Genomic DNA, 57216 nt, shown 5'->3' on the forward strand with positions numbered 1-57216 from the left:
GCGACACCGATCACGCCATCGCGCTGCTGAACAAGGGCAAAGGGTCACTGGTCGCCTCCATCATCACCCGCGATGGCGAGACCGCACGCAATATGGTGATGGGCGCAGGCGCGTTTCACGGGCGGCTCTATTTCAACAACCGCGACTCGATGGCCGAGGCGACGGGCCACGGTGCCCCCCTGCCCCATATGGTCCACGGGGGGCCGGGGCGTGCAGGCGGCGGCGAGGAACTGGGCGGCGTGCGCGGTGTCATGCATTACATGCAGCGCACCGCCATTCAGGGCAGCCCCGATATTCTGACCGCCATCGGCAAGCAATGGGTGCCCGGCGCGACCGAGATTTCGGACCGCGACCACCCGTTCACCCGCCGCTTTGGCGCGCTGGATCTGGGCGAGACGTTCAATTCTGCCAGCCGCACCGTGTCGCTGGAGGATATCGAGACGTTCGCCCATTTCACCGGTGATACGTTTTACGCGCATATGGATGACGCCGCCGCCAAGGCGAACCCGTTCTTTCCGGGCCGTGTTGCCCATGGCTATCTGCTGCTGAGCTTTGCCGCAGGGCTGTTCGTGCAGCCTGACCCCGGCCCTGTGCTGGCGAATACCGGGCTGGACAACCTGCGCTTTATGGCACCGGTGCAGGCGGGCGACAGCATCAAGGTCCGGCTCAGTGTCAAGGCAAAGACGCCTCGCAATGACGAATACGGTGAGGTACGCTGGCACGTGACCCTGACCAATCAGGATGATGCCGCCGTGGCCGAGTATGAATTGCTGACGATGAATGCCTATTGACGACTTTGACCTTGCGATCGCCCCTCTGAAAGACCTTGGCGGCCAGCGCGTCTGGTCTTTGATGATCAGTCTCTTTGGTGATCTGGCCCGACAGGAAGGGCAGATCATCGGCGGGCCGGTGCTGTCGGCGATCATGTCGGCGATGGACGTCCGCCCCGAGGCCGCGCGCGTGGCCCTGCATCGTTTGCGCAAGGACAAATGGATCGCCTCCGAGAAACACGGGCGGATCAGCCATCACAGCCTCACCCCCGAAGGCCGCGCCCAAAGTCAGGCGGCCAGTGGCCGGATCTACGCCACGCCTGACGATCTGCCCGAGCACTGGCTAATGGTCGTGACAGATGACGCCGAGACCGGCCCGCTGGAAAAGGCGGGGTTCACCACGTTGATGCCGCGCCTATATGTCGGGGACGCCGCCCTGCCTGTGCCGAAAGATGCCGCCACGCTGCCCGGTCAGGCTGCCCCCGACTGGATGAAACGCCAGCTAGAGCCTGCCTCCCTTGCCGAAAGCTATGCGCAGCTGTCAGACGCCTTGCACCATGTCGCGCGCGATCTTGCTGGTGCCGACACGCTGACGCCGTTGCAAATTGCGACCCTACGCTGCCTGATCGTGCATAATTGGCGCCGCCTTGCGCTGAAGCACCCCGCGCTGCCGCGTCCGCTGATCCGCGATGATTGGGCCGGTCTGGTCGCGCATCAAAGGGTTGCTGCCCTGCTCGCGGCCTACCCACGCCCCGACCTGCCGGAAATCGCCACCGCCTGAGGCCGCGCAGAAAGCGATGCTTTCCCAACGCGCGCCGTCGGGATATAGGGAGGGCATGACAAATACAGTTTACCAAAATGACCTGCCCGACGGGCTGAACCTTGGACCGATGGTCGCGATAGATTGCGAAACCATGGGGCTGCATCCGCACCGTGACCGGCTGTGTGTGGTGCAGTTGTCCGGCGGTGACGGGAACGCGCATCTGGTCCAGATCGCCAAGGGCCAGACCGAGGCCCCTAATCTTTGTGCCCTGCTTGAAGACCCGCATGTGCTCAAGCTGTTCCACTATGGCCGGTTTGACATCGCCGCTTTGCTGAACACCTTTGGGGCCAAGGCCGCGCCGGTCTATTGCACCAAGATCGCCAGCCGACTTGTGCGCACCTATACCGACCGCCACGGGCTTGCCAAACTCTGCCAAGAACTGCTGAGCGTCGATATCTCCAAACAGCAGCAATCCAGTGATTGGGGTGCCGAGACGCTGACCAAAGCGCAGATCGACTATGCCGCCTCGGACGTGCTGCACCTGCACAAGCTGCGCGACGTGCTGAACCAGATGTTGATCCGCGAAGGACGCATCGAGCTCGCGCAAGCGTGCTTTGAATTTTTGCCAACCCGTGCCCAACTCGATTTGGACGGCTGGCCCGAAACGGATATTTTTGCACACGCATGACCACACCTTTCCTAGATACCGCCCGCCGCGTCATCCGCACCGAAGCCCAAGCGCTTGAACAACTGGCCGACAGTCTGGACGACCGTTTTCGTCAGGCCATCGACCTGCTGGTCGCGACCCGTGGGCGGGTGATTGTCACCGGCATCGGCAAATCCGGCCATATCGCCAAAAAGATCGCCGCAACGCTGGCAAGCACGGGCACGCCCGCGCAGTTCGTCCACCCTGCCGAGGCAAGCCACGGCGATCTGGGGATGATCACTGGCGATGATGTGGTGCTTGCGATCTCGAACTCGGGCGAAGCGCCGGAGCTGGCCAATCTGATCGCCTATTCGCGCCGCTTTTCCATCCCGCTGATCGGCATCACCAGCCGCGCGCAAAGCAGCCTTGGCGCGCAATGCGACGTGGTTCTGGAACTGCCGCAATTGGCAGAGGCCTGCGGGACCGGCGTGGTGCCTTCGACATCGACCACGATGACACTGGCGATGGGGGATGCTGTGGCGATTGCCCTGATGGAAAACCGCGCCTTCACCGCCGAACATTTCCGCGAATTCCACCCCGGTGGCAAACTTGGCGCACGGCTTAGCCGCGTCGCTGATCTGATGCACACGGGCGATGCGCTTCCGCTGGTGCAGGTCGATGCCCCGATGTCCGACGCGCTGATGGCGATGAGCAGCAAATCCTTTGGCGTGGTGATTGTCACCGACAGCAACGGCGCGCTGGCCGGTATCATCACCAGCGGCGATTTGGGGCGTCACCTTGACGGGCTGATGTCCAAAACCGCGCGCGAGGTCATGACGCCGACCCCTGTCACCGTCGCACCCGACGCGCTGGCGGAAAAGGCTGTGGGCATCATGAACGCCCGCAAGATCACCTGTCTGCTGGTGCTGGACCCCGCCCAAGGGGACATCCCCACAGGTCTGCTGCATATCCACGACTGCCTACGCGTCGGTCTGGGCTAGGGCGCGATGCAGGGGGACCGTTACACAAGGCTGATCTCTTGGCTCAAGGTGCTGTTCCCCTTGGCAGCGCTTGGCCTGCTGTCGACCCTGTTCCTGCTGTCGCGCGCGATTGATCCCGGGCAGGCCATCCCCTTTGCCGAGAAAGAGGTGCAAGATCGCCTGCGCGACCAGCAGATCACCGGCCCCTTCTTTACCGGCGCAACGTCAGAGGGGGACGAGCTGTCGTTCTATGCCGATGTGCTCACCCGTCCCGACGGGCGGACCGGCATGAACCACGCCGAAAACCTGCGTGCGACGATCAACACCCCCGAGGGATCGACCTTTCGCCTGCAATCGGATCTCGCCGATTTTGACATCGCCAAGGACGTGGCCGATCTGCTGGGCAAGGTGATCCTGACGACCTCGACCGGATACCGGCTGCAAAGCGAAAAGATCACGTCAGACCTGTCGGGGCTGAATATCCAGTCGCCGGGCGCAGTCCACGGCACTACTCCAGGTGGTACGCTGGAGGCTGGTGCCATGTCGATAACGCAAACAGATGAACAAACCGCCCCCCAATTGGTTTTCACAAACCGGGTGAAGCTGATATACAAACCGAAATCCAAATCAGAGTGACGCACGTGAAACACCTACTGCTGCCCGTTTTCCTGCTCCTTTCCGCGATGCCAATCGCCGCACAAGGGACCAATGTGGCCTTTGGGTCGATCCGTCAGGATACCGGCCTGCCCGTCGAGGTGACCGCCGACAATCTTTCAGTCGATCAAGGGGACGGATCGGCTGTTTTCACTGGGAATGTGCTGATCGGTCAGGGCGAGATGCGCCTGTCCGCCGCACGCGTTCTGGTTGTGTACCGGGCAGAGGCCGAAGGCATCGCGCGGCTTGAAGCGACGGGCGGTGTGACCCTTGTCTCGGGCAAGGACGCCGCCGAATCAGAGCGCGCGGATTACGACATCGACACGGGCACGATCGTGATGTCGGGGAACGTGCTGCTGACCCAAGGGCGCAATGCGCTCAGCTCTGACACGATGAGCGTCAAGCTGTCGGACGGCACGGCGCAGATGTCCGGCCGCGTGAAAACAATCCTGCAAACGGGCAGCAACAACTGATGTCTTCCCCGAATTTGACGGTCACGGATGGCGCAAGCGGTCTGCGTATCGAACACCTGCGTAAATCCTACCGCAAGAAAACTGTGATCCGCGACTTCTCGATGGAGCTGAACCGGGGCGAGGTTGTTGCCCTGCTGGGGCCGAACGGCTCCGGCAAGACGACCACGTTTTACGCCGTGGCCGGGCTGGTCATGCCCGAAGGCGGCACTGTCACGATTGATGGCAAGAACGTCACCACCCTGCCGATGTATCGCCGCGCACAGCTTGGCATCGGCTACCTCCCGCAAGAGATGAGCATCTTTCGCGGGCTGAGCGTGCAAGACAATATCTCGGCGATTCTGGATATCTCTATCTCTGACGCGCGCGGGCGGCGTGAACGGCTTGAAGCCTTGCTGTCGGAATTTTCCATCGAACACCTGCGCCGTGCGCCGGCCTTGGCCCTGTCAGGCGGGGAGCGTCGCCGCGTGGAAATCGCCCGTTGTCTGGCGGCCGATCCCAAATACCTGCTGCTCGACGAGCCCTTTGCGGGCGTGGATCCGATTTCGGTGGATGACATCCGCCATCTGGTTGCCGATCTGAAAAAGCGCGGCATCGGCGTGCTGATCACCGACCATAACGTGCGGGAAACATTGGATATTGTGGACCGTGCCTACATCTTGCACGAAGGCACTGTGCTGATGTCCGGCACCCCGGAAGAGGTCGTGCAGAACGAGAATGTGCGCCGGGTCTACCTAGGCGATAACTTCCGCATTTCCTAATCAACTACAGACATATTGCGCTAGTTTCCGCACATCCATGCGCCGGATTCATTTGACAACGCGGCCCAATCACGCGCTCAATAGGACTATGGCGAGACGGCGTATCATGTTTGTGCTGCATCCCCCCCTTCCCAAAGGGATGGTGTCTCTCAAACTCGTCGCATCGTCATTCACCCGCATCTGACCCCACCTTTACCGCATTTTATGCGGCCTATGGTGTTGTCCGGATCATAAGAACAAGGAGAATTTATGCGGTACCAAATCAGTGGCAAACAAATCGACATCGGCGAAGCCCTGCAAACGCATGTGAAAACGGAATTGGGCGAAGCTGTCCAGAAGTATGCTGAGCGTCCGACGGACGCGAATGTCATCTTTTCCAAATCCGGTCACGAGTTCGTCTGCGAAACGACGGTGCACCTATCGACTGGCCTTACGGCGTCAGCGAAAGCGCATGCTACTGATATCTATGGATCTTTCGATTCATGTGCAGCAAAGATGGAAAAGCAGCTGAGGCGCTACAAGCGACGGTTGAAAGATCACCATCGCGAGCGTGCGCAACCGGTTGAACTTTTCGGTGCATCCTCGTATATCCTCGCCTCAGAAAGCGATTCAGACGCGCAGGAACCCGAAACACTCCAACCCATGATCATCGCGGAAATGCAGACCAAGATCGCGACCTTGTCTGTGGGTGAAGCTGTGATGCAGATGGAAATTTCGGGAACGCCTGTCGTGGTCTTCCGCAAAGACGGTCAAGAAGGCGTAAACGTTGTCTACCGTCGCGATGACGGCAACATCGGCTGGATCGATCCGTCGTAACACAAACCGGACCCATCAGCGGCCGAGAACAGAGCGAGCAGAATGAATTTTGCGAAACTCCTAAAGCCGGGGGCTGTCAAAGTCCTCACATCGGCCTCAAGCAAGAAACGCCTGCTCCACGATATCGGGGAGCTGGCGCATAATGCTTACGGCTTGAAAGCCGCCGCGGTGGTCGAAGCCTTGATGACGCGCGAATCCCTTGGTCCGACAGGCGTGGGCCACGGGGTCGCGCTGCCCCACGCGCGGCTTGAAGGTCTGGACAATGTGCTGGGGGCCTTTGTGCTTCTCGACAAGCCGATCGATTTCAACGCGGTCGACCGCCAGCCGGTCGATATCGCTTTTGCCCTGTTTGCCCCTGAAAGCGCGGGTGTCGAACACCTCAAGGCGCTGGCGCTGGTGTCGCGCACACTGCGCAATGCCTCTGTTTGCTCTAAGCTGCGGGCCAACCCGGACCCTGCCACGCTTTACGCGATCCTGACCGAAGCACAGGCAACGCAGGCCGCCTAAGCGGCGCTACCCCCAGCTTTTGAACCCGAACATCATATAGTCCCGCTGGTACGCGTCGGATGCGCGTTTTTCGATGTCGGCATCATAGATGTCGGCCAGCGCATAGGGGTGGGTTGCGGGTCGTGCGGGCAAGGCTGCGGGCGGTTGCACCCCGACGCTTTGCGCCAAGGCTGACAGCTCTGCGGCCAGCGCATCCTCGCGGATGATCCGGTCGGGCAAGGCGAATTCGCCGAACCCCTGTACCGCCTGCGCCTGCGTGCACCACGCCTGATCCACACGAATTGCTGTCTGCCCGTTCAGATTCCCCTTGAGGAAAGTCAGAAACGCCTTGAACGCCGCGCGATGTGCGTCGGCGTCATAGCTGTTGTCCGGTTCGCCTTTCGGCAACGGCAGCTTGTAGCGGTTGATCAACGTCGTGCGCAGCTGCGGGTAGCTGCCTTTGTCCGTGGTCACGATGTGCCGGCAGAACGCGTCATGCGCACGGTCCACCGGATGCCGCAGCACAGTGAAACTGCGGTGACCGGGATGCCGGCGCTTCCATTGGCGCAACTGCTTCTGGTTCAACTTGGTTTGCAGCTTGTCCCGCCCGACACCATCCAGCGCCGCCATCCAGTCCAGCACCTGCGGCTCTGGCCCGCTGCGCAAGGGCAAATACAGCAACGGAGCTTCGGCCGCCGCGACATAGGACGGCACCACCGGCCCGCGTCGGGGTTCGAAATTCGGGGTGCGGGTCAGGTCGAAGCGATCCATCCGGCCAAGCGCAACCAGCATATCGTCATAATTGCTGACCTTGGCCGAGATCGGGTCGGGGTTCTGCTTTTTCAGACTTTTATCCAACGCCTCTAGCGGATGATCCACGCCCAGATACCGCGCCAGACCGTTCATCACCTCGACGCTTTGCAGATCCTCATAGGCCACGTAAAACGCCGTTTGCCCCAGCTTCTGCAACCGGTTCAGCAGTGTCAGCTGGAACGCCTGAAGCGCCTCTAGGTGGTCCGAGAATTCTTCTTCGTCAAAGACGGCTTGCGCCTTTTTCCGCGCTTTCACATCCGTCAATTTCCACTGACCGGTGCTGCGCGCGATCTTCCAGCTGACGTAGCTTTCGACAGGGTTGCGCGTCAGGATGATCTTGGCGCAGGTGTCGTCTTCTAGCAGCGGATCCAGAACGCGCGGATCGTGGTTGTGGAAATAGCGAAACCCGCCGATGCCCTTGGTCTTGTCGCGTATCGCAACCAGCAGCTTTGTCGGGTCGTCGTCCCGTGTTTGCTGGTCTATGCCCAAAATCTCGGTGCTTTTGGGGTAGCCGATAAAATGCGGGTTGAAGGCCTCGCCGTGGCAGGTGATCCCGTCAAAGGCGTTCAGGTTACTCTCCAGAAAGTTGGAGCCCGTGCGCATTTCAGCAAAGACGACAAAGCTTTTGAAATTAGAACTCATATTTATTGCACCAGATAGGGTTTGCGCGGCGGTTTCTGGGGGGCCGACATGCCACGTTCAACAGGAAAGTCGCCCATCAGATAGGGGTGCATCCCCTGGTTCTTGAGGTTCTGCAGGAATTGGCCAAAGCCGGTGAGATCCGCCATCTTTGGCACCTCGGACAGACGACCGGTTTTGACCTGCCCGATCTCGTCCAGAATGCTTTGCAGCGGCTCCATCGGGGCTTCGATGAATTCGGCCATCGTCCAGATACGCACCCGCGCCTTGGCGTAATGCGACCGCAGCACCTTCATGTGTTCGCTTTCGATCTTTTGCAGCGCGGCGGCGGTGCGGCGAATGTCGGCGAAATCCTGATTGGACCGGAATAGCGGCACGGCCCAAGCCCCGGTGATCACCGACACCTGCGCATTCGGATCCTTGGCGATGTTCCAGACGATATCCTGATTGTCCTGCGGGCCGAACTGGAAGCATTGACGTTCGCCACGGGTGTTCCAGATCAGATTGGTCAGAAACGCCTTGGGGTCGTAGTCGCGTATCTTTGCGCTATTGCTCAGCGCCCCGTTGATCGAGTTCTGCCCATCGGCAAAATGCACGCGATCCGGTGCGAACAGATGGCCATGCACCCGCGCGCCGGTGGATTTGGTGAGCCAGGATTCAAAGTTCTCGAACAGCTCGACAAAGCCCTGAAACACGGAATAGGGCGCGGCAGTGACGCCGTTTTCCCAATCTTCGTTGGGGAAGCGGCTTTGCATATAGAGCCCCGCCCGCCCCCGCGTGCGCCGTTCAACCGCTTTGGCAAAGACACGGTCAATCTTGCCGGGGTTTGGCTCTGTCCGCTTCATGGCACCCGCCTCATCGGTGAGGAACGCCTCGTAGAGCCTATCCGCTTTGGGCCATATCTTGCGCGCGACAAAGCAATCGGACCGCCGCAGAAGCTGGAGGTGATCGTCGTAAAAGATATGCGGCTTGCCCTGAAAATCGAACTTGGACAGGGTCAGCGACCGGCTTTCGATCTGGGTCGAGTACAGCCGCGCGAGCGTCTGGAAGTAGCTTTCATCCGGTATCCAGACGTGGCGGAAATAAGCGTCGTATGCCGCGCGTTTCGGGTCTTGCAGGATTGCCGACAGGGTTTGCCGCGTCAGGCACCACCATTGCGACCCCATATGCGGCACGACCCCCTTGGGGATACGCCGCTTGAGCCCGATAAAGCGCTGCACAGCCACCGCCTTGTCGAACAGATAGCGCCGCCGTTTCCACGAGAAGGGAAAACGCATGGTAAAACGTTCTTCGTCCAGCCCGCCGACGGTCCAGGGCACATCGGCTGTGGTGGCGCTTTCGATAAAATCGGTGCGCGGGCGGGCGGCAAGATAGTCGATCAGCTCTTTCACCGGACGCAGCGGCAGGCATGACCCCGATGCCAGATACACATGGCGCACATCCGGAAAGCGGTTCAGCATCATCTCGGACGCGGTTTGCGAAGCGGCCACCAGCCCCCATGTCCCCCATTCGCAACGGTATCTTTTGCTGAACACCAGCGCGGGCACATCCGCGAGCGCCTGCACAAAAGCATCATGGGTCTGGCGTGGCACCGATTTATCGACGTGGATCACCACCGGACAGCCCGCCGCCGCCCAATGTCGCGCGACCTGTTCGGCGCGGCCAAGGGCGGTGTGCACCAGCATGACTATCCCGACGCTCATGCCCAGTTCCCCTTGGACATGAGCCCGAGAATCTCGAGCTGGCGCCAGTTGATATATTTCTCGGACCACTTGCCCCACAGCTGCGGGTTCTGGTCGGGGTTGTTGGCATAGGTCTTGTATTCGATGGATTTGGCATAGTGCTGGCCGCGCACAAGTTCTTCTGCCGCCTTGGCGCTAAAGGTGTCCAGGAATTTGGCATGAAGCAGCACGCCTGATGCTTTCTCTCCGCCCCATTCGTCATAGACACGGTTCAACCCGCGCGGCAGCAGCATATGGGTGGAACTGACATAGGCATAGCGCCGGTCCCATTTGACCAAGGGCACCTTGTTCAGCGCGGGGGCCTTGGCGGGCTTGTGCTTGAAAAATACCCGCGCACGCGGCCCGCCCTGTATCCACAGGTTTCCATATTTGGCATTGCGCGAGATCGCGTAGTTGCCGCTGTCGAACCAGGATGCGATCTCCATCGGGTTCTGCCCTTCTTGATAGGGTTCATCCCCCAGCCGTCCCTTGGGGTAGACATCCAGCAGCATCGCGCCAAAGCTGCGGATCTCGCAGTTATCCAGCCAGTCGGTCAGCGCCTGCACCGGCCGCGTATCGCAAAACGGATAGACAAAGAATTCATCCGGATCGACCACCAGCACCCAATGCCCGTGCGCGTATTTACGTTTGAGGTAGTTCATCCAGTCGACACCGAACCCCGACCGCCGATAGCTGGCATCGGTATGCCAGACAGAGACATCCTTCATCCCGCGCAGGTAATCGGCACTGCCGTCGTCGGACCCGTTATCGACAAAGAGAAAGTGGTTGATCCCCAGCTCTCGATAATACTCCAGGAAATACGGGAGCCGGATTTTCTCGTTCCGCATGGTGCAGACAAGCAAGACATCGTCGGGACGGATGGCGCTGGTGTTGTCCTGAACATGTGTCAGCTCGGACGACTTGCGCAGCGCCCGGATCAACCGCCGCTTGCGCCGCACGCGCATCTTGTAAGAATCCCAAAGGCTCACGTGTTCTCCATACCCTGCGCGGAATGCCCCGCCGGCCTAGGGCCTTCATTCCATCAGGTTCCAAGCCAATATGTCATGGGCCGTGTTCATAAACAACGTACTTTGAAACAGTTACGCGTTGCAGGAATGACGGTCAGGCCGTGGAATATCAGGCCCAAGGGCTGCGCATCAGGTCGCAGTCTTCCAGATCCGCCGGTCCGGTATAGCGCCGCGCATCTACGTGCCACAGATCGGGGGCGTCAGCGATCTGGTCATAGTAACCGTCAAACTGTGCCGGGTTGTGAAAATGCTGCCCCCGTGCCTTTTCCTGACGGGACTTCGCAATGATCTCTGGCAGGAACTTACTGTGCAGCAACACCCCCGAGGCCGTCTTCCCCCCCGGCCCATCGTAGATGTCATTCAGCGCGGGCGGCAGGAGGGAGTGGGTCGAATTCACATAGACATAGCGCCGATGCCAGCGGATCAGCGGTATCTTGTTCAACGTCGGTGACTGCGTGGGACGATCGGCAAAGAAAACCCGTTCGCGGGCACCACCCTGCACCCAGAGATTGTTCATCGGCCACTGACGTAGCGCCCGATAGGGGGCGGGGTCAAACCAATCCAGCACCTGCGCAGGGTCCTGGCCGGGGGCATAGAACTGCGCACCCAATGGGCCCTTCGGGAACATATCCAGCATCAGCGTGCCGAACCCTTTGCGCGCTTTACGCTCAAGTTGATCGGTCAACGCGGGCAGTTTCCGCGTCTCCATCTGGTCATAGACCAGCAGCTCGTCCGCATCGACGGTCAGACACCAGCGCCCGTGCCCATGCCGCCACAGCAGCCAGTTCAGCCAGTCCAGCCCGAACCGCGACGCGCGATAGCTGGCAGAGGTTTGCCACAGGGTCACATCGGGCTGTGCCGCCAGCATTTCGGTACTGCCATCGTCACTGCCATTGTCGATCATCAGAAAATGCGCAACGCCAAGATCGCGGTAGTGATCCAGAAAATATGGAAGCCGCGCGGCCTCGTTGCGCAGCACGACAAAGGCGAGCACGCCGTCGCGCGGAATGGCGGGCCGCGTGGGTGCCTTCAACTGATGCCGCGACCGCAACGCACGCCACAGCAGCCGCCGCCGTTTCAACCGCATCCGATAGGCACCCCATAGCCGGGCCCCTCGCGACGCGGGAACAGCGGCGCTGTCGGTCATGCGCTAAAGTGGCCGGTCTGGTGCCATCTCCACGCGTCGGTGATCATCTGCTGCAGGGTCGACCGTGTGGGCCGCCAGCCCAGCTCTGTCTCGGCGCGGACCGAGCCCGAGACCAGCTTGGTGCAATCGCCCGGCCGCCGGTCGCCTTCGGTCATGGGCACGGCGCGGTTGGTAACCTCGCGGCTGTGTTCCACAACTTCGCGCACGGAAAACCCGGTGCCGGTGCCCAGATTGAACACGCGACTGCCCTTATCCTCTCGCAGCCAGTTAAGCCCCAGAACATGGGCATCGACCAGATCGCAGACATGCACATAATCACGAATGCAGGTGCCATCGGGCGTATCGTAATCGGTGCCAAAGATCGTCAGCGCATCCCGTTTGCCGTCGATAGCGTCCAGCATCAGCGGGATCAAATGTGTCTCGGGCTGGTGGAATTCGCCGACCTCCCCTTCGGGGTCGGCACCGGCCACGTTGAAATAGCGGAAGATCACGCTTTGCAGACCATAAGCCGCCTCGAAATCGCGCAGGATATCTTCGATCGCGCGTTTGGAGGCCCCGTAAGCGTTGATCGGGTGTTGCGCGCTATTTTCATCCAGCACGACATTATCCTGATCGCCATAGGTCGCACAGGTGGACGAAAAGACGAAGTGTTTGCAGCCTGCGGCGACCGTCGCCTCGATCAGGTTCAGCGACCCTTCGACGTTGTTGCGCCAATAGGTGCCGGGCTGTTTCATGCTATCGCCCACTTGGCTAAGCGCGGCAAAATGCATGACGGCGACCGGCTGGTATTGTTCAAACGCGGCGTCGATCTCGGCACGGTTCAGCAGGTCACCCTGCACGAAAGGGCCGAATTTTACTGCGTCACGCCAGCCGGTGACCAGATTATCGAAGGTGACGGGGGTATGCCCTGCGGCGGCCAGCGCCTTGCACGCGTGCGACCCGATATAGCCCGCACCGCCGGTGACCAAGATATTCGCCATACGCCCGTCCCTATCGTCCAGCGCTTATTGCGCTGCGGTTTCACCCTGCATGATGTCTTGCAGATACGCACGCAGATCATCGCGCAGCTCTTCACGTGCCAGCCCGAAGGACACGGTCGCCTGCAGGAAACCGGATTTGGAACCGCAGTCGAAACGCTGGCCCTTGAAGCGGTAGCCATAGACATCGTTGCCTTGGGTCAGCTCTGCTGCGATGGCATCGGTCAATTGGATTTCACCGCCCGAGCCGGACTTCAGCTGGTTCAGGTTCTTCAGCACGTTCGGCGACAGGATATAGCGGCCGATGACGGCAAGGTTCGACGGCGCGTCTTCGGCTTTGGGCTTTTCGACCATGCCCTTCACCTTGACCAGTTCACCATCGGTTTGGCCCTCGTCGATGTCCAGCATCCCGTAGGAGGAGGATTTTTCAGGGTTCACTTCCATCGCCGCAACCATGTTGCCGCCGGTCTCGTTATAGGCTTCGATCATCTGCTGCAGGCAAGGTTTGTCGGCAGCGATCACGTCATCGGGCAGCATCACCGCAAAGGGTTCGTTGCCGATCAGACGACGGGCGCACCATACCGCGTGGCCCAGACCAAGCGCTTTGTGCTGGCGGATATAGGCGATGGCACCGCTGTCCATATTGGTGCTTTTCAGAATCTCCATCAGCTCTGTCTTGCCCTTGGAGCGTAGTTCCTGTTCCAGCACGGGAGAGTGATCAAAGTAATCTTCCAGCGCGCCCTTGCCGCGGGAGGTAACAAAGATGAATTCCTTGATGCCCGCCGCGCGGGCCTCGTCGATGGCGTATTGCACCAGCGGGCGATCGACCAAGGTCATGATCTCTTTGGGGACAGATTTCGTCGCGGGCAAAAACCGCGTTCCCAAACCTGCCACCGGAAAAATCGCTTTTGTTACTTTTTTAGCCATGTGAAATCGTCGCCTTTATACATTTACGTGCGGATAACCGAGTTAGCGCTCATTGAATTGCAAACCACCATGCTGCCAGCCCTAAATATGGGCAGCGCCTAAATTATGGCGGCTTCTTGCTGATTTTGCGGTCAAAAGCTCCTTTATGCCGCAGCTTGCACATCTTTGCGCCTTATCCGCCGTTTTCGTTAAATAAATCAAAACGTCGGATCGCTGTGGCTTTATTCATTACAGGTTGCACGCCCCACCGCAATATTGGCGATGGCGGTGGGGCGGTGCGGTTACGCCAACCCCATCTCGGCCATCATCGCTTCGATCTTTGGCACATCTTCGGGGTTGTTCAGCTCCCAGAACTGGCGGCCCTTGGCCTCGACCTCGACGCAAAGCACCTTGTGGCTGTTTTCCATGAAGCGCAGCTGCTCCAACCCTTCAAGCTGTTCAAGCGGGCCGACCTTCCATGACGGATAGGCCGCCAGCGCGTCGGGGCGATAGGCATAGACGCCCACGTGGTGAAACACCGGCGTGGCATCGGTGTCCTCATAGGTTTTCGACGTGAACGGCACGACTTCCTTTGAAAAATACATCGCCGCATGATCCGCTGCGAAAACGGCGGTGGTGCCCCCCACCCGACCCGCTTTGCGGTCGGCCAGCAGCCCGTTCAACGCCGCGCCATCGCAGCGCAATACCGGCGTCGCGATCCCCGCATTAGGGTCGCCTTGCAGACCCTGCACAAGGCTTTCGACAAACCAATGTGGTGTCAGCGGCGCGTCGCCTTGCAGGTTCACCACGATGTCATAGCCACCGCCCAGAACCGCATGGGCTTCGGCGCAACGCTCTGTCCCGTTGGCACAGTCGACCGAGGTCATCACCACCTCGGCCCCGAAGGCTTCGGCGGCGTCCTTGATGCGATCATCATCGGTGGCCACAACGACCTTGTCGACGCCCTGAACCTCGCAGGCAGCACGCCAGCTGCGTTCGATCAGGCTGCGTGCCGTACCGCTCGCCCCTGTCAACAGCGCCAGCGGTTTCGCCGGATAGCGGGTGGAGGCATAGCGGGCGGGAATGACAATAAGGACCGACATCAGGAGGCTTTCAGATCAACGCCCGGTGCATGGGCGATAAAGAAGGGGTTGGCAAAATCGGCTTTGCCGTAGGTCAGCGGGGTCAGGTCGTCAAAGCGCACAACGGCCCCACCAGCGCCAGTCAAAACCGCGTGGCCTGCTGCCGTGTCCCATTCCATCGTGCGCCCGACGCGAGGGTACAGATCCGCCTCGCCCGTGGCGATCAGGCAGAACTTCAGCGACGAGCCCGCGCTTTTCATGTCGCGCACATTGTATTTCGCGATGTAGTCATCGGTCGCCTGATCACGGTGCGACTTGGACGCAACTACCATCAGCGCGGCATTATCCGGCGTAGAGACTGATATCGGCTGCACAGGGCCCATGCTGTCTTTTGGGAAATCGCCGGTTTCCTCGACCGCGCTGCCGTCAGCCAGCGTGAAGAACATGCGCGAACGGGCGGGGGCATAGACAACACCGCGCGTCGGCACGCCGCCTTCGACCAGCGCGATGTTCACGGTGAAATCACCCCGACGGTTGATGAACTCTTTCGTGCCGTCCAGCGGGTCCACGATCAGGAATGTATCGCCCGATGCCGAATGGGTGGCCGACTGCTCTTCCGTGACAAGCATCACATCAGGGAACGCCGCGCGCAGCCCGTCCGAGATGATCTTGTCTGCCGCTTCGTCGGCAATGGTCACGGGGCTTTCGTCGGATTTGGTTTTGACCTCGAAATCATCCGCGCCGTAAATCTCCATGATCTTGTCGCCTGCTTCGATCGACAAACGGCGCATCACCGTTACCAGTTGCTCATAATCCATAATGTCGCGGCCTTTTCAGTTTCGTTGATTACTTTGCGCAAACCCCTTATGATTGCGCCTTGACGGAACAGCAAGAATTCCGTGCGAGGGTACGTCACAAAGAGGCTTTACGATGTTTCAACCAAGGCGCACCAACACGGGCAATTTCCGCTCGGCCGTTAACTTCTTTGAACTCGTCTACCACTCCGTCGTGCGCTCCGTGCGCAAGCAGCACAACAATGCCTTTGCCGCCATCGGGATCAACATCCTGCAAGCGGTGATCTTTGTTGGCGTGTTTTATGTCATGTTCTCGGTTCTGGGGATGCGCGGGGCGGCCATTCGGGGCGATTTCGTGATCTACATCATGACCGGCATCTTTCTGTTCATGGTGCACACCAAAACGGTTGCCGCCGTCGCCGCTGCCGAGGGACCGGCGAGCGCGATGATGAAACACGCGCCGATGACCACGATGATCGCACTGGCTGCGGCGGCCTTGGGCGCGCTGTATATTCAGATGCTATCGCTGATCCTGATCATGTCGGTCTATCACCTCGCCTTCAATCCGGTAGTAATTTACGACCCGTCGGGCGTGATGTTCATGCTGATGATCGCGTGGTTTACGGGCGTGGCCGTGGGGATGGTGCTGCTAGCGATCAAACCCTGGGCACCGGCCTTTACACAGATCTTCACGACGATCTACCAGCGGGCGAATATGATCGCTTCGGGCAAGATGTTTCTGGCCAATTCGCTGCCGTCCTTCATGCTGGCCATGTTTGACTGGAACCCCTTGTTCCACGTCATCGACCAGGCGCGCGGATATGCGTTTATCAACTACAACCCGCGCTACAGTAACTGGGAATATGCGGTTTGGGTCGGTGTGGTCCTGATGGTGATCGGACTGATGGGTGAATTCTACACCCGTAAACATGCCTCCGCGAGCTGGAGCGCGCGACGCTAGGCTCAGGTCACGACCCGCAGCGTGATGTTGATCCGCCCGCCCTTGGGCAACAGCGTCGAAGACCCCGCACGAATACGGTCGATCCCGTGATAGTTCAGCCGTGCCTCACCGCCCATGACAACGACATCGCCCGATTGCAGCCAAAGGCTGTCGGTCTTGCCGCCGCGCTTCTGACCGCCGACGCGCAACATTCCTTCGTCGCCAAGCGAGATGGACACGACCGGCCAGCGGAAATCCGTCTCGTTTTTGTCCTGATGCAGGCCCATCTTCGCGTCTGACGCGTAATAGTTGATAAGGCAGGACTCCGGCTGCCGCTCTAGCCCCGTCAGGTCATTCCAGATCGCCAATACCTCAGGCGGGATCGCAGGCCACGGGGTGCCGTTGGGGTGGGTTGGCGCATAGCGATAGCCCTGCGTGTCGGACAGCCAGCCGTAGTCCCCCGCGGAGGTCATACGCACCGACATCTGCTGCCCGCTTGGCATGACGGGGCGGAAGAACGGCACCTGTTTGACCACGCCGCGCACAGCATCCAGCAGCCCGCGCTGCGCCGACAACGTAAGGTAAGATTTGTGAATTTCGAAGCCGCGTAACCGCAATATCGTCATCTAAACGCCCTTCTTTCCTGCTTTCGCGAAAAATCCACGCAGAATCCGCCTCTCCTTTCTCATGCAACGGTTGCAGGGTCCATATCTGCTCCTTATATACGCCGAGAACCGCTAAAGGCATCCGGCCTTTGGTGAAAAAGATCGGGGCAAAGGTGCCACAACGGGCCTGCGCTTCGTGTCATCGCCTTGAGTAAAAGAGGGATCAAACATGGCCAAAGTTATTGGTATCGACCTAGGAACGACAAACAGCTGTATCGCCATCATGGACGGCAGCCAGCCTCGCGTTATCGAAAACGCCGAAGGCGCGCGCACCACGCCCTCCATCGTTGCGTTCACAGACGACGAACGGCTGGTTGGGCAGCCTGCCAAACGGCAAGCGGTTACCAACCCCGACAACACAATTTTCGGCGTGAAACGCCTGATCGGCCGTCGCAATGACGACGCGGATCTGGCCAAGGACAAAAAGAACCTGCCCTTCACCGTCATGGACGGTGGGAACGGTGACGCATGGGTACAAGCCAAGGGCGAGAAATACTCCCCCTCGCAAATCTCTGCGTTCATCCTTGGCAAAATGAAGGAAACAGCGGAATCCTATCTGGGCGAGGAAGTCACCCAGGCCGTGATCACTGTGCCTGCCTACTTTAACGACGCTCAGCGTCAGGCGACCAAAGACGCGGGCAAGATTGCCGGTCTGGAAGTGCTGCGGATCATCAACGAACCGACAGCGGCGGCCCTGGCCTATGGTCTGGACAAGAAAGACACGCAAACCATCGCGGTCTATGACCTTGGCGGCGGTACATTCGACGTGACCATCCTTGAAATCGACGATGGCCTGTTCGAAGTGAAATCCACCAACGGTGACACGTTCCTGGGTGGTGAAGACTTCGACATGCGCATCGTGAACTACCTTGCGGATGAATTCAAAAAGACTAACGGCGTCGACCTGACGCAAGACAAGATGGCGCTTCAGCGTCTGAAAGAAGCGGCAGAGAAGGCCAAGATCGAACTGTCCAGCGCAAGCCAGACAGAGATCAACCAGCCGTTCATCTCGATGGGCAAAGATGGCTCGCCACTGCACATGGTGATGAAGCTGACCCGCTCCAAGCTGGAGCAATTGGTTGGTGACCTGATCAAAGCGTCGATGAAGCCCTGCGCAGCCGCGTTGAAAGATGCCGGTGTATCCGCATCCGAGATCGACGAAGTCGTTCTGGTCGGCGGTATGACCCGTATGCCGCGCGTCATCGAGGAAGTGACCAAGTTCTTCGGCAAAGAGCCCCATAAGGGTGTGAACCCTGACGAGGTTGTTGCCTTGGGTGCGGCCATTCAGGCCGGTGTTCTGCAAGGAGACGTCAAAGACGTTGTTCTGCTGGACGTGACACCGCTGAGCCTTGGTATCGAAACGCTGGGTGGCGTGTTCACCCGTCTGATCGACCGCAACACCACGATCCCGACGAAGAAGTCGCAGGTCTTCTCGACCGCTGAGGATAACCAAAGCGCCGTGACCATCCGCGTCTTCCAAGGGGAGCGTGAAATGGCTGCGGACAACAAGATCCTTGGCGCGTTCAATCTGGAAAGCATCCCACCCGCACCCCGCGGTATGCCCCAGATCGAAGTGACCTTTGACATCGACGCAAACGGTATCGTTGCCGTAGGCGCGCTGGATAAAGGCACAGGCAAAGAGCAGAAGATCACGATCCAAGCGTCCGGCGGTCTGTCCGATGCGGATATCGAAAAGATGGTGAAAGACGCCGAAGAAAATGCCGACGCCGACAAAGAGCGCCGCGCATTGATCGAGGCGAAAAACCAGGCGGAATCGCTGATCCACTCCACCGAGAAGTCGCTGGAAGAGCATTCTGACAAGGTTGACCCGACCACCGTCGAAGCGATCGAACTGGCCATTGCTGCACTGAACGACGAACTGGCGACCGACAATGTTGATAAGATCAACAACGGGATCCAGAACGTTACCGAAGCGGCGATGAAACTGGGCGAAGCCATCTACAAGGCGGCTCAGGACGAAAACGAAGACGTTGCCCCGGCTGCGGATGCACCCGAAGGTGACGACGATATCGTCGATGCCGATTTCGAAGATCTGGACGATAACAAGCGCGCGTAAGCACGCCCACGGAACCACTGAAGGGGCCGGTCCGCTTGCCGGGCCGGCCCGTCACGTTCCAGCGTAGGAGCTAATTCATGGCCAAACGTGATTACTACGAGACGCTCGGCGTCGCTAAAGGTGCCTCTGCCGACGAGATCAAAAAGGGCTACCGCACCAAAGCCAAGGAATTGCACCCCGATCGCAATGCCGACAACCCCAATGCCGAAGCCCAGTTCAAAGAAGCGAACGAAGCTTACGAAGTCCTGAAAGACCCCGAAAAGAAAGCCGCCTATGACCGTTATGGTCATGCGGCCTTTGAAGGGGGGATGGGCGGTGGCGGTGGCCATCGTGGCGGCGGCTTTGGCGGCGGCGGTCAGGGCGACTTCTCTTCGGCGTTCTCTGACGTGTTTGACGACCTGTTCGGCGACTTCATGGGTGGCCAGCGGGGCGGCGGCGGACGCCGTGCCGCACGCGGTGCCGATCTGCGCTATAACCTCGGGATTACGCTCGAAGATGCGTATCGGGGCATGCAGAAGTCGATCAACGTGCCCACCTCTGTGGCCTGCGATTCCTGTAACGGTTCCGGGTCAGAAGGCGGCGCAGAGCCGACCACCTGCCCCACCTGTTCCGGTATGGGCAAGGTCCGTGCTCAACAGGGCTTTTTCACGGTCGAACGCACCTGTCCGACCTGTTCGGGCATGGGCCAGATCGTCAAGAACCCCTGTAAATCCTGCCGCGGAGCCGGGCGTGTTGAAAAAGACCGTGCGCTGTCGGTGAACATCCCTGCGGGCGTTGAAACCGGCACACGTATCCGCCTGGCCGGCGAAGGCGAAGCAGGCATGCGCGGCGGGCCGTCGGGTGATCTGTACATCTTTATCGAGGTGCAGGACCACAAGCTGTTCGAACGCGACGGGCCAAACCTGTTCTGCCGCGTTCCCGTGTCGATGAGCACCGCCGCCCTTGGGGGCAGCATCGAGGTGCCAACGATCGACGGTGGCCGTGGCCGCGTGCAAATCCCGGCGGGCAGCCAGTCCGGTCGCCAGATGCGTCTGCGCGGCAAGGGTATGCCCCCGCTGCGTGGGGGTGGTACGGGCGATATGATCATCGAACTGGCGGTCGAAACGCCGGTGAACCTGACCAGCCGCCAAAAGGAATTGTTGCAGGAGTTCGAAAAGGAATCCTCCAACAACAATCCTGAAAGCAGCAGCTTCTTTTCGTCGGTGAAATCCTTCTGGGATTCGATGAAAGGGTAAGACCTGATCGCACAAAACATCGGGCGGGGCGCAGGCTCCGCCCTTTTTGTTTCCGCCCCTGCCCGCGTTAACGGGATGATAACCTCTTTGGCCGCAAGCTGGGCCAATGGGACGCAACAACGCTCACTTCTCCGACCCGCGCTTGCCCTTTCTGGGGGACGAAGCGGTGCCCGCACCGCCAGCATCGGGCAAACAGCCGTCCTATATCGCGGATCACCGACAACGTTTGCGCGCACGCTTTATGCAGGGCGGTGCCGCCGCAATCCCGGACTATGAACTGCTTGAACTGGTGCTCTTCCGCGCCATCCCGCGCCGTGATGTCAAACCGCTGGCCCGCGCGCTGATGGACAGGTTCGGCGACTTCAACCGCGTGATCACCGCGCCTGAACCACGGCTTAGGGATATCTCGGGCGTGGGCGACGCAGTGATTGTCGAGCTTAAGGTGATTGAAGCCGCAGCCCACCGTATGGCGCGCTCCAGGGTGATGCGGCAGCATGTACTCTCAGGCTGGGACGCTCTGCTTGACTATTGCCACACCACGATGGCGCACCGCGAAACCGAACAGTTCCGCGTCATTTATCTGGACCGCAAGAACGTCGTCATCGGCGATGAGGAACAGGGCAAGGGCACTGTCGATCACGTCCCCGTCTACCCGCGAGAGGTCGCCAAACGCGCGCTTGAACTGAACGCCAGCGCGCTTATTCTGGTGCATAACCACCCCTCGGGCGACCCGACCCCATCCCAAGCCGACATCGACATGACGCAGCAGATTTTCGCAGCCTGCAGCGCCCTTGGACTGACCCTGCACGACCATCTGATCATCGGCAAATCACGCGAGCTTAGCTTTCGCAGCGAAGGGTACTTATAAGCGCAACTGTCGTGTTCGAATTTGCGGAGTTTACCGGATCACCCCCCGGCACTAGCTTTGGCCTATGTCCAATACGCCGCCCCCCGACCCGCTTTCCCTGATGCAGCGCGATGGCTTGCCCGATCCGTTGCGTGCGTTGATCAAAGCCTTCCCGCGCGACGGTTGGGAGGAGAACCCGAATTACTCTCGCCTGATCGCGTTTTGGTTGGATCGTCATATGATGTTCCGCCGTCTGCTGGACCAGATGGAGGGGGACGCGCAACTGGCGATGGACCGCGTCGAGCCGCCCGAGACCTACAAACGCAAACTGTCGCGTTTCGGCGGGATGCTGATCAACGAGCTGCACGGTCACCACCATATCGAGGATGCCCAGTATTTTCCGGTGATGGCGCAGCTTGACCGAGGTGCGGCGCAGGGGTTCGATATTTTGGATCGCGACCACCACAGTCTTGATGGTATTTTGAACGATCTGGCCGAGACGGCAAATACCGTCCTGCGCCATGAGGGGGACGCGGCAGGTTTCCTCGACAGTACCGCGGCCATGAAACAGCGGCTGGATGCGTTCAAACCCATGCTGAACCGCCATCTGATCGACGAAGAAGAACTGGTCGTGCCGGTGCTGCTGAAATACGCCCCGCCCCAGTTTCGTTAGGGTTTAGCGCACCCAGACCTCTACCCGCCGGTTGGCCTGACGCCCCCATGCGGTATCATCACAGGCCATTGGCATCGCCTCGCCAAAGGCGTCCAGATCCAGCGTCACACGTTCCAGATTGGCGGTCACCGCCGCGGTGATCACCGCTTGCCGCACGGCTTCTGCCCGACGCAGCGCGATGTCACGGTTGGCGAAAGACGCGCCCTGCCCGTCACTGAACCCCACGAACAACAAACGGCGCGCGTCGTACTGCCCCACCTCGAGCGCGCGGGCGAGTTGCTGCACGTTTGACCGCGATTGTGCGTCCAGACGCACCGATCCCGCCTCGAACCGGAAAGAGGTCGACAGCCGCGCCATGGGCTTCAACGCTGCATTCATCCGCTGTAGTTCCTCAAGCGTGATTTCGGGCCCCGCGACAGCAATCGCGTTTGTAAATCGGTTGCCCTGATCCTCGACGGGGATCTCCTCGGGCGTCTGATCCACAAACCCCGCGCGCCGGATCACGATCTGCGCAGCAGGGCTGCGGGTAAAGGCCAGAAATTCTCGCGCCACCTGTGGCAGACGGCGGGCCGGAAAGTACAGAAACATCGGCGCGGTCAGCGGGTAATCTTCGGTCTTGATGGTGCGGCGCGAGGCATCGAGCGCAAAGCCGCAGCTACCAGAGAGCGTCAACACATCGGTATCACGTTGTTCGGCATAGCTGGTGATGCCAAGCGCGAAACTGTCGTTTGCCACCGCTTCCGCCAGATCGGCAGGGCGGGCATGGCGGGTGATATTGTCGGTGAACTTCAGCGTCGCGGGCCGCATCACCTGATCACTGATCGCTTGTGCCAGCCCGCTGCTGGTATCGGGCAGATGCAGATCAATGGGTGCGTCCGGCCCGCCAAGCGCCTGCCAGTTGGTCACCTTCCCCGCAAAGGCCCGCGCCAGCATCAACGGAGAGATCTGCTTGACCGGGTTCGAGGCCGACACCACCGGCACGACAGCATCAAGCGACAGCACGCGACTGCGGTTCAGGCCCGTCATATCACCCAACCCCGCCTCGCGCGCGCGGACCCGTTCTTCAGGGCGCATTTCGCGCAGGGACATCACGATATCCGCCTCGTCCGCCAGAAGATCGGCAAAGCCTTCGTCACTATTACTTGCCCGGAACATGAACAGTGCAACGGTTTGTTCGTTTTTTTCGTCGATCAACCGGTAGGTAAAGCGGTGTTCGTCTTCATCCTCGCGCACAGCGGCATAGCCGTTGCGCTGCGCAAACCCGTCGATCAAGGCAGGCATCAACACTTCACCCATCGTGGCCGAACCCGAAAGCTGCAGCTCGGCGACGAAAGGGTCCAGATTGGGGCAGCCCGGCCCTTCGCATTGAACGCCGGTGCTATCGACCGTCAGCTCGCCATACTCGGTTTCGACGCGGTAGAACTCGCCATCAAAGCCGAGCAAGGTGCCGCTTAGTTCAATCTTGCCATCACGGGAGGACAGCGCGACATCCTGCGCCCCTGCGGACAGCGTCGCCGAACATAAGAAAAGTGCGGCGAGAACCGCCGCACGTATAATCGTGATCATAAGACCCCAAGCGTTGCGTTAGTGTCCCGCAACCTTCATGTCTTGGAGCAGATTATTCAACACAAGAAAGCTGCCGACCGCATCACAATCCGGCACTGCGACGCTTAGGTCGCGCGTTCTAAGCGTGGCATCGCCAAGCAGTTCGATCGATTGCGCCTCTATCTCCTGGCCGCAGTTCGCCTGGATCACTTCGGCTTCCACGGTCAGCGCAACGCGGGCATCGGTGTTTTCCATCGCAGCGGGGAATGTGTACACCTCGGCCACCAGTGGCTCTGCCGCGCTGAGGTCGCCGTTCACGGTCATAAATCCGCCTTCACCGGTGATCGCGGAGGCAACGCTGCGCGGCTTGCCAGCCCAGACATGGCCCGAACCATCATAGTCGGACCCGAATTCGCGGGCGTGCATCTGGAAACCCGTGTCGCCCTTCCATTGCAGAACCACGCGGTCAAATTCGGCCAGATCATCAATCTTCGCATCCGCAACCGCGCCTTCGCCGTTTCCGAAAGCAATGACGAAGGTCGCATCCTGCGCAAGCGCCGGAACGGTGATGTCCAGCGCGCCGGTGTCAGATGTGGTTTGGGTAAAGATCATGCCGCTGTGATGCACCGTGATCCGTTCGTTTGGCATGCAGGGTGCCGCCAGTGTCAGGTTCACCATAGCTGCCGCGACGGGGCGCGCGTTTGCGGTGATATCGCAGGTCTGTGTGGCCGCTGGCTCCGTCGCAATTGGGGCGGAAACTGGGCGAGAGATCGGTTCGTCCGCGCTTGCAGCGGCCAACATGACGGGGGCAGAATCGGGCAGCTCCACCGTGGGCTCCAGCGGGGCTGCATTGAACTCGGCCGAGGTGAGGACGATGTCTTCGACCTCGAGCACGGCGTTCTCGTTGCTTAGCCGGCGCAGCTCTTGCTCTTTCACAGCGGCGTCAGAACCATAGCGGGCTGTTGCAGCGTCAGAGCTTTGCATCACGTAGCCGATGCCCAAAGCACAGGCGAGCGTGCCAGCAGCTGTCGCGATCTCTTTCATACGTGCCATCTGAGGGTCCTCACTGGGATAACTTCCCAATGAATATCGCCCAGCAGAGCGGCCCTGTTATGACCCTTGAGGGGAAAGATTTGGGCAGTTTTGAGGCATGCCCAAGCCTTGCTTAACTGTCGTAATAGCCCTTGCCGTAGGCCCCATAGGCACCGTATTCGCCGCCATAGCCATAGCGTTTCATGCCCTTCTCATCGATCTGGCTGAGCACAAGACCGGTGATCCGCTGGTTCGAGTTGTGGAAGAAGCGCATGGATTCCTCGACCAGACCCTTGTTCGTGCTGTCCCATTTTACAGAGAACAGGATCGCATCGGCATTCTGCGAGATGATACGTGCATCCGGCACAACCAACACAGGCGGCGTGTCGATGATGATGAAGTCATACTGATCGCGCATCTCGGAGATGAAGGATTTGAACCGATCGGAGGAGAAGATATCCGCCGCGTTCACATTGGTCTTTTCGCCGCCCAGAACATCCGCGCCAAAACCGTCAGGCGTATGGATGGCATCGGCGAATTTTACATCGCCGTTCAGGACAGACGCGATACCGTTGCGCGGCATATCGGGGAAGTATTCGTTCAGCGTGCGGCGGCGGATATCGCCTTCGACCAGCAGGACGGATTTGCCCAGACCGGACAGGAATTTCGCCAGCGACAGCGAGACGGTGGTTTTACCCTCCCCCGGGATGGACGAGGTCGATACGATGACCTGCGGCTTTTTGTCGAGGTTCGACAGCATCAGCGAGGTGCGCAGGTTGCGGATCGCTTCGGCGGCAGCAGACGTCGGCTTGTCCGACAGATACTTGAGCGTGTCCTTGCGGTGACGCGAAGGGATCAGCGGGATCTGCCCGATCACGGTATAGCCGGTGTGTTGCTCAAGCTCGTTCGCGGTGCGGAACGTGCGGGTTTTGAATTCGCGCAGCAGTACGAGCCCCGAGCCGACCATCGCCCCAAGGATCATCGCCAGCGCAATGATCTGCGATTTCTTCGGCGCGCTTGGTGAATTTGGCACGACCGAGCTGGACAGCATTCGGCTGTCGGCCTTCTGGATGCCTTCTTGGGCAGAGGTCTCTTTGAGGCGGGTCAGGAAATATTCATAGAGCAGACGCGTTGCTTCGGATTCACGGGTCAGCTGTTGCAGCTCAATCAGGTCTTGCCCTTGCGAGGCCAACTGCTCCCCAAGCTCTTTTTCCGAGTTGCGCAGCGCCTCAAGTTGTTGCGTGCTGCGCACAAGATCGGCCCGAACCCGCGTCATCACCGTATCAAATCGCAGGTCAAATGCCGTCTGGTTCGTTTCCGACGACAGCCCGTTGCTAAAGATACGCGTCAGTGCGGCGTCTTGCGCCGCGTCGAGCTTTTCATCGGGCGTTTGCGCGGCCTCTAAGTCAGCAAGGCGTGTTTGAAGCGCCTCGCGGGTCAAGGCGGCACCGTCAATGCGGTCACGGAGTTCTTTAATCTGACGCTCGAGCGCTTGCAGGCCCTCGATCGAAACCAGTTGGGTGCGCGCCGTAAATTCGGATACTTTCTTCTCGGCATTCTCAAGCTCGATCTGAAGCTCGGACACACGGTTGCTTAGCCATTCAGTCGCTTTTTCCGTCGCCTCGAATTTCACTTCGATCTGGTTGAGGATGTACAGTTCAACAATCGTATTCGCGATCTGGGCAGATTTAACCGGAGATTCCGTTTCAGCCGTGACGTTGAACACAAGGCTTTGGCGAATATTGGAGACCGACACCTTGTTCAGCAAAGCCTGCACAACCGCGTCGCGGGTTTTGGTTTTCTGAAGCTCGGGGTCCAGCTCTTCTTCGGGTGGCCCCGAAGACAGCATTCCCTTGAGGCCAGAGATCATGCCACCGATCATGGATGGTTCGCGCAGTTCGCCGTTGAACTCAGGGTCATCAATCAGGTTCAGCCGGTCAACAACTTTGCCCGCCAACCCACGGGACCGCAGCACTTCGACCTCTGTATTGACCTCGGTGCTATCGCCGGAGAATCCGCCAACCACGGCCTGCAGGTCCACGATGCTGTCTTCTTTGGTGTCCAGAACCACAACCGCGGTGGACCGATAGGTCGGCACAGCCACGCCATAGGCATAGTAGCCCGCCAGCAGCATGAAAATCAGCGTGACAGCAGCGATAATCAGTTTGCCGCGCCACAACGTACCAATCAGCGCGCCAAGATCGATGGTGTCGTCATCTTCGTCCCTGGGCCCGGAAAAGTTCGATTGGCTTTGGTTCATCATATGCATGTGGTCCGTTGATCATGGCCAGAACTGACCGGAAACAAGGGCGCAGGCATCAAGGTTTAAACCGCGTTACTGAACAATACCGACCACTTGGAAAAGGTTCGCCGACCGCGCCACAGCCTCAGGCTACGGCAGCAAAATTACCAAATCGTTACCGAAGTATATTCAATCCAGTATGTGGAAGCTCTAGCGAGTTCACGCCACGGCGCTGGAATTACGTCACTTTAGTCCATTCTTGGCGATATAGCTGGCCAAATCAAGGATCAGTTGCCCCCGTGCTGCTGCAATGGCGGCCGGTCCCCCCTTGGGGTCGAAAGCCACGGTCAGGTCAAACAACCCCGATCGTTCGCTTCCACCGGTGGATACGGCGACGAAATACTGGCCCGAGGCGCGGAACTGGCCTGTTTCAGCGGCCAGCAATTCGCTGAACCGCAGCTCAAGCCGGGCATCGGGATAGGCTTCGAATGGCCAAGGCTCGGATGCGATCCGACGGTTGGTGAGGCGCGACAGGTTCTCGCTCAATTCCAAGGCGACGGCCCGTTCGGGCGAATCCGCCCAAAGTTCGTCGGAAGAGCTCACCAACGTGCCGTTCGATTTGCGCACGTGGATTTCGTCGGCGGCCGCATAGCTGGGCAGCGATACATCACGCACTTCGACCGAGTTGAAGCGGATGCTCACCTGCTCTGTGACCGGGGGCATGTCCACGGCATAGCGATCTGCGGATCCACAAGCGGCAAGAAAGGCCACGAGACCAAGGCTTGCGATACTTTTTACAACGTTCATATTTTACCGTCCCAGCAACAATGAATTGGGGTTACGTTCAATGGTGCGCGCCAAGGATGCAAGCGCATCGGCTGCTTTTTGGATATCACGCATGGTTTCTTGTGCGGTACGGCTGATCTGATCACCCTTGTTGTACCCTTCAATTGTACGCTCTGCCTGCGTGAACAGGGTCGACAGACGGTTCACGATCTGTGGCAGGTCTTGTGCCGACACCGCGATATTATCCGCCGCGTTACGCGCGGATGCCAGCGTCTGGTTCACGTTCTCGACCGCGCCGCCTTCGCGCAGTTCCTGCAGCGTATAGTTCAGCTCGTCCAAGGCGTTTTTCAGCGATCCGGGCAGCGCCACGGCGTCCGGCGTACCAATCACCTGATCGGCAGAGCGGGTCAGCGCGGTCAACTCGTCCACCAGCTGTTGCAGTTCCAACTCGCTTGCCTTGGCAGCGACGGCCTGCATCTCTTCGACCAGTTCGGGCACGCCCTCGGTCGAGGTGCTGAAGGATGTGGCGGCTTCCGAGACGGAGTCGACCGCATCCAGCAGACGTTTCGCCATCTGCTCTTCCTCGAGTGTCGCGACCAGCGTCTCGACACGCAGCAGCGTGGCGTTCAGCGATACGGGGATATTCTGCACCGAGTCCGACGATACCAGCCCCGTGACCTCGTTGATCAACGTGCGGACATCGCGCGGGGTCTGTTGCAGCTCGTCACTGCCAACAAAAGCCTGTAGCGAATTCATCAGACCGATGGCGCTGTTCAACAGCTCTTCGATGGGCAGGTTGTTGATGCGGCTAAAGACACCTTCGACGGTGGCAGCGGCATCTGATGTTTCGTTCTTGGTCGTTGGCATAACAGGGAAGTTTTCGCCCGCGGCCACCAGACGCCCGCTTGGCGCGTCTTCGACCACCACCAGTTCAACCTTCAGACCACCGGTCAACAGGCTGGCAGAGGCAAGCCGCGCGCGCAGACCGTTCACAACACGGTCTTGCAAGAACGCCAGCGCGCTTTCGGCAGATACATCCCCCGGCAGGCCAAGCCGCGCGGGCTGGATGGCCAGCGTCACGTTCAACCGCACGCGGCTGTCACCAAACTGGTCGTAATCCACGATACCGGCAAGGGAGTCGACCTCGCCGATGTTCAGACCGCTCAGCTCGACAGGGGCGCCGACGGCCAGTCCGGAGACGTTTTCATCAAAGATCACGTTGATCAGCAGCGGCTCGACTTCCGAGGCGTTGAAAACCGCGCTGCGGGCGTCTTCCTTGCTTGGGAAAATGTCGAATACGGTGCCGTCTTGCACGCGGTCGCCGCCGGAAACGAATGTATCAAACGTCACCCCGCCCCCGATAAGCGTCGCAATGGACTGAAAGTCGATCTCGGCACCACCTGGCCCAAGGGAGAGGCTGAAACCAGAGCTGTCCCAGAAGCGTGTGCTGCTGTTGATCAGGTTGCGGTGCTCTTCGTAAATCAGCGCCTCTACGATGGCAAAGTTCCCGCGTGGGGCGATCTCTGCCTTGCCCAAACGGCCAACCTCGATCCCACGATACAGGATCGGGGCATCATCGGTCAGGGTGCCGTTGCCGACGGTGCGAAAGGCGATTTGCAGACCGGATTGCCCGGCGCGGATCAGCGGTGGCGAATCCGACCCGACGAACCGTTCGGCAAAATCGCCTACTTCGTCATTCCAGCTGCCCTCGATATAGACGCCGCTGAGCACCGTACCCAACCCCGAGATCCCCTGCGCCGAAACCTCGGGCTGGACGATCCAGAAGGACGCGCTGGCGTCGATAAAGGGGGCCACATTCTTGTCCACGCGGATCGACGCGACGACCTTGCCCAGACCGGTGGTAAAGCCGACTTCCTCGACCCGGCCAACGGTCACGTCACGGTAACGCAATTCGGTCTCGCCCGCCTTGATGCCGGCGCCTTTGTCAAATTCGACAAAAATCACCGGACCGCGGGAATTATAGCTGCTGAACGCAACGCCCAAAGCCGCAACCAACGCCAGGATCGGAATGATCCAGACGATCGACGCGCCGCTCAGGAACAGTTTGCGCGCGGATTTAACCTTAACCTCGGGTGGCGTGTCAGACATGTTGATCGGGATCCCCATCGAAAGCATTCGTGTCCCAGATCAGTCTGGAGTCGAAGGCCTGTGCAGAAAGCATGGTAAAAATGACCGACAAGGCGAAGAACATGCTCGCAGGGCCGGGGTTAATGGTCGCAAGGGTTTTGAGTTGCACCAGCGACGAAAGGATCGCAACCACAAAGATATCGATCATAGACCAGCGGCCGATATACTCGACAATTTCATACATCACATGGCGCGACCGATGTGCCGCGGCATTACGCGTCTTAACGCTGACCGCCAGATAAGCGATTGCCCAGAACTTGGCCAGCGGGATCGCGACCGACGCGAGCAGGATGATAAAGGCAATACCGTAAGAGCCGTGATGCGCCAGTTCGACCGCACCGCCGACGATGGTGCTTTCATCCACCTGAAACAGGGTCCGCGTTTTCAGCATCGGGTACATATTGGCGGGGATATAGCACATCAGCCCCACGACCCAGAACGCCCAGACCCGCTGCATACTGCCAAAGTCACGCGACAGCATCTTGTGGCCGCAGCGTTGGCAGACAGGCGTGCCGATAGGCCACGCACGGGTACACCGTGTGCAGGCCACCAACCCCATTTCGCGGGCGCTTAGGATTTTTTGGGATTTTCCAGCGAATTCCATACCGACCATTTACACATGAATTTGTCCTGCGCCACAATCAGAACAACCAAACCACAAAACATCCAGAAAGCTGGCCCAAACCCCACAGTTGCCAGATCGGCAATCTTCACCAGCGCCACGGCACAGCCAAGCGCGAAAATCTCGGCCATCGACCACGGTTGCAACGCTTGCGACAGGCGGAACGCCTGCATTGCGTGGCGTGCGGGCGGCAGGTCCAGCACGATGGGGACCAGTACATAAAGCGTCAGCATCACCCGCGCCAAGGGCACCAGCATAATCAAGGCAGCCGTCGCCAGCGACAGCAGCAAAAGCGGCCCGCTGGAAAACGCCAGCGCCGCGTCCATCACAGAGACAGAGTTCTTGTTGCCCGCCGCATCAATATCCAGAAACGGAAAGAACGTCGCACCAAGGATCAGAACAAAGGTGGCAATGGCGATGGCAATGATCTTCAGCCCCGCCTTTTTGCGCGGTTCGATCAACACGGTATGGCACCGCTCGCACACCGCCTTCTCGCCGACCTTGGGCACCTTGAGGTGATACACGGCGTCGCATTGGGGGCAGACGATGATCTCCTCCAGATTGACGGATGGTGCAGGGTCGACGGTGTCTTTCATCCCCTTGGTATAAAGGAGATCACAAACCGTGTGTATCGAATTCTGGACACGAAAAGTTCATCCTCCACGTCGGCGGAATCCCGTCAATACAGGTTCCAGCGCTGGAACATTCGCGCAGTGTCTTTGTTGTGTCGGTGAAGATAGCGAAGATGAAAGGAGCTTTCTAATGACACAGATCACAGACGCGAAAATTCTGATCCTATCCACCAATGGTTTCGAGCAATCCGAGCTGGAGCGCCCGTTGAATGACCTCAAGGCCAAAGGGGCCACCGTGCATGTTGCCACCCCTGATGGCAAAGACATCAAGGGCTGGGACAAAGACGACTGGGGCAACACAGTTGCTGCCGACAAAGCCCTGTCGGATGTCACTGTTGATGACTATGACGCGATTGTCCTGCCCGGCGGTCAGATCAACCCCGACCTGCTGCGCGCCAACAAGGACGCCGTATCGCTGATCAAAAGCTTTGCTGACGCAGGCAAGACCGTTGCCGCGATCTGCCACGCCCCTTGGCTGCTGATCGAAGCAGGCATTATCAAAGGCCGCGCCGCAACCTCCTACGCCTCAATCGCGACGGATGTGAAAAACGCCGGTGCGCATTACGAGGACAGCGAAGTCGTCGTGGACCAAGGCATTATCACCAGCCGCTCCCCGGAAGATCTGGATGCGTTTATCGCCAAGATCGTCGAGGAAGTCGAAGAAGGTGAACACAACCGCAAAGCCGCTTGAATTAGGCTACAGCGAAACACAAAGGCGGGGTATGTGCCCCGCCTTTTTTCGTGTGCAGGGATAGAGTTACGCCACAACCCCCGGCATCAGGACGTTGCGCGACCCTTCCTCGAACGCGTCCAGCTTCTGATGCCAGACGGTTCCGGGCCAGCGATGCTCCATCTCGCGTTTGCGGGGGCGATAGACAGCGGTATAAAGCGTGCCGAAGCCTGCGTTGAACTGGTGCGAATAGAGCGGCGGTTTCAGGAACGTGTTGATGAATTTCTCTTCCGGATCACGGTGGAACCGCAACCGTTGCAGCAGATATCTCTCGCGTTCAACCGTCGCCGTAAAGCGCGCATGGCTGATCCATTCGACGTTCTCCTGATGGTTGGTCGCCACCGCCGCCTTGGTGATGATCGCAGGCCGATCCGGTGCCATCAGCGCCGTTAGATACTTGCGTTTGCGGTCCAGCACCGTGACGTTATAGCTCATGTGGGTCGGCACACGTGCCAGAATTTCGCCCGCTTGCTCGGCAGTCTCGCAGGTTTGCAGCACATAGCGCAGGATCAGCGGCACGCCAAAGCCCACCCCCACCACACGACGGCCCCCAAAGGTAAGCGATATAGACAGCCCCGCGTCGTTCACCCCGTCCACCAGCCCGAACAACCCGTCAGAGGTGCCCATCACGCGGCGCCCCTTCCAGCCGGTGTGCAGCACCAGACTGTCGAAAGCGTTGGTGTTATAGTCATAGTTGCGCACCATGACAGGTTCCTTGCCGCCCCAAACCGCCTGACTGCATCCCGACAGATAGGGCGGCGGGCAGTAAAAGCTCAGGAACCTTGCCGCCAGATCACCCCCGCCCGCCTGATCACATAGATCTTCGTACAGCGGGATGAGGTCGGGCATATGCGCCTTGAGCGCACGACGACATTCGGCATAGGTCGGGCGCGCGGGCTCGCCCTCCTTCAGCCACCATTTACGGTAGTGAGGCCAGTATTCGGCGAAAAGCCCGGCCCATTTGGGACCGGGCAATTCTTCTGAAATGGCACGCCACAGCATGTGCTGCCCTTTCGGTGCTTAGAGGATTTTGAACGCCGGATCAGACATCGCCGGACCCGCCTCTGCAACGGGCAGAGGACGACCGTTCACCGATTGCTTGATCCCGTGAATCCACTTTTTCGCGCGCTCATTCAACTGGAAAGACTTCGTCATCGACCGACCGCGGGTCACAAGGATGCCAATATCGGCCCCTTCATAGCGGTAATCACCCGGTTGCAGGATGCGCAGGAAGAACGCTTCGTTCTCGGATTCCACGGCGCGACGGTGATAATCGAAACGGTCGAACACAACGCGGCCATCTTCCAGCATCTTGTAAATGCCCGTTTCGGGCGCTTCGGTGCAGATATCGACGCTGTCTTCGGTATGTTTGATCACCATCTGGCTCCAACCGTCGATCATCTCGGGGTCGGCCCAACGGTTATTCAACTCTTCTACATCCAGATTGAACTTCTTCTTGCTGAATTCCAGCAGGTGGAACAGGAACAAGGGCGCATCCGCGTGGGCAAAGGCGGCGTGGTTTGTCATCGACGACGCGCCCGTGATGCGCGGGTTCAGCTCGCCCAGCCAGATGTCACCGGTCTTTTTGTCGATCAGGAAGTCGAGCTCGAAATAGCCGCGATAACCTTCCTTGCGCAGCTGTTCGCCGAACTTATAGGTCAGCTCGCGCGCTTTCTGACGGACCTTGGGCGGGAAAGCGGTCGACAGAATTTCATTGCCACACCAGCCCCCGCGATAGGGCGTCAGATCCTTGAAACCGACCAGTTCCGTCATCAAGGGGCCAACGATCGTGCCTTCTTTGGTGGCACAAGCCTCGATCGCGGAACCGCGGCAGTCGATCCGCTTCATGATCTTGATCTCGCCCTCGCCGACGATCTCGGATTCATGACGGCGGAAGTCTGCTTCGGACTTGATAAAGAACGTCGTGTGGCCACTGTCACCAAAGGCGGATTGCAGCACCAGATCATGGCCGATCCCGGCCTTCTCGCAGGTCTTCTTGAGGTCTTCGTAATCCTTGACCTCGGCCAGCACGTTCGGCACCGACGGCACACCGGCCTTGTTACCGATCCGCACGGTTTCGATCTTGTTGTCCATCTTTTGGCGCAGCTTGGCCTTGGGGAACCAGACATCCGCCCCCAGTTCTTTCGACAGGCGTTCGGTTTCCTCGTCGAACATCAGGAACACGAACTTGGGCTTGCCACCGCGCCGCTTGACGAAATCGATGACTTCTTTGTGCTGCAACAGATAGTTGTTGATGTCTTCGATGCTCTGGAATTCAGCGTGGGGCTGTTCCGAGGGGCAGAACACATTGGGGTGCTTGCCGCCGTAGCAGTCGATGTAGCAGATATACTTAAAGTTTTTCACCCACTCATCGAGACCAAGAAGGTTAAAGTTCGTGGCCGAGATAAAGTAAACAGGGTCTTCGTTACGGTGAAAGAACCGGCGAATTTCCGAGATATTCTTGAGAACAGTCGTTGTCATGATATTTGGTCCTTTGCTTAATCTTAGTCAGGTGAAGACGACAGGTTTTTCTTGCGCACCCGTTTCAGCGCCGCATCCGTAAAGACGCGCAGCCCCAGATCGGGGCGGTAACCGTGGATTTCGCTGACGTCCAAATTCCGCATGAACGACAGGATTTCCTGGCTTACCACCTGTCCGGGGACGAGGATGGGAAAGCCGGGGGGATAGGGGATGATAAAGCTGGCGGACACGACCGTCTGGTTGGCGTCCATCGCCTCTTTCAGCGTGCCGTTCAACTCTAGGTAATCGGTGTTCTTCTCGTCATAAGCGAGGAAGAACGCCGTGCGGATATCCCCTTCGGAGGTGACGTCGTCGTTGCGGAAGGCCTCGTGAAAGCGGCTGAAGTCCGGCAGCGGCGGGTAGTTCTCCATCAGGTTGGCGACGCGGTTGTCGAAAGACCGACGCTCCATCTTGCTGGCGTCATCCAGACGGTCATCCAGCGATTTCGCGATCTCGACCAGCACCTCGATCAGATAGGCGACGCTGGACCGCGTGGTGCCGATATTGGTCATGAACAAGACCGTGTTGCGCGAGGTCTTGTTGATCTGGATGCCGTATTTATCCATCAGGATATCGGTCTTGAACGTGTCACCGTCCCAGCCCGTCCCACCGACCAGCAGCGTCACGCGGCTGGCATCAAGGACGAACTGGTCTTTCTCCCAGCAGTCCCACATATCGGTCCAGCCCTGTTCCTGATGGTAATAGCTGGTCACCCCGCTTTCGCGGTATTCCTCGGGGATCATGTCGCCCGCTGTCAGCACCTTGAAGTATTTGCTCAGCAGCGGGTGGTCTGCAATCGCACGACGCATGGACAAAGCGGCCTCGATCTGGCGCTGCACGAATTCGAAGCCTTCAAGCTCTACCTGTCGTCGCCCCACATCAAGCGAGGCGATGATCTGGTAGTTCGGCGAGGTCGAGGTATGGGTCATATAGGCTTCGTGAAAGCTTTGTTCGACCTCGCCCTTAAAGTCCTGATCATTCACGTGAATCATCGATCCCTGCCGCAGGGAGGTCAGCGTTTTATGGGTCGATTGCGTGGTATAGACCCGCACCCTCGAATCCGGCGCAGGGATCAAACGCGTGTTCAGCAGCGTCTCGTCGTCGGCATCCTTCAGTTCAGCCTGTTGCTTTTCATAGGCGATGCGGTGGTCGTCCGACTTGAACCGCGCGCGCAGGGTATTGGCTGCGTTCATGCCCGTACGTTGGCGATAGGTCGGGTTGAAACGGGCAAAAGCGAACCACGCCTCGTCCCACAGGAAAATGAGGTCGGGCTTGATCGCCAGACATTCCTCCATCACCCGTTCGACGTTATAGACCAGCCCGTCAAAGGTACAGTTTGTCAGCAGCAACATGCGCACCTGATCCAGCTTGCCCGCGGCCTTGAGCGCCAGAAGCTGATGCTTGATTTCGCGCAGGGGCACGGCACCGTACATCGAATATTCATTCAGCGGATAGCTATCAAGATAGCACACCTGCGCCCCCGCCAGCACCATCCCGTAGTGGTGGGATTTGTGGCAATCGCGGTCGACCAGCACGATGTCACCGGGGCGCACCAGAGCCTGCACCACGATCTTGTTGCAGGTCGAAGTGCCATTGGTGGCGAAGAACGTCTGCTTGGACCCGAAGGCGCGACTGGCCAGTTCTTGCGCCTCTTTGATCGGCCCGTGTGGTTCAAGCAAGCTGTCCAGTCCGCCCGAGGTGGCAGAGGTTTCGGCCAAAAAGATGTTCGGCCCGTAGAACGCGCCCATGTCCTGAATCCAATGCGACCGCGTGATCGACTTGCCGCGGCTGATCGGCATCGCGTGGAAAACGCCCGTGGGCTGTTTGGAATATTCGACAAGCGCCGTGAAGAACGGCGATTTGTTCCGCGCCTGCACCCCGCGCAAAATGTTCAGATGCAGCTCCATAAAGTCTTCTTGGTTATAAAAGACCCGACGGCAGATCCCCAGATCCAGACCCGCGATATCCTCGACCGACCGTTCGGTCACCAGATAGGCGTCCAGTTCGGGGCGAACCTTGGCGATCATGCGGCAAAGTTCGGGGCCGTAGTTCTCGGGCTGGAGCTTGTCGATCTCTTCTTGCCCGCCGGCGCGGGCGAGGTAGCGCACCAGTATCGTCTCGTCCATCTTGGACTTGAGCGTCAGGCCCGGGCGCACCACGATGGCCTGGATATTATGGTTGAACAGCACCGCGATCAGCGCGTCTTCGATGGATTTGACCACCACGGCTTCGTAGTGGAACGGGTCTTCGGGGCGGCGCATCCGGCTGACGTTGGATTTCAGCCAGCGCTCTTGCTGGTCGTTCACATCATCAACGATCAGCACCTCGAAATACGGTTTGGTCAGCGCCCGCGCCTCGGGAGAGAGCATCGCCTCGTCGTCATGTTCGTCGTGATCGATGCTGTCGCGTTCCAGCGGGATGGTGCGACGGCGATAGGCCCCTGTTGTCAGCGCCCGCGTGATGCGGTTCACCGCAAAGGCCATGTCGTCAAAGCTGTTGTTATTCAGCATCCGTTGCAGGTGTTCGAACGCCGCCATGCCCGGAAAGGCCCAATAGGGTTCGATCAGCGACAGGGAGTCAAACAGCGCGGCGCATTTGCTGCGCAGGGCTTCGATTTCCTTGGCTGTGGTGGCGCGGGTCAGGCCGCTCGCCGCTTCACGCAGCGCGCTCCATCGGTCGGACCTCAGCTGAATTGCCGACGAATAATCGTTCATAGAATGCATCAATCGTACTCCGCTTTGGGCGGTCGACTGCTGCATCCCGGTGTCCGGCACTTTTGAAAAGCGCCGGACCTGAACGCCGCAGCCTAGCCGCTAGATGTCGGCCCGCTGCCCGGCAGATCACCGGGCTTTACGGGTGGATTTGGTGTCGCTGCAGCCGGAGCCACAGGTGTTTCGGCAGGGGCCGTGATATTGGCAGTCCCCGCCGTTGGATTTGGCAGCGGTTCGGGGGCAAAGCCCGGCTGAACCGCAGGTGTCGTTGTTTCATGCCCTTTGAACACGGGCGCGTCCGGTACCCGCTGCGCGGGCACATCGACGTGCAGACCGGCGCGGGTCCCCTGATGGGGCACCTCAAGCGGGCCAAGCGTGTTCAGATAGGCGTCCGTCCCGCTGGAACGGTCATAGATCGAGAAGTCGGTAGACCGGTCGCGGAAGGATTTAAGCACCTGCCCCAGACCCTTCATGCCGGTTTCGCGCTGACGACGCACCATCGACAGATCGACTTCGATCGGGAACATGTCTTCCTGACCGGCGGACTGGTGCAGGACCATCGATGTCGGATCGACGACCAGCGATTTACCGACGCCACCTGCGCCCAGACCGTTGACAGCAAAGACATAACACTGGAACTGCGCCGCGGTCGCGCGGGCAATCGCCAGCTCTGCGTCACGGTCGGTGGTGCCGGTCAGAACCGGTGTCAGCAGAACCTCGACGCCTTGGCTGGTCAACTGGCGCGTGGTTTCGGGGAACCACATGTCATAGCAGATCGACAAGCCGAAACGCCCGACTTCCGGCACGTCGAAAACACAGAATTCGGTGCCCGCCGCGATGCCGGATTCATAGGGCCGGAACGGGAACATCTTGGCGTAGCGGCGGATGATCTCGCCCTCGGGGTTGATAACAACGGCAGTGTTGTACACGCGCCCGTCCTCGGGGTTCTTGAGGAACATGGAGCCGGGGATCAGCCAGACACGGTGCTTGCGTGCAGCGGCCTGAAACACCTCGAGCGTTTCATTCTCGGGGGGCAATGCAAACCGGTCAAGCGGGCCAAAGGGGGCCAGCTCGGAAAACAGGACCATCTGGGTCCAGGGAAAACGCGCCATCAGGATGTCCAGTCGCTGGATCATGCCATCGACGTTGGACTCCAGCGCGTTGACGTACATCTGCACGCCTGCAATCGCAAAAGGTGTCATAACTTGTCACTCCGTCCAAACGGGCGGAAGGGGCCGGAAATACTCCGCCCATACGCCCAAGGTGACAAGTCCATACTCCCATTGTTGGGAATATTAAACACGTGACGTGATGGCGAACCCACCGTCATTTGCATGGCTTCTATGCGTAACATGCACAAACTAATCTGTTACACCACCGCTGCTTTGCGGGCCGCACGTGCATTGCGGCCCCGTTGCATGACGACCACGAGGGCCAGCAACAACAGCGCAGGGATAAACATCCAGTATTTACTTGGGGTTGCGACGGGTTTGAGCACGCGCAGCACCTCTTGGTCCCAATCCAGACCCGCCGATTGCGCGGCAGAGTTGTACAGAACGTCGTCGATGAACATCTGGTCGCCCTCGACACGGGTGATCACGCCGGCAGCCTCCAGCCGTTCTTCGCCCGTGGTGCCTTCGTTGATGGGCAGAAGGGCGACAAATTCGATCGGATCACCCAGATCATTGATACCCGCGACGCGCAGGCGCAGATCCTCTCCAAGCGGTGTGTCGGCCGCGGCCTGTACAATCTCGGCCGGTGCTTCTTCGGTATAGGGCGGAAAGACCATATCCATCCAGAAACCGGGCCGGAACAGGGTAAAGGCGATCAGCAAGAGGGCAATCGTCTCGTAGAAGCGGTTTCGCGCAAGGAACCAGCCCTGGGTCGCTGCTGCAAACAACAGCATCGCAAAGGTCGCGACAATGAAGACGAATATACCCTGCACCATCGTTACATCAATCAGCAGAAGTTCGGTGTTGAAGATGAACAGGAACGGCAGCGCCGCCGTCCGCAAGCTGTAGAAGAACGCGACGACACCGGTCTTGATCGGATCCCCACCGGACACAGCCGCGGCGGCAAAGCTCGCCAGCCCGACCGGAGGCGTCACATCAGCCATGATGCCAAAGTAGAATACGAACAGGTGCACGGCGATCAGCGGCACGATCAGACCGTTCTGCTGCCCCAGTGTCACAATGACAGGTGCCAGCAGGGCCGACACGACGATATAGTTCGCCGTTGTCGGCAACCCCATCCCAAGGATCAGCGACAGGATCGCGGTCAGGAACAGGATCGCAAGGATATTGCCGCCCGACAGAACCTCGACCACATCGGCAAGCGCCGACCCAACGCCGGTCTGGCTGACCACGCCCACGATGATACCGGCGGTCGCCGTGGCGATACCGATACCGATCATGTTGCGCGCCCCGACGACCAAGCCGTCGATCAGGTCACGCACCCCCGCAACCACATCATTGGCAAACTGGCTTTCGCCCCGGAAAATCGCCGTCAGCGGGCGCTGTGTCACGAGGATAAAGATCATGTAGGTCGTGGCCCAGAACGCCGACAGGCCAGGGGACAGACGATCCACCATCAAGGCCCAGACCAGCACGACAATCGGCAGGATAAAGTGCAGGCCCGACCGCACCGTTGGACCGGGCAAGGGCAGACGCGTTACCGGCTCGTTCGGATCATCCAGTACCAGCGGCTCTTCCTTCGACCCGATATACAGCAGACCGGCATAGACCGCGGTCAGCAAGGCAAAGATGATATAGCCCGCGCTGTTGGGGAAAGCAGGACGCAGCCAGCCCATGCCATAGTAGACAGCAAAGCTCAGCGCGCAGATGCAGGCGATGATAAAGGCGGACACCAGCAAGCGCTGCACAATCGGCTTGGGCGTATAGGGGCGTTCCAACCCGACCATACCGGCCTTCAGCGCTTCGAGGTGCACAATATACACCAGCGCGATGTAAGAGATCACCGCGGGCAGAAACGCGTGTTTCACCACATCGAAATAGGGGATGCCCACATATTCAACCATCAGGAACGCTGCGGCTCCCATGACGGGCGGCATGATCTGACCGTTGACCGAAGACGCAACCTCGACCGCGCCGGCCTTTTCAGAGCTGAACCCCACCTTTTTCATCAGCGGAATGGTAAATGTCCCCGTGGTCACGACGTTGGCGATAGAGGAGCCAGAGATCAGCCCCGTCATGGCAGAGGACACAACAGCAGCCTTCGCAGGCCCGCCTTTCATGTGGCCCATCATGCTGAAGGCGACCTGGATGAAATAGTTACCGGCACCGGCCTTATCCAGCAGCGCGCCGAACAGGACGAAGAGGAATACGAAAGACGTCGAGACACCAAGCGCGATGCCGAACACACCTTCGGTGGTGATCCACTGGTGGTTCACGATCTCGGAAAGCGAGTTGCCCTTATGCGCGATGATATCCGGCATCATCGGGCCCAAGACGTTATAGACAAGGAAGACCGACGCAACGATCATCAGCGCAGGCCCAAGGGCGCGGCGCGTTGCCTCTAGCAGGATCATGATGCCGATCACGAAAACAACCGTATCTTGCATGTTCGGTGCACCGACACGGCCCGAGATTTCGCGATAATACACAAACAGATACAACGCAGCCGCCGCGCCAACCAGCGCCAAGGCCCATTCCCACAAGGGGATACGGTCTTTGGGCGATCCAAGCACGACACATGCGACAATGACGATGGCGACCAGCGGGATCCACCAGGTCGGCGTGCCGTCTTTGGCCGCGACCATGAACAGATAGGCCAGCACGACGGGCACGATAATTCCCAGCCCCAGCTGCACCTTGGTGCGCGCGGCGGGGAAGGCGGCGATGCCAAGGAAGATAGCAAAGGCCAGGTGGATTGACCGGGCTTCGGTATCGTTAAAAACACCCCAGCCGAAAACAAAAGGAAGCGGGGAGGCGATCCACAGCTGGAACAGCGACCACGCCAGCGCGGTCAACGCCAGAAAGACGCCAACGCTACCGGTCGCTGACCTGCCGCCCGTGTCCGAAGACGCGACAAGTTCGTCCAGTTCGCTTTGGCTCAGCCCGCCTTTTCCGGCGGCTTCGGCTTCTACAGCGGCGGCTTGGTGTTGATCGTTCTGTGACATCTTCGTCCCCTTGGTGGCCCCGTATCAGGACAGGTGCACGTTTATTGTCGGTCGACTGCGGTCGTTGCCGCAGGATGCGAACGCGAGGCCCTCCTCGCATTCGCGAATGGTCAAGCGGCGGGCTTATTCAATCCAGCCACGCTCTTTGTAGTACTTCGCCGCACCATCATGCAGAGGGGCGGACAGACCGTCTTTGATCATCTCTTCTTCTTTGAGGTTCTCAAACGCGGGGTGCAGCTTTTTGAAGCGGTCAAAGTTGTCGAACACAGCTTTTACAACTTCGTACACGACTTCCTCGTCCACATCAGCGGAGGTCACAAAGGTCGCTTTCACGCCGAATGTCTTCACATCCGCGTCGGTGCCTTTGTACATGCCACCGGGGATGGTGGAGTATGCGTAGAAGGGGTTATCGGCGACCAGCTTGTCGATCGCTTCGCCTTCAACCGGCACCAGCTTGGCGTCAACGGTGGACACGGCTTCCTGGATCGACCCGTTGGGGTGGCCCACGGTATAGATGATCGCGTCGACCTTGTTATCGCCCAAAGCGGCGGCCTGTTCGGCTGGCTTCAGCTCGGATGCGAGCGCGAAGTCATCCATTGTCCAGCCTTTGGCGTCCAGAACGACTTCCATCGTGGCGCGCTGACCTGAACCGGGGTTGCCGACGTTGACGCGTTTGCCTTTCAGGTCGTCAAAGCTTTCGATGCCGGAATCGGCACGCGCGATGACGTTGAAGGGTTCGGCGTGTACGGAAAAGACCGCGCGCTCTTTGTCGAACTTGTCGCCTTCGAACTGCGAAGACCCGTTGTACGCGTGGAACTGCCAGTCGGACTGGGCAACACCCATGTCCATGTCACCCGCCTTGATGGCGTTGATGTTGGCGATGGAACCACCGGTGGACGGAGCGGTACATTTCAGGCCGGTTTTGGCGCTGTCACGGTTTACCAAGCGGCAGATCGACTGACCCACAACAAAGTAGACGCCGGTCTGGCCGCCGGTCCCGATGGTGATGAATTTCTCCTGCGCGGTGGCGGCGGTACCCGCGACCAGTGCAGAGGCGATGGCGATGGACTTGAAAATAGTCATTTGAAGTCTCCCAACTTAATTGTCTGAACACACGTCATTGATGCGCATGCTCTCCGTCATGGTTGAAATGAGCGCAGATATTCCGAAGCAAAACAAGCTGATTTATTGCGATTTTTCCCCGAAATAATGCTCTGACCCTGTGCGAATCGCGGCGTGAAATCATGAATTATTTTCACTATGCGGTACACATGGCACCCGTCATTTAGTGGACGCGTATGGTAAATCGCAACGCGAAAAACGATGTAATAAACTGATTTTCCATATTTATTTCACTTCCCCCAATCCTGTGCCTAAAAATACTAGCGCGCAGCGGCACAAAATCAAAACTGCGGGCCGGAATATGTGCCGGACATCTGCCTTCGCCGCGCGGTACTTTCGGGTTATTTGTGCTATATAACCGAAAAAGCAGCGATTTTCGACCCAGACGCGCGAGCAGGAGCCCCACATGAAAGCACTCAAATCCCTCGGCCGCTTTGGCCTTTTTGCGACTGTCGTCGTCCTTTTCGGCGCGTTCGCGATGCTCACAGCGCTGTGGTCGTGGTGGATGGTCCTCCCGTCAGCGATCTTCGGCATCCTCGCGGGTATGGGGGTGTACGACCTGATCCAGACCAGACATTCGATCCTGCGCAACTATCCGGTGCTGGGACACATGCGGTTTTTCTTTGAAGGTATCCGCCCGGAAATCAGGCAGTATCTGATTGAATCCGATCAGGACGAAGAGCCCTTTAGCCGTGATGACCGGTCGCTGGTCTATCAACGCGCCAAAGGCGTGGAAGACGCGCGGCCTTTTGGCACGCGGATGCGGGTCTATGATGCGGGGTATTCATGGGTCACCCATTCGGTCCAGCCGGTCCATATCACCGACACGGATTTTCGCGTGACCATCGGCAACAAGGACTGCAAGCAGCCCTATGACGCGTCGATCTACAATATCTCGGCGATGAGCTTTGGATCGCTATCGGCCAATGCGATCAGCGCCCTGAACAAGGGGGCCAAGATGGGCCAGTTCGCCCATGACACCGGCGAAGGCGGGATCAGCCGCTATCACCGCGAGGGGGGCGGAGACCTGATCTATGAAATCGGGTCGGGCTATTTTGGCTGCCGCACAGAAGACGGGCAGTTCGACCCCGACAAATTCAAGGAGCAGGCCGCAAGCGACCAGATCAAGATGATCGAGCTTAAGTTGAGCCAGGGTGCCAAACCCGGTCATGGTGGCATGCTGCCCGCATCGAAGATCAGTGCCGAGATCGCGGCGGCACGGGGCATCCCGATGGGGCACGACTGTATCTCGCCCGCTGCCCATTCGGCGTTCACCTCTCCTGTTCAGATGATGGAGTTTCTGGGCAAGCTGCGCGATCTGTCGGGCGGCAAGCCTGTGGGGTTCAAGCTGTGCATCGGCCACCAGCGGGAATTCATGTGTATGGTCAAAGCGATGCTGGATACGGGGATCGTGCCTGACTTTATCGTCGTCGACGGCACCGAAGGCGGCACGGGCGCTGCCCCGCTTGAATTCGCCAACCACGTCGGCATGCCGATGGTCGAGGGGCTGACCTTTGTGCACAACACCCTGCGCGGTGCCGGTATTCGCGATCAGGTGAAACTAGGCGCGGCGGGCAAGGTCGTATCCGCCTTTGATATCGCCCGTGCGCTGGCTTTGGGCGCGGATTGGTGCAATTCCGCCCGCGGGTTCATGTTTGCGGTGGGCTGTATCCAGGCACAGGCGTGCCACACCAATCACTGCCCCGTCGGCGTCGCGACCCAAGACCCCACGCGCCAACGCGCCTTGGATGTGGATGACAAAAGCCAGCGTGTCGCGCGGTTCCACCGCAATACGCTGATGGCCTTGGGCGAGATGACAGGCGCCGCCGGCCTAGAGCACCCCAGCGATTTCCTGCCCCGCCATATGATGATGCGGCAAAGCGATAACAGCATGGTGCAGGGTGATCAGGTCTATGGCTACCTGCCCGAAGGCTATCTGCTGGATGATCAATCGCCCGACTATAACGGCAATAAAACCCGTTGGGCGCGGGCGCAGGCCGACAGCTTTGTACCGTTTGATTAAACGCGCCCAAGACCGGAAACACAAAAGGCGCGCAGGTTTCCCGGCGCGCCTTTCATTTTGACGACAGAGCTTATTTTGCTTCTTCGGCGACCGCGGCAGCGACGGAGGCTTCGAAAATCCCAAGCCCCTCTTCGATGATCGCATCCGACGCGGTCAGCGGCACCATCACACGCACGGCGTTGCCCTGCATGCCACAGCTCAGCAGCAGCAGACCGCGCTTGAGCGCGTGCGCAATAACACGTTTGGTGAAATCACCGTCCGGTGTCGCCGTGTCAAAGTCGGTCACAAACTCGACCGCGACCATCGCACCAAGACCGCGGATATCCCACATGCGGAAAGGCGCAGAGCGTGCGCCGATCTCGGCAAAGCGCGCCTTGAGGTGTTCCCCCATGTCCAGCGACCGCTGCAGCAGGCCTTCTTCCTCGATCGCCTCGATCGCGGCAAGCGCTGCGGCACAGGCGACGGGGTTGCCCCCGTAAGTGCCACCCAACCCGCCGGGGATCATCGCGTCCATCACATCAGCGCGGCCAATCACACCCGCCAGAGGATAGCCACCCGCCATCGACTTTGCGACGGTGATCAGATCGGGGGTAACGCCGGAGTGTTCGATGGCAAACCATTTGCCGGTCCGGCCAAAGCCCGCCTGCACTTCGTCGGCGATCAGCATGATACCGTGCTGGTCACAGATCTCGCGCAGCTGGTGCATCATCTCGAACGGCACGGGGGTATACCCACCCTCGCCCAAGACGGGCTCGATGATGATGGCGGCCACACGTTCGGGCTGCGCATCGGTCAGAAAGAGGTTCTTCAGGCCGGTGATCGCATCCTCGACCGTGATCCCGTCGCGAGGCGATGGGAAAGGCGCGCGGAAGATATCGGACGGGAAGGGACCAACGTCTTTTTTGTAAGGAGAGATTTTACCCGTCATCCCCAGCGTCAGCAGCGTGCGCCCGTGGTAGCCGCCGGTAAAGGCGATCACACCGGGGCGGCCGGTTGCAGCCCGGGCGATCTTGACCGCGTTTTCCACCGCCTCGGCACCGGTTGTGACCAGCAGCGTTTTCTTGGGCGCATCACCGGGGGCCAGCGCGTTCAGCTTTTCCGCCAGTTCGATATAGGGGGCGTAGGGCACAACCTGAAAGCTGGTGTGCGTGTATTGGTCTTCTTGCGCCTTGGCTGCCGCGATCACCTTGGGGTGACGGTGGCCGGTGTTCAGCACGCCGATGCCGCCGACAAAGTCGATGTAGCGGTTGCCATCCACGTCCCAAAGTTCTGCGTTCTCGGCGTATTTCGCATAGATCGGCGCCGCAGAGGCAACGCCACGTGGAACAGCCTGTTCACGGCGGGCGATCAACTGAGCGTTGGTTTCGACAGATACGTTTGCATCAAGCATGTCGGGCACGACGCTGCTTTTTGCCGGTTTCTTTGCAGCGGCCTTGCGCGGCTGCTTTTTGACAGTACTAGGCATATACAAATCCTCTTGTTGAAACGCGACCCGCGTTTAAAATCCTCTTATTGCGTTTAATTTAATTGTCAATATAGATTTGCTTCAGCGCGCGTCAGTTGAATCGGCTGCGCCAAAATTTGCCTGTGATCGCACCAAGATACGGGTTAGGAAGCTGACAGAAATAATCCGGGGACCGGACGTGGACATAGGTCAAAGACTAAGATCGATTCGAGAAGAACGCGGCCTGTCTCAGCGCGAACTGGCGACCAAGGCAGGGCTGACCAATGGCACCATCTCCCTGATCGAGAAGAACAAGACGAGCCCCTCGGTCGCGTCTTTGAAAAGCCTGCTGGACGCGATCCCGATCAGCATGGCTGAATTCTTTTCAACGCTGGAAGATACGCAATCGCCCAAGGTCTTTTACCGCGAGAGTGAGTTTACCAAAGTCTCTCCCACCTATGACGGTCAGGTGTCGCTGCGCCAGCTTGGCAATGCGGAGCAACACTCCTTGCAGGTGCTGCACGAAACCTACCCGCCCGGCGCGGATACAGGCCCCGAACTGCTGGTGCATGAGGGCGAAGAGGCTGGTGTGGTTATTTCCGGAGAGATTGAGGTGACGGTCGATGATGCCGTCGCCGTGCTTGCACCGGGGGATGGCTATCTTTTTGACAGCCGCTTGCCGCACCGGTTCAGAAACATCGGCGACGTACAATGCATTGTTGTAAGTGCATGTACGCCGCCGAGTTTTTGATTTCGTTTTCTTGACGTGCGGATGGCCCGCACTAAACCTTTGATTATCGTTCGTCGTCGCGCCGGGAATGGCTATGCAATGACGATCTTTGGCGCTTTTTCTCTTCGCTGCCCCGTTGCGTGGTCAGCGAAACGATAGCGATTGCGGCCAAAGCGAGAATCAAAAATGAAGCGATAAACAAATCTGTCGTCATTGATGCCTCCTGTTCGCTTGTGTGGCTCGTTCAGGAGACTAACAGCCCACGGGTCACATGGTTCCACAGGCTGGAGGGCGCAATTGCTGCATTGCAGAGTTTGCGCGGGGCTTTGCTGAGACGGCGAATGTCGCCTGACATACGCGATCGGGACCACATCCATCGCGAAACCACCGAAAGTCCCATGAATCCCGCAGGTTGTAGCCCAACAGGCCCCGCTGGCTGGGACGCGAAGGATTCACCGCCGACATAGTGAAAATAAATTTAATTTTACCGAGTTTTCTGCGCCGAACCCTCAGTAGTCGTAGACTTCTTTCGCCTGCAGCGGCACGTGGAATTCAACGCTCAGCGTATAGGTGCCCTCTTCATCGATGATCTCTACCTGCCCGTTCAACTGACGCGAGAACGCGTTGATCAACCGTGAACCAAGGCCGGTCCCTGCTTCGGGATCAATATTGCCGGTGGTGTTTTTAACAAACAGCAATGCCATTTCCGGCTGGGTATGAGACAGGCTTACCTCGATATGTCCCTTTGCCTTGCCGTCGGCGGCGACATATTTCAGCGCATTGGTAATCGCCTCGGACACCAGCAACGTCAGCGGTGCGGCGTCGTCGGGGTCAAGCTGAACCGCCTCGTAGTTTTGCGACACCGTCACGCCAGAGCCGGACGGCAGACCTACGCTAAGGAGCTGGTTCACGATCTCATGCATGAGCGCGCCGCCGTCGACGCGGGTCAGGTTGTCGTTCTGGTAAAGGCTTTTGTGCACCGTCGCGAGGCTGAGGATCCGGTCCTGCAAACGTTGCAACACGCGTTTCGCATCCGATGTGGTCGCCTGACGGATCTGCATATTCATGATAGAAGAGATCAGCTGAAGGTTATTCTTCACCCGGTGATGCACTTCTTTCAGCAGAATATTCTTTTGGCGCAGGTTGTCTTCTAGCGACGCTTCATCCCGCAGGATCGATTCCGCCATACCGACAAAGGCATGCTCCATATTCACGATCTCAGTCGGGACGACACCCCCCAATGGCGTGCGCGGCAAGGTTCTGTTCAACGCGAAATGGCGCATCTGCCGACCAAGTTTGCGGATGTGTTTAATGGCCAGACGGTTCAGCGCCCAGAAGGCCACGACAAGGCTTGCCAGCCACATCGCCACCGGCAGCACGAAGCTAAGCGTTGTCATCGCCCCCGCCTGAAGCAGCGGGGAATCCTCGGGCCAGACGCTCATGGCGTAGGCAACACCGGGAACGATGGGCAAAACGGCATAGACGCGGTCCTGCCCTTGCTGGTTGGTATCATGGAAGACGCGACCAGACTGGCCAACATACCATTTCAACGCGGCAAAGGAGGGCAGCTCTTGCTCGGCCGCTTCAACACCATTTTTGGTCGTCAGGATGTCGCCCTGCGCATTGAAGGTCAGCATCGCGATCGGCTGCGACCCTGTCTCGGGCACCGGTGCGTCGTGAAAAACCTTTTCGGGAATGGACAGGTTGATAAAGCCGATCAGCTCTTCTTCCACCTTAAGCGGGTTGGTGACGATCAGCACCGGTTCCTTGCTTTGCGCCGGCGTGCTGGTGACATTCGCCATGCGACTTTTGTGTTCGATCATCTTTTGAAATACAGGCCGGTCCGACACGTTTCCCGAAACGCCTGTCGATACACAATCCATCCGCCCGTCGTTTTGGATGAAGCTTGCGACCGTATAAAGGTCGGAGGATTGCTGATATTCGCGCATAAAGGCGCTGCATGACACATTGTCAGATTTGATCAGCTTGACCACGGACGCCAAAGCCGCCGCTGCGCCGAACGCCTCCTGAATCGTGCCGCTTTCTTTCGCCGACGCTTGCTCTGTAATGGCAAGCAGCGACAGTTCGGCATTCTCGAGGTTCTGCTCCGCAATCTCTCGCGTCTGCACAACGGCGATCAAACCGATGGGCAGCAACGCAAGCGAAAGGAAAAGCAGCACGCGAAACGCGAGGCCCCGAAAGATATTTGTGGACAGAAACCCCGACGTCACGATCAGAAAGAAGACACTTTAGATGCCGAGATAACCGACATCGTCGCATCATCCGTCATTTCGAGACTTTCGTCATCGCGCAGGCCCATCAGCTCAGCCAGCCGCGCGCGGGCACGGTTCGTCCGGCTTTTGATCGTACCGACGGCAACGCCACACATCTCGGCGGCTTCCTCGTAGGAAAAGCCCGATGCACCGACCAGCAGCAACGCTTCGCGCTGTTCGTCTTTCAGCAAACCCAGAGCTTTGCGGAAATCGGTCATTTGCATATGCCCGTCATGCGCCGGCTTTTCAGCAAGACTTTCGGTGAACACACCATCCACATCAGCGACCTCGCGGTTGGCTTTACGACGGGAAGAATAATAGGTGTTCCGCAAAATTGTGAAGAGCCAGGCGCGCATATTTGTGCCGACTTCAAATTTTTCGATGTTGGTCCAGGCTTTGACCAGAGTATCCTGAACCATGTCATCCGCGACGGCACCGTTCCGGGTCAGGCTGATGGCAAAGGCGCGCATGGCGGGCAAATGCTCCACCAGTTGGTCGCGGGGATCAGAATTGCTCATCCTTTTTTACCAGCGTTTTTATCCTGTTCTTTCAACTGATTAAGCAGGTCTTTAAATTTATCGGGAATCCCTTCTTCCATCGTCTCGTCATAGACGCGGCGAAGATTTTCGTCGATAAAGCGCTCACGCTCGTCGTTTTGGCCTGATTGCATGAACAAGTTTCCTGCCTTCTTTAAATACTGTATTTATACATATGACACGGAACCAAACACAGCGTTAGGGGGTTTGGTTCCAGAAATATTTTAAAAGGACGACAATAAATGACGGATGTCACCGAAACACCAAGTGTCAGCGATGCGTTGGGTGAATGCCTTCCTTACCTGCGTCGCTACGCGCGCGCACTGACCGGCAGCCAGAACAGCGGCGATGCATTTGCAGCCGCATCGCTCGAAGCGATTTTGACGGACCGGTCGGTTCTGGATGGTGTAGACACCCGCACGGGTGTGTTCCGCGTTTTGTACGGCATCTGGGCCAGCGCCGGTGCGCCTGTCGAAGAAGGTGAAAGCGGCCCCCGCGCCAAGGCGCAAAAGCACCTCGCCAAACTGACCAACCACAGCCGCGAAGCGTTGCTGCTGCACACGATCGAAGGGTTCTCCTTTAAAGAAGTCGGCCAGATCATCGGTGTTGAAGAGAGCGAAGCCAGCGAGCTGGTGCAGATTGCCCGCCGAGAAATGGCAGATAGTGTTACCGGTTCGGTCATGATCATCGAGGACGAGGCGATCATCGCGATGGACATCGAATCCATCGTCGCAGAGATGGGCCACCGTGTGACCGGTGTTGCGCGCACGCGTGACGAAGCTGTCAAACTGGGCAAGGCGGATGTGCCCGACCTGATCCTCGCGGATATCCAGCTGGCCGATAACTCCTCCGGGATCGATGCCGTGAACGATCTGCTGCGCGATCTGGGTAACCGTCCGGTGATCTTCATCACCGCATTCCCCGAGCGCCTGCTGACCGGCGACAAGCCCGAACCCGCGTTCCTGATCTCCAAGCCTTACACGGTGGATCAGGTCGTATCGGCTGTTTCGCAAGCGATGTTCTTCTCGTCGACAGAGACGCTGCACAGCTAAACCGGCATACACGCAAACAAACGAGGCCGCGGTGGTTCCACCGTGGCCTTTTTTTATCGATCCTGTGGGACGCAAGCCACGCCTTTAAGGAACTTATATCTACAGGGCGCGTTTGGTTGGTGAACACATGAATAATGGAGACCACCATGGCCAAGGACGTAACCAACACAAGCAACCTGTCTGTCGATGATATCTCGGTCCAGCTGGCCGTTTTGAAAGACGACATCGCGTCGCTGACAAGCACGATGGCCGATCTGACCAAAGCCAAAAGCGCCGAAGCTGCCAACCAAGCGAAATCCACTGCGCAGGATCTGGCGAACTCCGGCCGTGACAAGGCACTGGAAGCGCAGCAAACAGCCGAAGACTTTGTGCGCACACAACCCGCCGCCGCATTGGGTATCGCTGCGGGTGTCGGCTTTATCGCCGGTCTGTTCGCGACACGCCGCTAATGTTCGAATATGTGACGGATAGGGTTGCCCAAAAGGCAACCCGAACGGCGCAAACTGCCGCCATCGGCTTTGGCGCAATGCTCTGCCTGATTGTGGGCGGGGCGTTTCTTGCCGTCGCCGCGTGGCTGTTCTTGCTTACCATCACCACACCGCTAGTAGCCTGTCTGATTATGGGCAGCCTGTTTTTCGGTATGGGTCTTGTATTGATTGCGGCCCTGTCAATCCGGGCCCGTGCAATCCGGCGTCAGAAACGCGAAGCCGCCTTACGCGCACAGGCGATGCAACAGGCGCAAGCCACCGGCGGCGTCGGCGGAATCGCCGCGATCATCACGGCTTTCGTCAACGGTCTGAACGCAGGGAAGCAAGCGCGTCGCTGATGCCTTGCACCATAGTATCATTGGTGAAAGGCCGGTCTACGACGGAATAGATGTAGGTGTCGGGAATGCTTTGACCTTCGCCATATAGAACATAGGCGACATCTTTCGTGGGCAGGTCTGCGGCAAAGAGTTCCGACAGGTCATTCGACGTGCCGGACACAAGTGCCACGGCCTGAGACGAACAGCTGCGCAGCTCAGAGATAAAAGCGGAAAGGGTTTCGGACACAGACAATGCGGCGTCACCGAATGCCTGTTCCAGCATGTCGATCACATCCGCCCGAACGATCGGGTCCGTATCGAATACGAAAAAAGGAATCACATCGCGCCTTTCTAATCCCGCAAAGGTAGCAATATTTCCAAAGCGCCGCGTTAAACTATGACATACGAGTTAGGAATTTTTTCATGGGTATCGATTGCCGCTATTGTCCGCTTCACAAAAAGGACGCCTTTGTCACCATGACAAGGGAAGAGCTTGAGTTCATGCAGAAATTCAAGGTCGGTGAGCTTAGCGTCGACCCCGGCACGACAATCCTGATGCAGGGGTCCAACTCCCCCCAACTCTATACGGTGCTGTCCGGCATGGGCATCCGGCATAAGTCGCTGGATAATGGTGAACGGCAGGTCATTAACTTTGTCTTCCCCGGCGATTTCATGGGGCTTCAGGCCGGTATGCTTGGCGAAATGGGCCACAGCGTAGAGGCGCGGACACATATGCGCATGTGCGTGTTCAACCGCTCGGATTTCTGGACCTTCTTTCGCAGCAATCCCAGCCGCGCGTTCGATATCACATGGCTCGCCGCGATAGAGGAGCATTTCCTTGGCGAAACGCTTGCCACTGTCGGCCAACGCACCGCGCTGCAAGCGGTGTCATGGGCGATGCTCAAGTTCTTTGAACGCGGGATGGGGCTGGGGTTGGTGACAAATAACACAATGACCCTGCCCTTCACGCAACGCGATCTGGCGGATGCTTTGGGTCTATCGCTTGTCCATACCAACAAGACCCTCGCGAAGCTGCGTGACCAGCAACTCGCGTCCTGGTCGGATCAGGTGCTGCAGGTCAACGACCTCGACAAGCTCGCCGACGTCGCCGAGACAGAGCGCAGCAAACCGGCCAAACGCCCCTTGATGTAGGCGCTATTCCTCGCTCACACTGACCAGATTATCCGCAACATAGGCCCCGCGTTTGCCAAGCGGCCGGTCACGGCCAATGGTGCTGTCAGGGCGCGTGCGCAGTTCAACCTGCGCGTTCCACGACGCCCCCATCAGCACCAGAAAACTGCTGATCCACAGCCAGACCAGCATGGCGATCACAGCGCCAATAGACCCGTAGACCTGATTGTAATTGCCGAAGTTCGCAACGTAATAGCTGAACCCGATCGACACCACCGCCCATGAAAACACCGCGAAAACGGCCCCCCATGTCAGCCAGCCAATGCGCGCCGCACGACGGTTCGGACCAAAGCGGTACAGCACCCCAACACCGGCCAATAGCACCAGTATCGCGATGCTCCAGCGGATGATCTCGGCGACGAAATAGCCGAATACCCCCAGGGGGATGAACGACAGCACAATCGGTGCGATCACCACAGTGATCAGCGCAATCAGGCCCACCATCACCAAGGTAAAGGTCAGCATCAGCGCCCGCAGATAATGCCGCGCGGCGTTGCGATTGCGTTCACTATACACGCTGTTCAGGCCGATCATCATCGCACCCACACCTGCCCGCGCCGACCACATCGCCACCAGAACCGAAGCGGCACCAGCCCACCCCAGTTTGCCGGTGCTGGTCGTGACCAACGACACCACCTGATCATTGAGAATATCATAGACGTCATCGGGCAGCAGACCGCGCATGTCTTCCAGCTGGGCGATGACAACCACAGGGTCAGAGATCAGGCTCAGGATCGTGACCAACGCGGCAAGGGCGGGAAACAGCGACAACATCGCATAAAAAGCGACCCCCGCCGCGATAAGCGAGACGTTCTTTTCAGAGATATCAACCAGCGCCGCTTTCAGCGCATCCCAGTACAGCTTTACGGTGCCCACCGATTTCTGTGTCAAAACCCTTGATCCTCGTTCCCCACGGCTGCGGCCCCTGCCACATCACATTTACGCTACTTTTCCTCTTCTACCTCATCGCGCACCTGACCCCAAGCGACGAGGGTAAAGATGATCGTTCCGCCAACAATGTTGCCCGCAAGCACCGGTAAGAAGAACTCGAACACCGCCGCCATCAGGCCAAGCTGGCCGTCCAGTATCATCACCGCCATCTCGACCGACCCCGCAACGATATGCGCAAAATCCCCCGCGGCGATAAGCCAGGTGAACACAAGGATCAGGAAGAACGACGTCTCATCCGCCTGCGGCATCATCCAGACGATAAGCGCGACGATGACCCCCGCCGGAATGGCCCGCCAGAACCCCTGATAGGCCCCCATGCTGGTTGCGTGATGCGACAGGTCCAGAATGGCGGGCAGCACCTCGGGCGAAATCGCGGGCGTCCACAGAAACAGCATCGCCGCGGCAAAGGCCCCCACCACATTCGCCGCCAGCACGATCCCCCACAGGCGGAACATACACATCAGCGAATGCCAGGTCTTGGCCCGCATGATCGGCAAAACGGTGGTGATGGTGTTTTCGGTAAACAACTGCATCCGCCCCATGATCACCGCCAGAAAACCCAGCGAATAGCCCAGGTTCTCGATCAGGAAACGATGCGCGGTATCGGGCAGATAGGTCCGGAACACGGCCTCGCCCAGAACCGACAGGCTGATCATCACCCCCGCCGCGATCCCCGACCAGATCAACGACCGCTTGCTGCGCGCCAGCTCCTCCTCGCCCTCACGGCGGATCACCTCGTAGATCAGCTTGGGCGACAATGCCGTCGCTTCGCTGACCGATTTCTCCTCGGCTTGCGCGTCCTGTGGTTTCTTACGCGAAACCCTGCGTTGAATAAGAGGGGCCATTCCTGCGCTCCTGAAAACTACGAACAAATGAGGCCGAGGCCTAAAAATCTGATTGTGATCCAGCATCAAACTAGCGCAGAAACTGCATAAGCACAGAAAGTAACGCAGCAGGGCCGCATAATGTTCACAGAAGATACCAAACTCATGTCGGCAATCCGCGACCGCTTTGCCCATGTTGACAGCTGCCCGTTCCAGGGACCGCGCGTGTTTTTCGAAAACGCTGGCGGCGCGCTGACATTGAACACGGTCGTCGAGACCTCGACCAAATTCGCAGCCATCCCCGACAATCAGGGGCGCGACAACCCCGCGTCCCATGCGCTGGTCGATATCATCAAACAGGCCCGCGCCGATATGGCGCTGTTTTTCAACGCGCCTGACGGGCAGTTCTTTGTCGGCGAAAGCGGGACAGAGCTGTCGTTCCGCCTGATCCGGACAGCCGTCATGGGCAGCGCCCCCGGCGCCGTCATCGGGTCTACTGTGGAACACCCCGCCTCGCGCAGTGCCGCGCAACACTGGGCCGATGTGGCGGGCAAACCCTATATCAGCGTGCCCCACGACAATGCGACAGGTCAGGTAACGCCCGACGCCTACGCCGCTTTGATGACCCCCGAGGTACGGGTCGCCACGATCCTGCACACCTCCCCCTTGACGGGGATCGCCAATGATGTGGCGGGCATCAGCGCCGCAATCCGCGCCATCGCCCCCGACGCCTATATCTTTGTCGACGGCATCCAGCACGCCAGCCACGGGCATATCGACATCGCCAGCTATGACATCGACGGCTATGTCATCTCTCCGTACAAACTGTTCTCGCGCCACGGCTATGGCATTGCCTGGGCGTCAGAGCGTCTTACCGCGCTGCCGATCGAGACACTGGCGAACGGTCCCGCCGGGAATTGGGAAATGGGCACCCGTGACACGGGCGCCTATGCGACATTCTCGGATGTAGTGCGCTATTTCGACTGGCTCGGCAGCCAAGTGTCAGGCGCCACTGCCCCCCGCGCGCGGATAGAGGCTGCTGCCGCTGCGGTCCACGACCACGAACAGCAGCTGACCAATGCGCTGCTGTTCGGCACGGGAAACCTCGCCGGATTGGCCGATCTGGCGGGCGTCACGATCCTCGGCGGCACCGACAACCCCGACCGCGAGGGGCTTGTGTCCTTCACGCTCGACGCCCTGCCCGCGGCGGATATCGTGGCCCAACTCAACGCCCAAGGCATCCGGACCCATGTGCGCAAGGCGGATCACTACTCCGGCAACATCCTGACCCCGCTCGGGCTTGATGCCGCGGTGCGTGTGTCGCTTTGCCATTACAACTCCATGGACGAAGTCCGCGCCCTGCTCACGGCGATGAAAGACATCGCCGCATAAATGCCCGGTTGCGGCTTCATTTTGCAAAATAAACTCGAATCCGACGGGGCAACTGCAGACTTCGCTTGCCATATATGAACGCCCGTTCAAACATGGCGGTATGACAAGCACTCTCTCTACCGCCATTATCGCCAAGCGTGACGATCTGATCGCGCTGACCCAAGATCTGATCCGCATACCGACGCTTAACCCGCCGGGTCAGGACTATCGGCTGATCTGCGAATACCTTGATACCCGCCTGCGCAAGCACGGGTTCGAGACGCAGCTGATCCGCGCCTTTGGTACCCCCGGCGATAGCGAGAAATACCCCCGTTGGAACATCATCGCCCGCCGCGAAGGGCGCAGGGCGGGCGAATGTGTCCACTTCAACAGCCACACCGATGTGGTCGAGGTCGGGGCCGGCTGGACGTTTGATCCATTCGGGGCCGAAATCTCGGACGGCAAGATTTACGGGCGCGGCACCTGCGATATGAAAGGCGGGCTGGCGGCCTCTATCATCGCGGCGGAGACCTTTATCGAACAGCACCCCGATTTCAGCGGCGCAATCGAAATCTCCGGCACAGCGGACGAGGAATCCGGCGGCTACGGCGGTGTCGCCTATCTGGCCGAGCACGGGCATTTCAACCCGGACCGCGTTCAACATGTGATCATCCCCGAACCGCTGCAAAAAGACCGTATCTGTCTGGGGCACCGGGGCGGCTGGTGGGCCGAGATCGAAACCAAGGGCGAGATCGCCCATGGCTCCATGCCGTTTCTGGGCGACTGCGCCGTGCGCCACATGGGCGCAGTGCTCTCCGAGTTCGAAAACAAGCTGTTCCCCGCCATGGCCGCCCGTCACACAGACATGCCCGTGGTCCCCGAAGGGGCGCGCAGCTCAACCATGAACATCAATTCGATCCACGGTGGGCAAAAGGAAAACGACCCGGATTTCGACGGGCTACCGGCCCATTGCGTGCCAGACAGCTGCCGAATCACCATTGACCGGCGCTTTTTGCTGGAAGAACCGCTGGATCAGGTGCGCGGCGAAGTGCGCGCCCTGCTGGAAGGTCTGCGCGAAACGCGGGTCGATTTCGACTACGAGCTGACAGAGCTGAATTCGGTCCTGCCGTCGATGACCGACCGCGATGCACCGGTCGTGCAAACTGTCGCCCATGCGATCGAGGATATCATGGGCAAGGCCCCTGAATACGTCGCCTCCCCCGGGTCATACGACCAGAAACACATCGACCGGATCGGCAAGCTCAAGAATTGCATCGCCTATGGCCCCGGCCTGCTAGAGCTGGCGCATAAGCCGGATGAATATATCGGCATCGACGATATGGTCGACAGTGCCTGCGTGATGGGCGCCGCGCTGGAGACGCTGCTGCTTCCGAAAGACTAAGGCCCTCAGCCGTCAGCAAAGGCGTGTGGCGCGGCGATTGCCAGACCGTCGACGATCGCGGTCATCGCGGCCCCGCGGTGCAGTTCGGCCTGCGGAAATGCATCGCGCATGGCGCGGTCGATCACGCCCATCAGACTGGACCCGCCGACAAAGATCAGCTTGGTCACGGCATCGGGTTTTACCTCTGCCTGCGCCGTCAGATCGGTCGCAACCTGCGCGATCTCCGCTGCCATCTGCGCCAAACTCGCCGCCATCATCGCCGGTGGCAGTGGGACCGTCAGCCCGCGCTCCACGATCTTGAGGTCGATCTGCGGCGGGGCACTGGCATCGGGGTCATTCGCCGCGATCTTGCCGGCCTCTACCGCGAAGGCCATATCGTGGCCCAGCTCATCCTCCAACACACGCTGCAGTCGGTTCAGCAGCTTCGGCTCTACCGCGTATTTCGCCAGATCCTCGACCGCGCGACGCTGTTCGCGGGTGTAAAGGAACGGGATTT

At 59.0% G+C, this 57216-nt stretch carries 54 protein-coding genes (2 of these 54 running past the window's edge); 23 read left to right on the forward strand and 31 right to left on the reverse strand.

The features are described 5' to 3' along the window. From paaZ to AADW22_RS01380, 9 genes are all read left to right on the forward strand, one after another. On the forward strand, positions 1-791 hold the 3' portion of the coding sequence (gene paaZ / locus AADW22_RS01340; RefSeq protein ID WP_407474094.1) for a phenylacetic acid degradation bifunctional protein PaaZ. Its footprint begins 1234 nt before the window's first position; 791 of the gene's 2025 nt are visible here — the last part of the coding sequence; the start codon falls outside the window, past its left edge; the stop codon is at positions 789-791. Then, entirely contained in the window at positions 781-1551 is a 771-nt protein-coding gene (locus AADW22_RS01345; protein WP_407474095.1) for a PaaX family transcriptional regulator C-terminal domain-containing protein, read from the forward strand. The genes paaZ and AADW22_RS01345 overlap by 11 nt, the downstream gene beginning before the upstream one ends. A gap of 55 nt (positions 1552-1606) precedes the next feature. Further along, positions 1607-2221 carry a ribonuclease D gene (locus tag AADW22_RS01350; RefSeq protein ID WP_005850559.1) on the forward strand — a complete coding sequence of 205 codons (615 nt, stop codon included), beginning with the start codon at positions 1607-1609 and terminating at the stop codon, positions 2219-2221. Further along, positions 2218-3180, forward strand: a complete 963-nt coding sequence (locus tag AADW22_RS01355; protein ID WP_407474096.1) for an SIS domain-containing protein — start codon at positions 2218-2220, stop codon at positions 3178-3180. Before AADW22_RS01350 ends, AADW22_RS01355 begins: the two co-directional genes overlap by 4 nt. Before the next feature lie 6 nt (positions 3181-3186). Beyond that, the gene (locus tag AADW22_RS01360) at positions 3187-3795 is read left to right on the forward strand and encodes a hypothetical protein (RefSeq protein ID WP_407474097.1); all 609 of its coding nucleotides are present in this window, start codon (positions 3187-3189) and stop codon (positions 3793-3795) included. Further along, positions 3792-4286 carry an LptA/OstA family protein gene (locus tag AADW22_RS01365; RefSeq protein ID WP_005850563.1) on the forward strand — a complete coding sequence of 165 codons (495 nt, stop codon included), beginning with the start codon at positions 3792-3794 and terminating at the stop codon, positions 4284-4286. The genes AADW22_RS01360 and AADW22_RS01365 overlap by 4 nt, the downstream gene beginning before the upstream one ends. Continuing rightward, on the forward strand, positions 4286-5044 hold the full coding sequence (gene lptB, locus AADW22_RS01370; protein ID WP_005850564.1) for an LPS export ABC transporter ATP-binding protein: 759 nt from the start codon (positions 4286-4288) through the stop codon (positions 5042-5044). The genes AADW22_RS01365 and lptB overlap by 1 nt, the downstream gene beginning before the upstream one ends. Before the next feature lie 249 nt (positions 5045-5293). After that, positions 5294-5860 carry a ribosome hibernation-promoting factor, HPF/YfiA family gene (gene hpf / locus AADW22_RS01375; RefSeq protein ID WP_005850565.1) on the forward strand — a complete coding sequence of 189 codons (567 nt, stop codon included), beginning with the start codon at positions 5294-5296 and terminating at the stop codon, positions 5858-5860. A 42-nt stretch (positions 5861-5902) separates the two neighbouring features. After that, on the forward strand, positions 5903-6367 hold the full coding sequence (locus tag AADW22_RS01380) for a PTS sugar transporter subunit IIA (RefSeq protein ID WP_005850566.1): 465 nt from the start codon (positions 5903-5905) through the stop codon (positions 6365-6367). A gap of 6 nt (positions 6368-6373) precedes the next feature. On the opposite strand, the gene AADW22_RS01385 is transcribed toward AADW22_RS01380, so the two are convergent. The 8 genes from AADW22_RS01385 to cysQ all read right to left on the reverse strand — a co-directional run bounded on the left by AADW22_RS01385 (position 6374) and on the right by cysQ (position 15477). Further along, on the reverse strand, positions 6374-7801 hold the full coding sequence (locus tag AADW22_RS01385) for a nodulation protein NodH (protein WP_407474098.1): 1428 nt from the start codon (positions 7799-7801) through the stop codon (positions 6374-6376). Between the two features lie 2 nt (positions 7802-7803). After that, on the reverse strand, positions 7804-9501 hold the full coding sequence (locus tag AADW22_RS01390; RefSeq protein ID WP_407474099.1) for a beta-1,6-N-acetylglucosaminyltransferase: 1698 nt from the start codon (positions 9499-9501) through the stop codon (positions 7804-7806). Further along, positions 9498-10484 carry a glycosyltransferase family 2 protein gene (locus AADW22_RS01395; RefSeq protein WP_009825623.1) on the reverse strand — a complete coding sequence of 329 codons (987 nt, stop codon included), beginning with the start codon at positions 10482-10484 and terminating at the stop codon, positions 9498-9500. The genes AADW22_RS01390 and AADW22_RS01395 overlap by 4 nt, the downstream gene beginning before the upstream one ends. Before the next feature lie 172 nt (positions 10485-10656). After that, complete coding sequence (locus tag AADW22_RS01400) at positions 10657-11634, reverse strand: glycosyltransferase family 2 protein (RefSeq protein WP_407474100.1); 978 nt, start codon at positions 11632-11634, stop codon at positions 10657-10659. 56 nt (positions 11635-11690) lie between these two features. Then, positions 11691-12674 carry a UDP-glucose 4-epimerase GalE gene (gene galE, locus AADW22_RS01405; RefSeq protein WP_348001305.1) on the reverse strand — a complete coding sequence of 328 codons (984 nt, stop codon included), beginning with the start codon at positions 12672-12674 and terminating at the stop codon, positions 11691-11693. A 24-nt stretch (positions 12675-12698) separates the two neighbouring features. Then, positions 12699-13598 carry a UTP--glucose-1-phosphate uridylyltransferase GalU gene (galU, locus tag AADW22_RS01410; RefSeq protein WP_005850578.1) on the reverse strand — a complete coding sequence of 300 codons (900 nt, stop codon included), beginning with the start codon at positions 13596-13598 and terminating at the stop codon, positions 12699-12701. Positions 13599-13879: 281 nt separating this feature from the next. Then, positions 13880-14680, reverse strand: a complete 801-nt coding sequence (locus AADW22_RS01415) for a 3-deoxy-manno-octulosonate cytidylyltransferase (protein ID WP_005850579.1) — start codon at positions 14678-14680, stop codon at positions 13880-13882. After that, the gene (gene cysQ / locus AADW22_RS01420; RefSeq protein ID WP_168592987.1) at positions 14680-15477 is read right to left on the reverse strand and encodes a 3'(2'),5'-bisphosphate nucleotidase CysQ; all 798 of its coding nucleotides are present in this window, start codon (positions 15475-15477) and stop codon (positions 14680-14682) included. The genes AADW22_RS01415 and cysQ overlap by 1 nt, the downstream gene beginning before the upstream one ends. Before the next feature lie 112 nt (positions 15478-15589). Here cysQ and AADW22_RS01425 point away from each other — a divergent pair, with 112 nt between their 5' ends. Next, a complete protein-coding gene (locus AADW22_RS01425; RefSeq protein ID WP_005850582.1) occupies positions 15590-16414 on the forward strand; it encodes an ABC transporter permease in 825 nt (274 codons plus the stop codon). 2 nt (positions 16415-16416) lie between these two features. Here the strand turns inward: AADW22_RS01425 and AADW22_RS01430 are convergent, their stop codons facing one another. Then, the gene (locus AADW22_RS01430; protein ID WP_037942528.1) at positions 16417-17019 is read right to left on the reverse strand and encodes an alpha-ketoglutarate-dependent dioxygenase AlkB; all 603 of its coding nucleotides are present in this window, start codon (positions 17017-17019) and stop codon (positions 16417-16419) included. 208 nt (positions 17020-17227) lie between these two features. On the opposite strand from AADW22_RS01430, the gene dnaK reads away from it, so the two are divergent. The 4 genes from dnaK to AADW22_RS01450 all read left to right on the forward strand — a co-directional run bounded on the left by dnaK (position 17228) and on the right by AADW22_RS01450 (position 21890). Continuing rightward, on the forward strand, positions 17228-19135 hold the full coding sequence (gene dnaK / locus AADW22_RS01435) for a molecular chaperone DnaK (protein WP_005850585.1): 1908 nt from the start codon (positions 17228-17230) through the stop codon (positions 19133-19135). A 77-nt stretch (positions 19136-19212) separates the two neighbouring features. Continuing rightward, entirely contained in the window at positions 19213-20370 is a 1158-nt protein-coding gene (dnaJ, locus tag AADW22_RS01440) for a molecular chaperone DnaJ (RefSeq protein ID WP_005850586.1), read from the forward strand. Positions 20371-20476: 106 nt separating this feature from the next. Then, on the forward strand, positions 20477-21238 hold the full coding sequence (gene radC, locus AADW22_RS01445; RefSeq protein WP_005850587.1) for a DNA repair protein RadC: 762 nt from the start codon (positions 20477-20479) through the stop codon (positions 21236-21238). A gap of 64 nt (positions 21239-21302) precedes the next feature. Next, positions 21303-21890, forward strand: coding sequence for a hemerythrin domain-containing protein (locus AADW22_RS01450; protein ID WP_184583630.1), 588 nt, complete (start codon positions 21303-21305; stop codon positions 21888-21890). A 3-nt stretch (positions 21891-21893) separates the two neighbouring features. On the opposite strand, the gene AADW22_RS01455 is transcribed toward AADW22_RS01450, so the two are convergent. From AADW22_RS01455 to AADW22_RS01485, 7 genes are all read right to left on the reverse strand, one after another. Then, positions 21894-23456, reverse strand: a complete 1563-nt coding sequence (locus AADW22_RS01455; RefSeq protein WP_407474101.1) for a substrate-binding domain-containing protein — start codon at positions 23454-23456, stop codon at positions 21894-21896. An 18-nt stretch (positions 23457-23474) separates the two neighbouring features. Beyond that, on the reverse strand, positions 23475-24488 hold the full coding sequence (locus tag AADW22_RS01460; protein ID WP_005850593.1) for a hypothetical protein: 1014 nt from the start codon (positions 24486-24488) through the stop codon (positions 23475-23477). Positions 24489-24600: 112 nt separating this feature from the next. Further along, positions 24601-26736, reverse strand: coding sequence for a GumC family protein (locus tag AADW22_RS01465; protein WP_407474102.1), 2136 nt, complete (start codon positions 26734-26736; stop codon positions 24601-24603). Positions 26737-26952: 216 nt separating this feature from the next. Then, positions 26953-27516, reverse strand: coding sequence for a membrane integrity-associated transporter subunit PqiC (locus tag AADW22_RS01470; RefSeq protein ID WP_005850596.1), 564 nt, complete (start codon positions 27514-27516; stop codon positions 26953-26955). A gap of 3 nt (positions 27517-27519) precedes the next feature. Next, complete coding sequence (locus AADW22_RS01475) at positions 27520-29604, reverse strand: MlaD family protein (RefSeq protein ID WP_235183731.1); 2085 nt, start codon at positions 29602-29604, stop codon at positions 27520-27522. Further along, the gene (locus AADW22_RS01480) at positions 29597-30202 is read right to left on the reverse strand and encodes a paraquat-inducible protein A (protein WP_009825638.1); all 606 of its coding nucleotides are present in this window, start codon (positions 30200-30202) and stop codon (positions 29597-29599) included. Before AADW22_RS01480 ends, AADW22_RS01475 begins: the two co-directional genes overlap by 8 nt. 11 nt (positions 30203-30213) lie before the next feature. Further along, a complete protein-coding gene (locus AADW22_RS01485; RefSeq protein WP_005850602.1) occupies positions 30214-30861 on the reverse strand; it encodes a paraquat-inducible protein A in 648 nt (215 codons plus the stop codon). 166 nt (positions 30862-31027) lie between these two features. On the opposite strand from AADW22_RS01485, the gene AADW22_RS01490 reads away from it, so the two are divergent. Continuing rightward, a complete protein-coding gene (locus tag AADW22_RS01490) occupies positions 31028-31588 on the forward strand; it encodes a type 1 glutamine amidotransferase domain-containing protein (protein ID WP_064217270.1) in 561 nt (186 codons plus the stop codon). 66 nt (positions 31589-31654) lie between these two features. On the opposite strand, the gene AADW22_RS01495 is transcribed toward AADW22_RS01490, so the two are convergent. The 6 genes from AADW22_RS01495 to AADW22_RS01520 all read right to left on the reverse strand — a co-directional run bounded on the left by AADW22_RS01495 (position 31655) and on the right by AADW22_RS01520 (position 42079). Further along, on the reverse strand, positions 31655-32629 hold the full coding sequence (locus AADW22_RS01495; protein WP_037965586.1) for a C45 family autoproteolytic acyltransferase/hydolase: 975 nt from the start codon (positions 32627-32629) through the stop codon (positions 31655-31657). Between the two features lie 18 nt (positions 32630-32647). Beyond that, a complete protein-coding gene (locus AADW22_RS01500) occupies positions 32648-34108 on the reverse strand; it encodes a biotin carboxylase (RefSeq protein ID WP_005850608.1) in 1461 nt (486 codons plus the stop codon). Between the two features lie 23 nt (positions 34109-34131). Next, on the reverse strand, positions 34132-36870 hold the full coding sequence (locus tag AADW22_RS01505; protein ID WP_005850610.1) for an aminotransferase class I/II-fold pyridoxal phosphate-dependent enzyme: 2739 nt from the start codon (positions 36868-36870) through the stop codon (positions 34132-34134). An 83-nt stretch (positions 36871-36953) separates the two neighbouring features. Further along, positions 36954-38060 (reverse strand): carbon-nitrogen hydrolase family protein, encoded by a 1107-nt coding sequence (locus tag AADW22_RS01510; protein WP_009825643.1) that lies wholly within the window; start codon positions 38058-38060, stop codon positions 36954-36956. 167 nt (positions 38061-38227) lie between these two features. Next, entirely contained in the window at positions 38228-40996 is a 2769-nt protein-coding gene (locus tag AADW22_RS01515) for a TRAP transporter permease (protein WP_407474103.1), read from the reverse strand. A 123-nt stretch (positions 40997-41119) separates the two neighbouring features. Next, positions 41120-42079, reverse strand: coding sequence for a TAXI family TRAP transporter solute-binding subunit (locus AADW22_RS01520; RefSeq protein WP_005850616.1), 960 nt, complete (start codon positions 42077-42079; stop codon positions 41120-41122). Positions 42080-42524: 445 nt separating this feature from the next. On the opposite strand from AADW22_RS01520, the gene AADW22_RS01525 reads away from it, so the two are divergent. Further along, complete coding sequence (locus tag AADW22_RS01525; RefSeq protein ID WP_407474104.1) at positions 42525-44141, forward strand: FMN-binding glutamate synthase family protein; 1617 nt, start codon at positions 42525-42527, stop codon at positions 44139-44141. Positions 44142-44211: 70 nt separating this feature from the next. Here the strand turns inward: AADW22_RS01525 and gabT are convergent, their stop codons facing one another. Beyond that, positions 44212-45606: a 4-aminobutyrate--2-oxoglutarate transaminase gene (gene gabT / locus AADW22_RS01530; protein ID WP_174226591.1), complete on the reverse strand. Its 1395-nt coding sequence runs from the start codon at positions 45604-45606 to the stop codon at positions 44212-44214. 178 nt (positions 45607-45784) lie between these two features. Here gabT and AADW22_RS01535 point away from each other — a divergent pair, with 178 nt between their 5' ends. After that, entirely contained in the window at positions 45785-46336 is a 552-nt protein-coding gene (locus AADW22_RS01535; protein WP_009825647.1) for a cupin domain-containing protein, read from the forward strand. A gap of 43 nt (positions 46337-46379) precedes the next feature. Here AADW22_RS01535 and AADW22_RS01540 read toward each other — a convergent pair whose 3' ends face one another. The 4 genes from AADW22_RS01540 to AADW22_RS01555 form a co-directional block, all read right to left on the reverse strand. Beyond that, positions 46380-46529, reverse strand: coding sequence for a hypothetical protein (locus AADW22_RS01540; RefSeq protein WP_005850628.1), 150 nt, complete (start codon positions 46527-46529; stop codon positions 46380-46382). A 295-nt stretch (positions 46530-46824) separates the two neighbouring features. Then, entirely contained in the window at positions 46825-48495 is a 1671-nt protein-coding gene (locus AADW22_RS01545) for a sensor histidine kinase (RefSeq protein ID WP_407474105.1), read from the reverse strand. Between the two features lie 53 nt (positions 48496-48548). Then, on the reverse strand, positions 48549-49106 hold the full coding sequence (locus AADW22_RS01550; protein WP_005850631.1) for an RNA polymerase sigma factor: 558 nt from the start codon (positions 49104-49106) through the stop codon (positions 48549-48551). Then, positions 49103-49258, reverse strand: a complete 156-nt coding sequence (locus AADW22_RS01555; protein ID WP_005850632.1) for a NepR family anti-sigma factor — start codon at positions 49256-49258, stop codon at positions 49103-49105. The genes AADW22_RS01550 and AADW22_RS01555 overlap by 4 nt, the downstream gene beginning before the upstream one ends. 108 nt (positions 49259-49366) lie before the next feature. On the opposite strand from AADW22_RS01555, the gene AADW22_RS01560 reads away from it, so the two are divergent. The 3 genes from AADW22_RS01560 to AADW22_RS01570 all read left to right on the forward strand — a co-directional run bounded on the left by AADW22_RS01560 (position 49367) and on the right by AADW22_RS01570 (position 51002). Then, positions 49367-50176: a response regulator gene (locus AADW22_RS01560; protein ID WP_184583645.1), complete on the forward strand. Its 810-nt coding sequence runs from the start codon at positions 49367-49369 to the stop codon at positions 50174-50176. Between the two features lie 146 nt (positions 50177-50322). Beyond that, positions 50323-50625, forward strand: a complete 303-nt coding sequence (locus AADW22_RS01565) for a YqjD family protein (protein WP_235183729.1) — start codon at positions 50323-50325, stop codon at positions 50623-50625. An 11-nt stretch (positions 50626-50636) separates the two neighbouring features. Continuing rightward, positions 50637-51002 (forward strand): hypothetical protein, encoded by a 366-nt coding sequence (locus AADW22_RS01570; RefSeq protein WP_235183728.1) that lies wholly within the window; start codon positions 50637-50639, stop codon positions 51000-51002. Here AADW22_RS01570 and AADW22_RS01575 read toward each other — a convergent pair. Then, the gene (locus tag AADW22_RS01575) at positions 50965-51321 is read right to left on the reverse strand and encodes a hypothetical protein (protein ID WP_009825650.1); all 357 of its coding nucleotides are present in this window, start codon (positions 51319-51321) and stop codon (positions 50965-50967) included. The two genes, AADW22_RS01570 and AADW22_RS01575, sit on opposite strands and share 38 nt — an antisense overlap. 83 nt (positions 51322-51404) lie before the next feature. Between AADW22_RS01575 and AADW22_RS01580 the strand changes: the two genes are divergently transcribed. Continuing rightward, positions 51405-52133: a Crp/Fnr family transcriptional regulator gene (locus AADW22_RS01580; RefSeq protein ID WP_005850638.1), complete on the forward strand. Its 729-nt coding sequence runs from the start codon at positions 51405-51407 to the stop codon at positions 52131-52133. 3 nt (positions 52134-52136) lie between these two features. Here AADW22_RS01580 and AADW22_RS01585 read toward each other — a convergent pair whose 3' ends face one another. Further along, entirely contained in the window at positions 52137-53063 is a 927-nt protein-coding gene (locus tag AADW22_RS01585; protein ID WP_005850639.1) for a YihY/virulence factor BrkB family protein, read from the reverse strand. Positions 53064-53116: 53 nt separating this feature from the next. Next, positions 53117-53968, reverse strand: coding sequence for a formate/nitrite transporter family protein (locus AADW22_RS01590; protein ID WP_009825653.1), 852 nt, complete (start codon positions 53966-53968; stop codon positions 53117-53119). Between the two features lie 120 nt (positions 53969-54088). On the opposite strand from AADW22_RS01590, the gene AADW22_RS01595 reads away from it, so the two are divergent. Both AADW22_RS01595 and AADW22_RS01600 read left to right on the forward strand, forming a co-directional pair. Beyond that, complete coding sequence (locus tag AADW22_RS01595) at positions 54089-55339, forward strand: aminotransferase class V-fold PLP-dependent enzyme (protein WP_407474106.1); 1251 nt, start codon at positions 54089-54091, stop codon at positions 55337-55339. Positions 55340-55439: 100 nt separating this feature from the next. Then, a complete protein-coding gene (locus AADW22_RS01600; RefSeq protein WP_180828468.1) occupies positions 55440-56720 on the forward strand; it encodes an acetylornithine deacetylase/succinyl-diaminopimelate desuccinylase family protein in 1281 nt (426 codons plus the stop codon). 5 nt (positions 56721-56725) lie between these two features. On the opposite strand, the gene AADW22_RS01605 is transcribed toward AADW22_RS01600, so the two are convergent. Next, positions 56726-57216 carry the end of an Hsp70 family protein gene (locus AADW22_RS01605; RefSeq protein WP_407474107.1) on the reverse strand. It continues 781 nt past the right edge of the window, so the window shows 491 of its 1272 coding nt (coding positions 782-1272); its start codon lies beyond the right edge, outside the window; the stop codon is at positions 56726-56728.

This window comes from Sulfitobacter sp. PM12, from assembly GCF_045586035.1.
In the GTDB taxonomy this organism is placed as follows: Bacteria; Pseudomonadota; Alphaproteobacteria; order Rhodobacterales; family Rhodobacteraceae; genus Sulfitobacter; species Sulfitobacter pontiacus.

What these genes read in the sequence shown, in the direction of transcription:
- AADW22_RS01345 (WP_407474095.1), top strand. Translation starts at nt 781, where the DNA reads ATGCCTATTGACGACTTTGACCTTGCGATCGCCCCTCTGAAAGACCTT.
- AADW22_RS01350 (WP_005850559.1), top strand. Translation starts at nt 1,607, where the DNA reads ATGACAAATACAGTTTACCAAAATGACCTGCCCGACGGGCTGAACCTT.
- AADW22_RS01355 (WP_407474096.1), top strand. Translation starts at nt 2,218, where the DNA reads ATGACCACACCTTTCCTAGATACCGCCCGCCGCGTCATCCGCACCGAA.
- AADW22_RS01360 (WP_407474097.1), top strand. Translation starts at nt 3,187, where the DNA reads ATGCAGGGGGACCGTTACACAAGGCTGATCTCTTGGCTCAAGGTGCTG.
- lptB (WP_005850564.1), top strand. Translation starts at nt 4,286, where the DNA reads ATGTCTTCCCCGAATTTGACGGTCACGGATGGCGCAAGCGGTCTGCGT.
- hpf (WP_005850565.1), top strand. Translation starts at nt 5,294, where the DNA reads ATGCGGTACCAAATCAGTGGCAAACAAATCGACATCGGCGAAGCCCTG.
- AADW22_RS01380 (WP_005850566.1), top strand. Translation starts at nt 5,903, where the DNA reads ATGAATTTTGCGAAACTCCTAAAGCCGGGGGCTGTCAAAGTCCTCACA.
- AADW22_RS01385 (WP_407474098.1), bottom strand. Translation starts at nt 7,801, where the DNA reads ATGAGTTCTAATTTCAAAAGCTTTGTCGTCTTTGCTGAAATGCGCACG.
- AADW22_RS01390 (WP_407474099.1), bottom strand. Translation starts at nt 9,501, where the DNA reads ATGAGCGTCGGGATAGTCATGCTGGTGCACACCGCCCTTGGCCGCGCC.
- AADW22_RS01395 (WP_009825623.1), bottom strand. Translation starts at nt 10,484, where the DNA reads ATGCGCGTGCGGCGCAAGCGGCGGTTGATCCGGGCGCTGCGCAAGTCG.
- AADW22_RS01400 (WP_407474100.1), bottom strand. Translation starts at nt 11,634, where the DNA reads ATGCGGTTGAAACGGCGGCGGCTGCTGTGGCGTGCGTTGCGGTCGCGG.
- galE (WP_348001305.1), bottom strand. Translation starts at nt 12,674, where the DNA reads ATGGCGAATATCTTGGTCACCGGCGGTGCGGGCTATATCGGGTCGCAC.
- galU (WP_005850578.1), bottom strand. Translation starts at nt 13,598, where the DNA reads ATGGCTAAAAAAGTAACAAAAGCGATTTTTCCGGTGGCAGGTTTGGGA.
- AADW22_RS01415 (WP_005850579.1), bottom strand. Translation starts at nt 14,680, where the DNA reads ATGTCGGTCCTTATTGTCATTCCCGCCCGCTATGCCTCCACCCGCTAT.
- cysQ (WP_168592987.1), bottom strand. Translation starts at nt 15,477, where the DNA reads ATGGATTATGAGCAACTGGTAACGGTGATGCGCCGTTTGTCGATCGAA.
- AADW22_RS01425 (WP_005850582.1), top strand. Translation starts at nt 15,590, where the DNA reads ATGTTTCAACCAAGGCGCACCAACACGGGCAATTTCCGCTCGGCCGTT.
- AADW22_RS01430 (WP_037942528.1), bottom strand. Translation starts at nt 17,019, where the DNA reads ATGACGATATTGCGGTTACGCGGCTTCGAAATTCACAAATCTTACCTT.
- dnaK (WP_005850585.1), top strand. Translation starts at nt 17,228, where the DNA reads ATGGCCAAAGTTATTGGTATCGACCTAGGAACGACAAACAGCTGTATC.
- dnaJ (WP_005850586.1), top strand. Translation starts at nt 19,213, where the DNA reads ATGGCCAAACGTGATTACTACGAGACGCTCGGCGTCGCTAAAGGTGCC.
- radC (WP_005850587.1), top strand. Translation starts at nt 20,477, where the DNA reads ATGGGACGCAACAACGCTCACTTCTCCGACCCGCGCTTGCCCTTTCTG.
- AADW22_RS01450 (WP_184583630.1), top strand. Translation starts at nt 21,303, where the DNA reads ATGTCCAATACGCCGCCCCCCGACCCGCTTTCCCTGATGCAGCGCGAT.
- AADW22_RS01455 (WP_407474101.1), bottom strand. Translation starts at nt 23,456, where the DNA reads ATGATCACGATTATACGTGCGGCGGTTCTCGCCGCACTTTTCTTATGT.
- AADW22_RS01460 (WP_005850593.1), bottom strand. Translation starts at nt 24,488, where the DNA reads ATGGCACGTATGAAAGAGATCGCGACAGCTGCTGGCACGCTCGCCTGT.
- AADW22_RS01465 (WP_407474102.1), bottom strand. Translation starts at nt 26,736, where the DNA reads ATGCATATGATGAACCAAAGCCAATCGAACTTTTCCGGGCCCAGGGAC.
- AADW22_RS01470 (WP_005850596.1), bottom strand. Translation starts at nt 27,516, where the DNA reads ATGAACGTTGTAAAAAGTATCGCAAGCCTTGGTCTCGTGGCCTTTCTT.
- AADW22_RS01475 (WP_235183731.1), bottom strand. Translation starts at nt 29,604, where the DNA reads ATGTCTGACACGCCACCCGAGGTTAAGGTTAAATCCGCGCGCAAACTG.
- AADW22_RS01480 (WP_009825638.1), bottom strand. Translation starts at nt 30,202, where the DNA reads ATGGGGTTGGTGGCCTGCACACGGTGTACCCGTGCGTGGCCTATCGGC.
- AADW22_RS01485 (WP_005850602.1), bottom strand. Translation starts at nt 30,861, where the DNA reads ATGAAAGACACCGTCGACCCTGCACCATCCGTCAATCTGGAGGAGATC.
- AADW22_RS01490 (WP_064217270.1), top strand. Translation starts at nt 31,028, where the DNA reads ATGACACAGATCACAGACGCGAAAATTCTGATCCTATCCACCAATGGT.
- AADW22_RS01495 (WP_037965586.1), bottom strand. Translation starts at nt 32,629, where the DNA reads ATGCTGTGGCGTGCCATTTCAGAAGAATTGCCCGGTCCCAAATGGGCC.
- AADW22_RS01500 (WP_005850608.1), bottom strand. Translation starts at nt 34,108, where the DNA reads ATGACAACGACTGTTCTCAAGAATATCTCGGAAATTCGCCGGTTCTTT.
- AADW22_RS01505 (WP_005850610.1), bottom strand. Translation starts at nt 36,870, where the DNA reads ATGCATTCTATGAACGATTATTCGTCGGCAATTCAGCTGAGGTCCGAC.
- AADW22_RS01510 (WP_009825643.1), bottom strand. Translation starts at nt 38,060, where the DNA reads ATGACACCTTTTGCGATTGCAGGCGTGCAGATGTACGTCAACGCGCTG.
- AADW22_RS01515 (WP_407474103.1), bottom strand. Translation starts at nt 40,996, where the DNA reads ATGTCACAGAACGATCAACACCAAGCCGCCGCTGTAGAAGCCGAAGCC.
- AADW22_RS01520 (WP_005850616.1), bottom strand. Translation starts at nt 42,079, where the DNA reads ATGACTATTTTCAAGTCCATCGCCATCGCCTCTGCACTGGTCGCGGGT.
- AADW22_RS01525 (WP_407474104.1), top strand. Translation starts at nt 42,525, where the DNA reads ATGAAAGCACTCAAATCCCTCGGCCGCTTTGGCCTTTTTGCGACTGTC.
- gabT (WP_174226591.1), bottom strand. Translation starts at nt 45,606, where the DNA reads ATGCCTAGTACTGTCAAAAAGCAGCCGCGCAAGGCCGCTGCAAAGAAA.
- AADW22_RS01540 (WP_005850628.1), bottom strand. Translation starts at nt 46,529, where the DNA reads ATGACGACAGATTTGTTTATCGCTTCATTTTTGATTCTCGCTTTGGCC.
- AADW22_RS01550 (WP_005850631.1), bottom strand. Translation starts at nt 49,106, where the DNA reads ATGAGCAATTCTGATCCCCGCGACCAACTGGTGGAGCATTTGCCCGCC.
- AADW22_RS01555 (WP_005850632.1), bottom strand. Translation starts at nt 49,258, where the DNA reads ATGCAATCAGGCCAAAACGACGAGCGTGAGCGCTTTATCGACGAAAAT.
- AADW22_RS01560 (WP_184583645.1), top strand. Translation starts at nt 49,367, where the DNA reads ATGACGGATGTCACCGAAACACCAAGTGTCAGCGATGCGTTGGGTGAA.
- AADW22_RS01565 (WP_235183729.1), top strand. Translation starts at nt 50,323, where the DNA reads ATGGCCAAGGACGTAACCAACACAAGCAACCTGTCTGTCGATGATATC.
- AADW22_RS01580 (WP_005850638.1), top strand. Translation starts at nt 51,405, where the DNA reads ATGGGTATCGATTGCCGCTATTGTCCGCTTCACAAAAAGGACGCCTTT.
- AADW22_RS01590 (WP_009825653.1), bottom strand. Translation starts at nt 53,968, where the DNA reads ATGGCCCCTCTTATTCAACGCAGGGTTTCGCGTAAGAAACCACAGGAC.
- AADW22_RS01595 (WP_407474106.1), top strand. Translation starts at nt 54,089, where the DNA reads ATGTTCACAGAAGATACCAAACTCATGTCGGCAATCCGCGACCGCTTT.
- AADW22_RS01600 (WP_180828468.1), top strand. Translation starts at nt 55,440, where the DNA reads ATGACAAGCACTCTCTCTACCGCCATTATCGCCAAGCGTGACGATCTG.